We start from the raw sequence: 53469 nt of genomic DNA, 5'->3' as shown, positions 1-53469 counted from the left end.
TGTTGACTGGTAATCCTCCCCAGCTTTGCGCATCTGGCACGGCGATCAGCACCTTCACGCGCTTTCCGCTAGAGAGAGCTTCCGTGATCAGCGTTTTGACTCTGGCGTTCGTTCTCTGCCGTTCATGGCCCCGCCTGTAGGCGTCGAGCCGGGACCGGAGGCCTCGCTGGGTCAGACCCACATATTTCACGAAGTCATCCACGACAAAGGCATATACGCCTCCGTCAGTGGGCGCTCGAGCATCGAGGACGAAACCGTCGTCGCCAGGCTGCCACTCTCCCAAAAACAGAAATCCGCCGCGCAGGAGAACTTCCCACGATGTTGGTTCTACAGCAGGTTGGTTCTCTTCCTCCTCCAAGGAGACGGTTACCGGCTCACGCTCGAGTTGAACCTCGCGTGTCCTGCCGGCGGTGATTCCCGCCTTCGTTAGGACGCTGCGTACATGCTGGTATCTGATCTTGAGGAGGCCGCTGATTTCAGTCCGGAGATACCCAGCTTTGGCAAGCGCTCGAATCTTGTCGGATTTGGTCTCAAGTCCTGAGACAACTTCTTCGAAGGACGGTCTATCGGCCATCGTTGCGTGCCTATCGGTTATGGAGGTCCATTCGGGGTTTTTGACCAGTGTGCTTTGGTACATCGGGATGCCACTGCACCCCCGGTCGCGGATAAAGTCGAAGGAGATGCGGCTCGATAGGCGTACGGTGTACGTTTTCGAACGATTGGCGGCTACGTAATATGCAGGCCGCCCTCGATACCCTTTTTTGTATACGGGAGATTTTTCTTGAACACAGCACGATACAGGGTGTCGACTCCCTCCAAGATCGCTCGCATGGCCGCAGTGAGCTGCTCTTCTGAAAGCGAGTGAGCCTCTCGCGGATGCACGAGTGCGTTTCGGACTTTTAGGGCATCTTTCAGTTTGGAAAACCAAGTTCCTTTTGCTTGTGCAAGGTCTACCGAGCACTTGAACAACAGGAGCTCAATTCGATCTGTCAGTCGGCTAAATTTGGTTTTGGCCGTCATTGAGAATGCCCCATTCTCGAAAACGATCTCTCTTTCAAGCAGAATTCCGCGCTCATGTAGGGTGAACATTGGGCTGGTTTCAAAGTGCTCAGCCATATAGTTCAGGTGGGCCTCCAGAAAAGAAAAGGCATGTAGCAGTGCAGCGCGAAGATATGCTTGCTTGAGACCGTCATCGCTCGCCGCGGAGGCTTTTTCGCGGAAACCTTTAGCGGTCTCCATGAGGTCTTTGGAATAGTCGATGAAATCGCTCATCAGATTTTCGACTTGCTCTCTTCGTAGGCTAGGTTCGCGCGTTTCGCTTCATACCCTTTTATCGAAGAGTCGATCATCGCCGCTGTGAATCCCCCACCTTTCTCGGCCTGCAGCCAGAACAGCTGAGTGAATCGGCCACGTTCCTTGGCGTCAGATCGGAAGCCCAACCCGCGGTAGCTCTCGGAATCGGTATGGTGCTTTCCTTTGACCAGTAGTTCGGCCTTCAATGGGTCTTTGGATTTGGGAGTTCTCAGGCCGTAGTGACGCTCTAATCGGGTTGGATTCGCCTGGAGAGTACCTGCCACGAACGCCCAGGCCGCCAAAAGGGCGATATTTTTCGTCTTGTAAATCTGATCAGCTTTGCCCTTGAGCTTTTTCGATTTCGGGTCCCTGTGATATTCAACCTGAGCCTTAATAAGGGACGCAAACTCTTTGCCTGCCTTTAGCAGTCCAGCATCGTCCCAAAGCTCGGGGTGCTCCTCTTTCGCCTGAATCCAGAGCTTGGGATTTCGGGTGCCCGACTCAACTACTGCAGGCGTAGTTTCAACGGACTCGAACTTGTCCGGAGATATTGCTCGCCCGAGAAAGTAATTCACAATAAAGGTTCGAGCCTCCTTGACCGTGATAGGGTTACCTCTCTTATTCATATCAGCAAAGTCGCGTCCCTTTTCGAGTAGACCACACTTCTGGCACCACTCACGGAGGTCCGTCCCCTCAATCGTGGCAAACATGCGATCAAGGAGGTCGGTCGGAACAGAGATGTTGGTGTTTGAGATTACCTGAACATCCAGGCGTTGTTCTTTGTTCAGGTTGAAGTAAACCTTCAAGCCGTGAAAAACATTTACGCCAGCCGAAACACCGCCAACAATAGCTTCAAACCGGTGTTGGCCACCGATGACCTCTAAGCTCCGCGTTTTCCCGGGCGAATACTCGCAAACGATGTTGCTAAACTTGCGACCGAGAAGGGCATCCTGTTGCATCCGCTCAAAGGCGGCATGGCTATAAACAACGTCACGATTGGCACGATATTCGGGAGCCTCGTCTGGGTCCAACGGGACATCGGTCGTGCCCTTCGTAATTATCTGGTCCGCCTTCACGTGACATTCAGTGAAGGCCGCCCCTGTAAGGTCGTCTTTCAAAACGATCATGGCGGCGCGTTCGAGTGGATCGAATTCCGCGCAGAATGCTTTTGTAACTTCTTCGAGTTCAGTGGTATCCAGGTTCTCCTCGAAGCCGGAAAAAATAACGTTATCTATAGCGCTCATGAAGGCATCCAACCCAAGATAGAATTCCGTCCATGGTGGATAGCGCAAAAACAGGGAACCACAAAGCAGGTTTCGTGGAGATCATTGGTTGGGTGCACAAGTGAAACTCCTCTCTACTGAACGGCGTAGCCGGAACATGGCGCGCATCCGTTCCACGAACACCAAACCCGAAATGACCGTTCGAAGACTGGTGCATTCGCTGGGATATCGGTATCGGCTGCACCGAAAGGACCTGCCGGGAAAACCCGACCTGACCTTTGGACCTCGACGGAAGATTATCGAGATACGCGGGTGCTACTGGCACGCGCATGTTCGATATGATCCCACGTGCTGGGAAGCTCGATCAGAGGCCAAATCAAACCGGTCGTACTGGGGCCCAAAGATGGACCGCAACGTGGAGCGGGATCGAAAAAATCTCGCCTCGCTCGTGGCAGCCGGCTGGCAGGTCCTGGTCATCTGGGAGTGCCAGCTTCGGGATATGGATGAAGTCCGCGCGCGTATCGTCGACTTCCTCGAAGAAAGTCCTGTGGGTTCTGGCTCCGTTCCCCCGGTTAAGTTTGGGGAAACCTTGTAGAGATAGCTTGATGGATGAACCGTTGCGCCGAGTCGGTCGGCGTGGTATGGCGGCTATGTTCTCATTTTGTTCCTGTATGTTCATGTATGGAGGCCTCCAATGTCCCTTACCTCGCTCGAAATGTGCGCCGGGGCCGGCGGACAGGCGCGCGGTCTTGAGCTCGCGGGGTTCGACCATTCCGGCGTCGTAGAGATCGACCGCGACTGCTGTGAGACGCTGCGCCTCAATCGCAAGCAGTGGACGGTTCACGAAGAAGACCTGTCTCTATTTGACGGTACGGGATACAAGGGAATCGACCTTCTTGCAGGGGGCCTCCCATGCCCGCCGTTCTCGGTAGCCGGCAAGCAACTCGGCGACAAAGACGAACGCAACCTGTTCCCCGCCGCGATCCGTCTCGTTGACGAGACGCGCCCCAAGGCTGTGATGATCGAAAACGTTCGTGGGTTCCTCAGCGCCGTCTTCGAGGACTACCGTGGCTTCATCAAGGGCGAATTGAAGAAGCTCGGCTACGATGCCCACTGGCGTCTTTTCAATGCGTCCGACTACGGCGTGCCGCAACTTCGTCCGCGCGTTCTGATCGTGGCGCTGCGCGACGACATCAAGGACAACTTCGAATGGCCAGCCCCGTCGCCGATCGATGCACCCACGGTCGGTGAGACGCTCGTCGATCTCATGGCCGAAAACGGCTGGAGGGGCGCGAAGGCTTGGGCGAAACGCGCCAACGACGTCGCCCCGACGTTGGTCGGCGGCAGCAAGAAGCACGGCGGCCCAGACCTCGGCCCGACTCGCGCAAAGCGGGCGTGGGCAACGCTGGGTGTGGATGGCATGGGTGTCGCCGATGAGGCACCAGCTCGGGACTTTGTTGGCATGCCGCGGCTGACTGTTCGCATGACCGCGCGCATCCAGGGGTTCGATGATGCTTGGCAGTTCCACGGACGGAAAACAGCCGCCTACCGTCAGGTTGGTAATGCATTCCCTCCGCCAGTGGCCAAGGCCGTCGCCCTGAAGCTTCGCGAAGCTATCCAGACAAGGGCGAGCCGTCCCGTTTCGGCACTTGCAGGTTGATTTCTTAACCATCCGCTAACCATGTCCGGCGAACATCCGGCGCATGTCACATGCGCCTCTCGATTCGTCACATCAAGACTATTTGACCCTCTCTGTCATTGAGCAGGCAATCCTCTCCGCTGCGGGAGGATTGCCTGCGTTTACGGAAATGGTGACTGGTCTGTTCCGCCAAGCGTTCGACGAAGTCATCGATGCACCCCGAACAAACAGGTTTACCCTCGCGGAGATCGAGAAAACCGAAAAGACCTATATCGGGACCAAGGTCGAAATCCTGCTGCGGAATTTCCTCGATATGCCCAAGGGCGCGGTGCTGGACCTCTCTGTGAATGGCACAGAGGTTGACATCAAGATGACGACAAAGCGGGACTGGATGATCCCGCGGGAAAGCATCGGACGCCCTGCAATCCTCATGAAAGCGGACGAGCGGACCGCGCTGTGCGACGTCGGCCTCATCGTCTGCCGGCCGGAATATCTCCGTAACAGCAACAACCAGGACAGGAAGGGTCAGATCGCGGCGGCGCAGTACGTCCACATCTGGTGGATACTGAGGCGGCAGAAATATCCGAAGAACTTCTGGGAAGTGCTACCTCTTGCCGAACGGAAGGCGATTATGGACTCCGGCACGGGCAAGTGGAGACTCGCGGCACTATTCGAACGAATACAGGGGCAGCCGATTTCCCGAAGCCAGGTGAATGCTATCGCTCAGCAGCATGACTACATGAAGCGGCTCCGCAAGAACGGCGGTGCTCGCGATATCCTGGGTCCCAAGCAAATCGCGATCCTTTGGGGATCGAAGGATCGTGATTTGATTGAAAGGTTCGGACTTGGTCCTGTGACGTCGGAAGAGTTCGTCTCCTACCACGCTACCGACCCCGATGAGATTGCACTCCTCCGCGCCCGCGATCATGTCGACTGATCGCCAGAGGGGGTAGAAGCGCGCTAAGATGCGGCGTGCCAGATCGCCCCGCCGAGGAGTACGACGACAAGGGCCGCCATTCCTAACTCCATATGGGCCTGCCGATACGGTCTCCTCGACTCCCGGTACTCCCGTATGCGCCGTTCATTGGTCGCACCAACCAGTTCCTTGTCGCCGTCCTTCATAACCGGGGGCGGATGATGGAGATCAATCCACCACTCAACAATCCGGGGATGTCTAAATTTCACGATCTGCTTCCCACGCTTCGATTTCCCTGCCGTTAACGGATCGATCGCCAAAAGCAAACCGTCGACTTGAATCTACAACTTAGCCGCGTCATATGTGGTGAAGACAATTTGGTTGACGGAGGCATGATATGGCTAACTTTGGGTCGCCCGCACATACCGCTGCTATGGGCAATGCCAGCGGCATGATGCTTCTCGCCGCGGGTGGTGTCGGCCTCATCAACGCTCTGGGCGACGGGATCGCGGCTGCGCGCGAAGCACGTTATCAGGCTCGCTATGACGACGCGCTCGATACCGCGATCAACCACGCGAACGAAATGACCGCAATGGCACGCGCCGCAATGGAAATGCTGGCCGAGTTGGAAGCCGAAAACGCCCGTCTCCGCGCCGCATGCCAGCAGCGTCAGGCGTATATCGACCGTCTGAAAAAGGGCCGTGTGCAATGACTGACGAGCAGTGGCAACGTATTCGTCGGCATTTTGGGGACCTTGTTTATGAGCATCCCGAAATGGCCGAGATCATGCTCGAGATCGTCGAGCAGTTGGAAACACCAAAATGAAAAAAGCCCGCGATTTCGGCGGGCTTTTCGTTTGCGTCATCCAGGCATTTTGAACTGAGCGCCGGACTTCTCCGCTCTCGCTCTGACTCTCCAGAGCATTCGCTCCTGAGCGGTCATCGGCTCCTTGGGTTCGGGATCGGTCGCCTTGACAGGCTGCCCGGGTGTGAACGTTCTGACTCCAAAGACGCCGTGCTCCTTCCCGCCCACGAACTTGCGGATAGCGGAGAGACCTGCACGGCCGAGCGCGTCGAGTTCGAGGTCGCTCATGTCGAGTAACGTGGTCCTAAGGTCTTCCTTTACGGAACCGAGATCAAACGTCGTCCGTGCTGCCTTTGACGCCTTGGTGTAGCTGAGGACAGTGTCTACGCCGTCGCGATCGAGTGTGTGGATAGGGGCTTGGCGTGCCCGGGCCTCCTCGAATTCATTAAGGAGTTCATTCCCGGTTACATCCGGCTTGTATTCCGGGTTCGGCATCGCCCGGCCCGCGCCGTTGCCAAAGATGATCGAGAATGGCCACCTGACCAGTTGCTCGCACCAATTTATGACGCCAAGCGTATTCTTCCAAAGCCCTGACACGGCCGACATCAAAGCTCTACCAATTGCTCTCAGCACGGTGATTTCCCCTCGTTTGTGTTGCATGCCGATCTTTTGCGACCCGAACGCAAGGCGCAAAAAGGCCGAGGCGAACCTCGGCCCAAGCGATCGGCGCACTCTGAAGGGACAGGTGCCGCTCACCTATGATGATGTTGTTTCGGTCGGCGGCGAGGGGCAAGACAGCCGGCAGAAAATTATGGCTTCCAGCAGCCATTGTGTTCGCCCCAGAGATTGTGAGCGACGACATCGCGCTTCGTGTGGCGTCGGGGACGGTGGTGACCACGATACCGTCAATCAGGTCGAACAGCTCGTCAGTGTGAGGCCGACGACAAACTCCTCGATCTCGTCCTGAGCGCCGACAGTGCCGCCGAGCGACCTTACGGCAAGCCATCTCGCGAGAGACGGGACCTTCCGAAGGATCGTGGCGACATCGATCTGTCCTTCGGCGAAAGCTTTGATGTCTTCCTGGCCAACTTCGGCTTCGACGCGTTCGATGATCTCAATGAGACCCGGAGGCGAGATTTCCACCTTGGCATCGTCGACGGTGACCGTGTGGGTGCGCTTCATCGCCTTGAACGCGACGACGTTACGTTGTGCAAGTGTTGACATGTCTACTCCCTTGTCTGCGCGTGTCGGGCGCAGGTATCAGGAGAGCGTGAGCCGTGTGCGTGAGACCCGGCGGAAATTCAGGAGGGGCGCTTGGGCGAGTTCATCGACGCGTATTCGGACGACCAGATAATGGTCGAACTGCTGGAGAAGCTAATTGCCGCTGACCCAGTTGAATCATTGACGCCGGAGCGGATCATCGCATCGTCGTTGTCCAGGCTATGGGCGACAATCATGGTCGGCGCGATAGAGACCATGATCAAGTCCTGGCGGACCGATCACCCGGTGTGGCGGGAGATCGGTCGATATCTGGATTCGGGGAATAACCGGGATCGTGTTCGGCACCTGCATTCCGCGTTTACGAACTTCGGGATCGAAATCGACGAGAGTGTTTTTGAGGACTTTCTCGCGATCAAGTGCATCCGCAACACCTATATTCATGGGAAATGGAGCGAACCGCAGAGGGAATTCGTGGTGAGCCGTGGCTTTCCAGGAGACCTCATGCAGTTCACTTCCGAGCATCTCTCGAAGATCAAGGGCGTCTACATGCGGATTCTCAATGCCCTTGGCACAGTCAATGCCGTGTTAGCTCTCCACGCTTCCAAGAAAAGCTGAAAGCGTAGAGAGTGCTGAGGATCAGGCCGCCAGATCGAACATGTAGCCGAGGCCCTCAGACGTATCGAGGATCGAGCCGGAGAATTCGACGCTGGAGAAGTCATCTTCCCCGATGAGGTTGATTTCGCCGTTCGGGGCAACCTCGACCTCATAAAGGCCGTAGACCTTCGGATTTGATGTAGCGCCGACGTCCCGGACCAAGATTTCGAGTGTCGTCGATGCGCTCGCGCCGATCTTGGTTTTACTCCGGGCACCAGCGGCAATCGCGGCCGCGGTCCCCTTGATCTTGATATCCGTAGCTTCGGTCACGCCGCTCGGAAGCGACAGGATTTCAACGATGCCCAGTTCCGGGTCCCCGATCCTAAATTTCTCGGCGGGGAACGCCGTGGGCGTAGCGCCATGCTCGATCGTTACCGCGCTGATGTCCTGCTTGCCGACGAAATGGAGGCCTACGGCCGCTTACGTCTCGTAAGTGAACGAACCAGCCGTCTGAGAATACGCCACGTTCTCGCCGAGGAGCGCCATCAGGCGCACGAACGGCGTGAACTGGAAGCACGTGAACGAAACGGCGCTGTCGGTCTGTGTCACAACCTCGATCGCCTTAGTCCGAACCCGGGCGTTCTTTCTGAAGCGGGAGACCTTGGTCGGCGTGAACGACATGGCGAACTTGTCTACGTCACCAATCTGCTGCCATGCGGAGCTGACCAGCACGCCGTTGATCTTCTGGCGGACTAGGACTTCAGCACGCGGGATTTCGTAGTAGCCGGAGCTGAGAACGGAGTAAGAAGCGGCCATTGCGGTCTCCTGTTATGCGTGCAACGGCACGCTGGGATGGTTTTCTCTCGTCCGCCACGTGACGCTCCCCATGAGCTGCCTAACGGCGACGACTGTGCCACGATTGCTCACTGGGTCTGCGTGAGACCCGGCGATTCTTAGGTCTGAGGCGCGGTGCTTGCCGTCAGCGCCGGTGAGGTACGGGTCGCCCAGGAGAGCCGCTTCAATCCACTCCGTGATCTCGCGCTGGATGGTCTCGAAATTATCGGGCCGGCCGTCGTGTATGACGGAAATGACTACAATCCCAGACCTGGTCTGCGGACGTGTGCCGGGGCGGCCGCCATCAGGCGTTGATACGGAGATGTCGGGCATCCGGACACGGCAGCACGGCCACTCGGAGGGAACCATTGGGAAGTGCGCCGATTGGCCGACACGACCACCGAACTCAGGGATAGCGGCGATGACGCGCGCCTGGATAATGTCGAGAATGGCGGATTCCTCGATGGTCCATGGCTGTCCGAGATGAGATGTGGAGCGGGATAGTCTGAGGCGCATGCTGCTCTCCGTGTTTCCACGAAGAGAGCGCGATGGGCGTGCGTGAGACCCGGCTATTGTTGGGTGACAATCACAGTAATAAGTTGATGCGGTCACCGTATGATTGTGCCAAAAAGCTCATGGCGGCATTGATCTCGGAGACAACATGGCTTTTTGGAACAAGATCAGCGGGCTGAGCGGAGACAACGCAAAAGTCGCGACACAGGCAACACCCGATCAGCAAGTCGAAAAGGCATTAGACCGGGTTTGGGACGACGCATCTACAGCAATAAAGTTCTACGTTGATTTCCGGACGAAGTATAATCTTCCGCCTAGCCCAGAGATGTGGCGCGATGACTTCGCGCTTGGGTTCCTTGACGGCATCGGGTTTATCCATTTCTCTGCCTTAAACCCTGGAATCCCCGGTGCTTTAGAAGCGTTACACTCATGGAACCTTATGGTGATCCGAAATGACGTTGCTCTCCAGGACGCGTGGCTATCCATCGTGGGGGAAGCAAAGGGACATAATGGACGAGGAAAGGATGGCTTTCTGTCTGCGCTGATCCTCGAGTCATGGCGGTTGAAACGTGAGATTACGCCTGGAGCATTGGATTATCTTGCGCGTCACGAAGCGGAGTACAAAGAGCAGCATCCTGACGCTACCCAGTTCAATATGGACCACTGGTTGATCATGAGCCGCTTCGTCATGCCGTTGATCATGGCCGACAAGGAGGTCCATCCCTTATTGAAGGGATTATGATTGCTCCTCGTCGACTGGTAACTGCGGAGCAACCGACGCCGAAGTCTGGATCGTCGCCATATCAAGGCCGAGTGCACGCCTTCTGGCCTGTTCCGCCGCGCGCTGCTCGAGGACTTCTTCCCAGTCCTTGCCCTCCTCGGCGCACTCGTCCTGCAGCGTGCTGATGCTCGTCGTGATACGAAGCTGGGCGGCCTGGGCCTCGCGAACGGGGTCGAGCCAACCAGTGCCGTCGAAAATCCAGTGGCAGCGTGTCCATGCTCTCTTGAAGCGGTAGAAGTTCGGAGCCTCGGTGTACCCGCAGCCCACGGCTTCTTCGACGATCATCGGATAGATGATGTCGAGGAGATGAGACTTGAGCCATTGTTTAGCGGTCGCAACTGTGCGCCAAGCCGTATTGAAGGCCATCTTCAGGCTGACATACGATCCGCCGTCAAAGTCGCGCAGGACGAAATTCTTCGGCAGCTCCAGTCCACCGGCGGAAAGATGTCGGGTCCACGGGTCACGACGTCACCGATCTCGAAGGTCGTGCCAGTCATCCAGCACTTGGCCTGTTCATTCTTGTTGTCCGACATCAATCTCTCCCTGTTGTTGGTGTCCGACATCAATGGTGTGTCCACCGGCCGACCGGCACAAATCCGCCGACAGCGCTTTTTCTCAACAATGTTGACAGATGCCTATGTGTTGTGATTACTTTATTTTGCAAATCGTAAACATAGGGATATAGCGATGCAGTTCGACACCGTGAACGACTACCTCGAAGCCTACCGGGACAATCCGTATAATCACGGCGTCCTGCCGATCCCTTTGGTTGCCGAATATCTCGAGCGATCCGCACCGGCCATTACCGCCATGCTCAAGGCAGGAAGCCTGACCGAGATCAGCATCGGTAAGAACCGCTTCGTCCAGACGGCAAGCGTGCTGGAGAAGGATGACGCCGAGGCCAAGGATGTCGCCACCGTGCGCCAGTATCTTATGGACATGATCGACCGGGGTGAGACGGCGACGTTTTACGAACCTCTCATGACGGCGATCGGCCTGACCACGACGACCCCCGCGCATCGAACGAAGATCGGCGCGATCCTCGATCGGATTTCCAAGGACTCCCATGAAGAGAAAGGCGTCGTTCTGTCGGTTTTGGTTCACCGCAAAACGGCGGGGACGACACGGCCCGGACCGGGCTTTTGGGGGATGGTCGAGGGCGAAGGTCTTTTCAATCCAAAGGAGCAGGACAAGGACGATTTCGTCAAACAACACACGAAGCTTGTAATGAAGAAGTACGGAAAAAAGTGAGCGGAGATTCCCCGGGGAGACTGCTTGCTGTAGCTGACGGCCGTTCCTATGTGACGCCAGCAAGATAGAGGAGATTCCATGACGCAGACATTTGAATTCGACGTCGCCCAGAAACCCGTCGGCCCGCACGTCCATTCATGGGAAGCCATCGATCGGGCGAACGGCAAGAAGATCGATCTGCCCAAGGGTGGTAATGACGACGGCGTGAAGAACCTGGTCGGCCGCTATCCAGAGATCGAGGCATATCTCGACAGCGAATACGGCGTGAAGACCGACCTCACGAACGCTCGCCCCGACGACAAGATGGAATACATCGACGGCGGCACCAGGTGGACGCTGCCACGCCTTGGCGACGGTGTCACGGTTATCGTAGACGACATCAACCGCACGGTCCTTTCGGTCTCGGTTACAAGCTACCCGCCGACCGTTTGATCTCTCATGTCATGAGATCGAAAAACAAAGACCCCGTCGGTGAGGACGGGGTCTTTTTTTTGGTATCCGGAGGTGCGACGTCAGGTGATGGGGCCGAGTGCTAGGCGGATCGTGCGCTTCATCAATTCGCGGCGATCATGAAGGGTCTCGCATCGGTCTGCCGGCAGGACTTACACCGGCAGATAGAATGCAGCATCGGGTGTCAGGCAGCGGGTCGGACTTCGTATCCGGCCGCCGAGCAGATGTCCGAGAGGCGGTGGAAGACATGACGCTCGATCGGCGACAGGATCGTGTCCGGTACGTATCGGGCTGACGACGGCTTGCGGTAGGACTTGATGGTCAATGGGGCCACGCCTGCAATGATCGCGGCCGCCTTATAGTCGAGGCCGCCGATGTCGAGCAGGAATGCCAGACGTTCTTGCGACGTCATTTCCGAGCCGTCCGGGCGACGGTATAGTGTGTTGCGGTTCGGGGTCATGAAGAATGCTTCCTGATGAGTGCGAGCAAGCGATCCAGCTTCGCGTGTACGACCTTCTCCACGTCCGTTGCATAAGCGTCCAACGCCCTTGCCGTCTCAATGGTTGCCTCTGGATGCTTGTCCGAATAGCTGCCTTCGCCGACAAGATTTCCGTGATCGTCGATCCACTCGAGCGTTTCTATGCTAACCGACTGTGAAAAGTCCTCAAGGAGCGCGGCAATCGAGAACCGGATGCACGGGCGGCCTTGCTCCTGGCCGAGCCGGGGGGTGTCTAGCGAGATCAGCGCGTCCAGCCGATGAACGTTGCCTCTCCGATCGCGGTGGAAGCCAGTATTGAACAAAATATTGGCGATGCTCGAATTGAACTCATATTCATCGACAGGCATTCGGAACTTCCGGGCTTCGTCGACGAAGGCGGCTCTGGCTTCGTCGACGGCTGCCCGTACGTCATTGAAGGACTCCGTCATATGCGCGATGTCGCCGACGTCACGAAGGGCGCTAAGCCAGTTTTGACGGACGCGAGGTGAACGGATTTTGGTGGTTTCGGTATTGATCTGAAGCATTTTCATTCTCTCCTGGTGCGCCGGGTTCCAATCGGCGACGGGCGGGGGTTGTTTTCCGACCGTAGAGTAATGATTGCTCGTCTCCTTGAGGGACACTAGTATAAAATCATCAAAAAGCGAAAAAATTAACGTTGGTTAACCAATATATACTTAGAATGCGCTTGGGAAATATTTGAAATAGAAAAGGCGCGCGGTTATTTTTGGAACCCCCGCGCGCCTCCAGGAAAGATACATGCTCAACAAGCTGCATCCGTCCGACTTTTATCCGTCGACCGTGGCCGAGTGTCAAGAAAAAGCCCCGGCGTCGGGTGGACGCCGGGGGGCTGTGTTTTAGGCCGCTTCTGCTGCCGTCAGGCCCTTGCTCGCAAGGAAGTCTTCGAGCATGGGACCGAGACGTTCGGTTGCCCATTTCGCAAGGCGCAGCGGGTATGCTCCGAGCTTGCGAACCTCCAGCTCGCTTTCGACCGTAGTGAGCGGCAGGCGGAGCCAGAACAGCTCGACGGCGGGGTCCTGGATGCCGTCGAGCAGGCAATTACCGAACGGGACGATGGCTTCGATACGCCACATCTGATCGTTGTCCATGATCAGCGCGATCACAGACTCATTCGGCAGGTTCAGACGCGACGCGATGGGACCATCGCGCCAGTCGGCCTTTCCGAAGACCTCGTAGCAGCGGATGAACTGGACTTCATCGCCGTATTTCAGCTCGAACACCGGTTTGCGGTGAACGCGGAAACGGGGATCGAATGCCTTGCTCATTCCGTTCCAGTGATACAGGTCCTTGGGCATGCTTGCCTCCTTGGGCTTGGCCCCGGTCTTTCAGCCCCGGGAGCCTTGGAGAATGTTATGCTGAAAGTGGTTAGTGTTGAGGGAAGCCCCGCCGGGATCGACGGGGCCATTGGAGGCAAGAGGGTTAGACCGCCTGAGCGAACTCGGCGACGAAGTCTGCGATGAGGTCCTTCGCCTTGGCACGTGCCGCGTCGAGGTCCTCTTTGGCCTTGGCGACGAACGTCACCGCCTGTTCGAGGCCATCATGGCCAAACGGGAAGCCAAGGGTATCGAAGACGGCACCGACCTCGACGCCGTCCGGGAATTCGACCGATACGGCGAGCGGACCGGGTTCGCGGGCAGGATTGGGCGTCAGGAGATAGACGTCGTCATCGAGGGTGAGGGTGCGGCCGTCGAGAACGTCAGCGGTGGCGCGCTGGTGATGGAGCTGCATAGCAAGCTGCAGGAGCGCAGCGGCGGCCTTGAGATCAGTCGCTTGCGGCTGCGGTGCCAGTGCCGGCGAGCAAGGATGCATGCGGAAGTCCTTTCGACGGATTTTTCGACCGGCATCCGGAAGCCGAATAGCAAGATGGCTTGCTACGTATAAGCTCCTGAGTGCGGTGAATGATCGTCGACATGACTACTGCTCCTGCGAATTGAGCTCCGCTTGTAGATATGATTTCGAAATGAAACCTTGCACCGAAAAATAGACTTTTAGCTATCTCAAGGAATTTCAAATGAAAAAAACCCGCCAGTTGGCGAGGTTTCGTTTTAGAAGAGCGGTCTCAGCGGGGAAGGCACCTCGGCGTCGGCGTTGTCTAGCTCGCGCTGTTCGAGCGCCTCCGGCCACCACTCCCCCCACTCCGGGCAGTCGTCGTCCACTTCGTTTTCTGGGCGTTCAATCGTAGCAGTCATAAACGGCGTCTCCGAATTCATCCATTCCATGCTGAAGGTAGGTTGTCGCCGTGGCAAGTGACGACCGACGTGACTGACGGACAGCGCTCTGCACCCGCGTGGATATGTGGCGCTCATCGAGCGAAATGACGTCGGCGGTCTTCCGATGCGCCGGCCGTATCGCAAGGTACGCCTTACAGCCTCGAAGGAATTTCAGTGCTTTATGCCGCCTGTTCTCCTCGGTAATTGCCGACAGATACGTTTCGACGGCGTCGTGGAGGATGTCGATTATATCCAAGTCTTTCATGGCTCCCTCGTTTCTCCGGTTTCGCGCCGGCTAACCCGATGTTGTTTCCGCCGGCGGAGCGCCGCAAGCTCACGGCCGGCGGCGAGCTGGTGGCAGATCACGGAGGATGACGAGGGCTTCGGGGCCGTAGCTGCCGCCGCGGGCTGCTTCCTCGAGGCCGAGCCAACCCCACCTGAAAGCGACGTCGGCGACGAGATCGATGACGGCTGGTGACGGGTCCTCGTTCTTTGGTCCCCGGAATTGCCTGACTGCGGAGCCGTGGACTTCGAGGGTTGCCAGCGGTTCGCCGTTCTGGTTGCGAACGCCGTAAAGATGCCGAGCAGGATCGGCGAGCAGCCAGTCATATCCGCCGTGGCCGATGCAATGGCGCAGGATGCTGCCCTCTTTTCGGAGCGCCACGGGAGACAGCAATTCGACGAGGGTGTGGCCCGCGCCGAGATCGGCGGTGAAGGCCTCGTCTTCGGGCCCGAGTGTGACGTCGGCGACCTTGCGCGTCCGAAGACCTTTGTCGGCTTCATGGACGAGGCGCTCGATCGAGCCGCATTTCATCAGTTTCTTCGGGTATCCCGTGCCGTCGAGGCTGCCGAGCCAGGCATGCCCTTCGGACCGTGCAACGCTTAGCCAGTCTATGACGTGCGTGACGGATGCGCTGTGTCGCATCGTCCAGAATTGAGCCCTGTGCGCCCACTTCCGACGGACAATGTCGCCACCCAGGTCGGGCCAACCGTCGATGCGACGCCATTCTTCGCCACCGTGCTCGTCGATCGTCTGAAGCCATACCGGGTCGACAGCGTCTTGCCGAATGGCTTCGGCAAAGAAGATGCGGACCAAGCTGCATCCGATGAGGTCCTTTATCGTCCACAGGAGACGCTCCGGAACTCGAAGTTCGTGGAGCAGCTCCTGCCGTGCGACGGCGTATTCTGGATTGTCGTACTTGCTCATCACGCCGCTCCAGCAGGTTTCAGGCGGGGAGCATGCCCACGGCCGGCGAGAACGCGATCGAGGTGCATCGGCTCGTAGTCGGCGGAGCGATAATCGCGACCGACTTTAACGATGAGCTGCGAATACACATCGGCCCATTGCGCGTTGATGTCTACGAATGCCTGGAACATGGTGCGACCGTACCGACGTGCTTCGGGGAGCTTGTTCCACGACTGCTCGCGCAATCCCAGTGACGGCCACCTGAGGGCGTCCGGGGTCGGCGTGCAGCACGCGAGCGTCATTCCCCTGTGTCGGGCGACACGCTCCATTTCTCCGGCTACTTTAGCGAGATCGAGGTTGGTGACGTCGGCGAGCAGGAAGAGATCGGCCAAATGTTTGACCCGGTAATCCGTCGCCGGCTGATTGAGAACCGCCAGCCATTTCTCAGCCGCGACGGTCTCGAGTGGCACGGTCTTGATGCGGAGCGGATCGAGGCCTTTGACGAAGGAAGGCAGGTTGGAGTCGACAATGACCGGCGGCAGAGCATGGGGCTGCGGGCGAGCGACATGTCTATCTGGGAGTTCGCCCGGACGCCGCCGACCTTGCCGCGAAACTTGTATCGGCTGACAGGGTCACCGTAGCCGGTGTCGATCTCCTGGGCTTCTGGGGAGAGGAACTCGAGCGTTATGCCTCTCGCCTCAAGCAGGCGAGCTATGGTTTTGAACCCGTTCTGGATTTCCAGGTTGCTATGGCGGCGGATCGCGAGGATATCGACATCGTCGGTCTCACGGAGGGTCTGCGGAAACAGGCTGCCGCCTTTGAGGATGATCGGAGCCGGCCCCATGCCGTAGTGCCATGTGGCGCAAATGGCGTCGCCGAGAACCCGGGCGGCCGCCTTGTCGATGTTCAGGCCATGCGCCGTCACTGCCTGCTTGAGCTTGCGATCTATGCTCTCAAATATGCCGGACACTCGTGCCATGCTCGTCCCCTCAGATTTCGTTGGCTGAGGGGATCGTGTGTGCCGGCGACGCAAGTCACTACATCACTACGCGATTTTGCCGTCCTTCGATTCTAAAAAAGGAAGTAATGGGGAGAGGACACCCAAATCCAACAGGCTCAAGACGGCTTGCGCGAGGAGCTGGAGACGGCCGGCTGGGAAGTATCGGAAACCATGGGAACGAGGTCTTCGACATCCAGACGTCGAACACGTCTACGAACCTGGCGCTCGGCCATCCGTGGATCGTAGCCGCGGGAGACCAGATAATTGATCGCCATGAGCTCCAGGCCGTCCGAGCGGCGGACATCTTTCTCGGACCCGCGCTGTTCCGCCGTGTGACGGTACACGGCATGTGCCGCTGACAGTGCGGTGTCTACGGCATCCGCCTCAGGGCGCTGCTGGCGGCGAAGGCGCTCACGATACCGCTCCTGCGCTGACCGCTGCACCTCGCTCTCTGGATTTCTCGCTCTCGGCATAGCCCGATCCCTCATCACTACGACATCACTACGACATCACTACGCGATGATGATCGGCGTAGCCGACGCAAGAAACAAAGCCCCGCCGTGATCGACTAGGCTTTCAATTTTGAAATGGGACGCGCATGTCCCATTCTCGATTTTAGATGATCGACCGCAATTTGCGGACCGTTTCGGCGACGGTCAGCGGTGGATACGAGACGTACTTCGGTTTCAGCCGGCGGTCGCGGCACTGACCCCTGATAGTCATGGGAGCGCCAATCTGGACGTCAAATACTTCGCGCAGCACTTCCATGATCCGATCGGTCCCCGGGCCGTTCTCGTGCAGGATCATCATCGCGGCATCCGCCAGTGCTTGCCTGGTCGTGTCGGCAGTGCGTATCACGGTCTGACGGTCTTCCTCGGTCTTGGCAATTTTCGCCCGGCGCTCCCGAGCCTGTCGCGTCCGATGCGCCCGGAGTTCCTCGTCGGACATACCAGAAAGATCGGCCCTCGGAGGGCGGCCGCGCTTTGCCTTTACCGCTGCTGGTGGTGCCGGTTGGTCGATGAGTTCGCGCAGCAGCGCAATATCAAGTCTCTCCGCCATATTCGTCTCCCTCGTTTGCGGATTGAAGTATAGCGTGCGTGCCGGTAATGAATTCGTCAATCAAAACTACAAGTATTTTTCGGATTAAAATCTACATGTAGTTTAGAAATATAATGCCATATGATGTATATATTAAAAATTACATGTATTTTATGATATAAAAACGGCGTCGCGCACTAGGAGGCTCCGCCGCTTCGCCAATCGAGACACCTTGGCTCCCTGGTAATCCAGAAACCCATAGGCTTCGCCCACAGAACCCGAAGGGAACAGGACAGCTATCCCGTCGGCTGCAAGTGGCCGATTACCTCATCCACTCCACGGCACAACATTTTCCTCGGGGCAGGGAAGAACAAAAAACAAGCGAAGCGCCCCGTTTAAAAAATCGGGCGGAGTACAGGAAACCAGAGCAGACAATAAGAACCCTGAATCCGGAGGTCAGGCTATCTATATAGATGTCTTTCTATATCCCCATGCAATTCTGTTGATTTCTTCAGATGGCTCTAGGTCAAACTAAGGGTTTTATTGTGCACGCTTGTCCGAATTCGATGACTGCCACAATCAGGAGTCAGTAGGTCATATATGGCGATCATGGTATATATACAAGATATCTTTCTATATCACCATGCAATTCTGATGACGAGGTCATGTGGCTCTAAGGATAGGTGGAGGTTTTATTGTGAACGATTGTCAGAATGACGAGTGTATTCGTGAAGAAATTCCAAAAATATCACAAATATACTTGTGCCGGTCGTCGCCGACGGTCAGCATAGTGGTGAAGAGACGGGAACAAGAACGTGGCAATCTCAACATCGCATTTCAAATCCGACGGCACTGAAGTCATCCAGGCGTCACAGCTAACGGGAAAAGACATTCGTCGAGGCAAGGACCGCCGCGGCTTCCGGGCGGGGGACTTCGAAAAGGAAACTTCCTCAGAGCGTCACCTACTCGACAATCCGCAGGTCGAGCGCGTCCGAAACCTCGTCGAGACGCTAGGCGTCGTGGGCGCTGACCGGCTGACGGCACAAGACATCGCGGTCCACGAATATCTGATGGCGTGGGCTCGGCGCGCGGGTATCGACAAGCCGAAGCACAAGGTCGAGCTTGGGCGCTTGACCGACTATCTCGGCATCAACAAGCCGGAACGCGTATGGCAGAGCCTTGAGCGCCTCATGTCAACACTGGTCAAATATCGAATTGTCGATCCGAAGACGTCGAAACGGGCAATCAAGCCTCTGATCGAGCAGGTCGCGATGTCGACAAATCGCCTGACCTCCAAGACCGTAATCGACTATGCCATCCCCGGCGTCATCCGGGACACGATCCTGCAATCACGTTCGTGGGCGTGGCTCGACATCAACGCATTTCCAAGGTTCACGACGAAGTACACGGGGAGGCTGTACCCCAAGCTGGCCTTGATGGCAGGGTATGACTACCGAGCCCGAAAGCCATGGACGCCGACTATCGAGGAGCTGGCGCAGTTCATCGGGTATTCGGAAGCCGGTGAGGATATCCACGTCGGAAGCTTCCTCCGGGCCATCGACAAGGTCCTCATCGATCTGGAAGAACACGTGGATCGCTTCCAGGTTACATGCGTGAAGCCGAAACGAGGATCGGGCCGTGGCGGGCCGAGGGAAGGCACCTTCTTCTTTCAGACGACGACCGCCGCGAAAGGCCTGTACGAGCATCAGCCCGCCGTACTTGGTCCGACACAAGTCAATCGCATCGAGTTCCGAAAGCACTCTCCGCTGGCGTCTCGGGAGCACCCGGAGACGAGATGGTTCGCCCAGGCGCAAATGATGACCGGGATCGATGCCGACGAGCTTTCCGATCGCTGGAGAATGAATGTCGCCGACGCCCGTCTTCACCCGGAGAAACGCTTTGGGGCAATGACAGGCGCGCTCGTGACGTCCGTACTCGATGACGAAGGAGTGCGTCAGGCTTTTCGGATGTGGATCAACATGTGCGTAGTTGTCGGCGACGAAAGTCCCGAATTGCCTGTGGTTAGCGATGATACGCCGCGCGTGGCGCGGGGCAACATCGCCGGCACGTGGATCGAGGAAGAGGTCTGGTACTCCGAGGATTACGACGAGGAGGACGAACGCGAGGACCTGCGGACCGCAGGCGACTTTGCGGAGCTTGCATACGGCGAAATCGAATACTGAAAATTGGAGGGAACCAATGGAAACGATCAAACAGAAATTCATGCGCATCTACGCAAATCAGGTCCATATCCTGACGCAGGAACACATGCGCTCATTCCCGGTTACCGGCTATTGCCGGATCGACATGGTGGGCGATGACGCTCTAAAGGGCTGCATCGGTGATCAACTCTATTGTCTCCTCGGCAGCGCTCTTACGCGGCTTCGGGAAATGGACGCCGAGATCGTTCGGCGCAGGCTCTACCTGAGGCTCATCACTCTCCTCTCGAAAATGAACCTCGGAGAGCTTGAAGACGAATGTCTCGATATCCTCCGTATGCCGAGACCGGAGAAAACAAAGGTTCGAAAACCCGCTAGGCAGCACAACGCACTTCTGTTTGTCTGACGATCGCGTCTCATTAACCGTGCGATCGATCTGCCCACGAATGCCGCGTTGACAATCAAAGTCGCACGCGGCAAAGTTGCAAATACGTTGACCTCGAACTACGAGCCGAAAGCCATGAACTCACTGCGAATAGCGCCGATAGCCGCCTGATCCCCAACCCGGGGACGACCGCTGTCGTCTATTCGCAGGAGTACCAAAATGGCTGAAGACAAGCCTTCGGTCGAGCGTCGTATCGCCGACTTTCATATTTCCCGTCATCTTCGTTCTTTCCGCCGCGCGAACGCCTGTTTCCTCGTCGCCATCCTGCCGCAGGGCGTGTCTTCCCTGACTTGGAAAGATGCGACAATGGCTTGGACGAAGCATGGCGACGATGCCTCTTGGCGCTACAAAGAACCTGTCATCGTAGCCAGCGAGAGCATCCTTGACGATCTCAAGGTCTCTCGCGAGCGCGTCATCGTGCTGATCGAGCACGATGACCGCGAGAACTTGCTTAAACACGTCACTATTGCCGCCGCGGACGCAGTCATCGAAATCGACTGCCTCGATCCCAAGCTCATCCAGCTTGCCTTCCACGAAGTTGTCGGCGGCGCTCTCTCGTATTCTGAGGCCGCTGCTCTCGCCACGCTGCCTGCATCCCGTCGCCGCTTGATCTCGCTCAGCGGCCGGCCGATGTCGGCAACCATCGCACGCCTGTCGGCGGCACTGAAAAACGAAGAAGTCGCAAAAACCGAAACCGTAACTTCGCCGAAAAAAAAGACGCCAGTTCGCCCGCTGGACGAACTCCACGGTTACGGAGAAGCAAAGACCTGGGGTCTTGAGCTGGCGCGCGACCTCGCGGACTATCGCGCGGGCAACATCACCTGGGCGGACGTCGACTCTGGCCTGCTGCTTTCGGGTCTTCCGGGAACGGGCAAGACCACGTTTGCTAAGTCGCTCGCGGAAACCTGCGGCGTTGGCCTTGTCATCGGTTCCTACTCGACCTGGCTCGGCACGGGCGATGGACATCAGGGGGACTTGCTGAAGTCGATGCGCCAGGCATTTGACTTGGCGCGCAAGCTTGCGCCGTGCATCCTGTTGATCGATGAAGTCGACAACTTCGTCCAGCGCGGTAGCCTCGGAAGCAAGCGCTCAGACGAATGGATGCGTGGCGTGGTCAATTGCCTCCTCGAGTTGCTCGACGGTGCGACGTCGCGCGAGGGTGTCGTGGTAATCGGTGCTTGTAATGACGCCTCGGTAGTCGACGAGGCGCTGCGCCGTCCCGGACGTTTGGACCGTCACATCGAGCTTGGCCTTCCCGACGCCGGCGCGCGCATGCACATTCTTCGCGATTACCTCGGTGTCGACCTCGACTTGCGTCCGTATCTTCGCCGTTCCGAGGGCATGTCAGGTGCCGATTTGGAACGCGTAGCCCGCGACGCCCGTCGCTTGGCCCGCCGTGAACGCGCGGAGATTGAGCATCGCCACCTTGTCGCGGCGCTGCCGACGCGTATTCGCCGTACCCCAGACTGCATGCGCCACCTCGCACGCCATGAAATCGGACACGCCGTCGTCGGCCACGCCCTCGGCATCGGCAGCTTGCTCGTCGTGCATATCACGCAGGAGTACGATCCCAAGGCTGTTGGACCATCGGTCGCAGGAGCAGCTTCATTCCGTTCTCCCGACGGGGAACTTCGCAACGCGGCGGCTTTCGCTGATGCCATCTGCGCTAAACTGGGCGGTTTGGCTTCGGAAACGATGTTTTACGGCAGCCACGGCGAAGGTTGCATCTCTGACCTGGAAGACGCCACGTCTCTTGCTACATACATGCTGTCCTCGCTCGGCATGGGAGGCAACCTGTCGTCCGCCGGTCACCGCGATCAGAAGGCGCTTGAACAGGCTCGTTTGCTGGACCCGAAGCTCGCTCAGGCCGTCGAGGAAATGCTCCAGACGCAAGCCGTACGCGCCCGCGAAATCCTCGAGCAGCATCGCGACGCAATCGACGAACTCACCGAGTTGCTCATCCTTCGTGGCCGCATGATGGGTGCCGAGGTCGTGGAAACGATCCGCTCTTACGAAGTAGGCACAACCCTGCCGAAGGCGATGTGAAATGGCGTTCGTCAGAAAATTCTACATCGCGGACACTCACCTTATGCACGAACGCCTACTGTCGATGCAGCCGCGTAATTTCGCATCGATCGACGAGCATGACGAAGCGATCATCCGGCGCTGGAATGCGGTCGTTTCCGACGAGGATATCGTCTACCACCTCGGCGATGTTGCGTTTGGGCTCGCCAAGAACGCCGACCGTGTCCGGGAGATTTTCGCACGGCTGAAGGGCCGAAAGCACCTGGTAATCGGGAATCATGACATCACCAAGCGCGGGGACCTGCATCCCGTCTTGGCGGAGCTCGACTGGGCGGCTCGGCCGGAACACGGGCTGCGCACTCGCGACGACGGCCACGATCTCTGGCTGTCTCACTATGCCGCGCGGACGTGGCCATGTTCCGGATACGGAAGCTTCCACTTCTACGGACATAGCCATGGAAAGCTTCCCGGACAGGGCAGGTCTCGGGACGTCGGGGTAGACATGCCTGACGTCGATTTCAGCCCGCGCACGTTTGCGGAACTCACGAAAGGGATGATCGAATGATCGCAAATGGACTGAATGAGCTTTACGGTGCGGTCATCAGCCCAGCGGCGGCTGTCGAGATTCCGGAACACTGGCTGCCGGCAGTACACGAGGCGCTTGCCGCATTTCGCGATCTCCCTTCGCCGATCTGTTCATTTATGATCGTGCTCGGAATCCGCTCCGAAAACGGTATCGGCGCGACGCCCGATTTTATGCCGGCGGACGGCCTGACGCGTATTGGCGAAATCGTGGAAAAAGCGCAGGCAGCCGTGAAAGCGAGCATGCATTGATGCGCCTCGAAAATGATCTCGCGATCCGCCGTGAGGCCCGCGACATCCTGGCAGCCGACGTCGCGCTCGGCGTCGGCGATGGCTGGCACCGTCTGGTCGGCAAGGCGCTCGTGCAAATTCAAGACGCCACCGACGGCAAGGTCAATGTCCGGCAGGTCAAAGAACGGCAGGGACTGCTCTCGATCTTTACTGACGTCATGATCCGTGCTGTCGTTGAGAATGTCATGCAGCGCGTGGTCGACATCTGCAACGACGCCTCCGAGGCGTCGGCGTTGATCTGCGAAATGTGTGGATGTAGCGGTCGACTGATCTCGGCTGATCGTCTTCGTGTACGTTGCCACGCATGTGAAGCGGACGAGCCTGAACGCGAACGGGTCTGGCGAGAACACAAGAGCGACATCAGGGAGGCCGCCGCATATTACCTCCAGGTATGCCTGGAGCACGGCCGCCTGTTCCCGGTCAAAAACATCGTCATGCGCGTATGCACCGCGGACCGCGATAACCGGCTGTTTCTCGACGAAGTCCACGATCGGCTCGTCTGGTGGGGTGCAGGCTCGTGGATCGAAGGCGTTGACGAGGCGCTACGCGAGGACTTCCGGAGGCTCGATTTTGGCCAATGATGACAACGATGACCCCGACCTTGGCATCGTTCTCGACCAAAGGAGGCGGCGAGCCACGGAAATCCGGGCGGCCGCGCGTGCGTACGTGCGCGAATGCGGTCGAAGGCATGAGGTCGTCGACCGCGAATTATGGGGTCAGCATCGGTGGAGGCGCGATGGCGAGATCAAGCGCCGAATAATGTGCGACGCACTGCGCGACGAGATTGCCCAAGGCATCGCGGTGGTCGACGTGTGGCGGCGGTTCGAGGTCTCCGGGAGGATCGCGCTTCGGCATATTGGCGCGGCAAACTACACGGCGCTCTACGACATCCTTGATCGCAATGGCCTGGCCGCTGGCTTCAAACCGCGCGACATCGCGGCGTGGGTTTGGGAAGGGAAAATGTCAGTCGAGGACGGCATGGATATCCTCGGCATCGAAGACGCTGCCGAAATCGAAGACCTCGTCGCACGTTGGCTTGCCGGCGAGGGCTGATTGCCTTTGCAGGGTTGAAAATTCAAGACTTCGAAGTGAGCTCGTATAAGTTGAAGTCTTGAATTTTCATTCGGTTGGAACTGAGGTCCTTAAATTTTTACTCATTTTATTAAATAGACCTTAGAACGCACTGTTTTTCCGATGCTTTCAGAAATTAAAGAACTCGATTGCAACACTCCATCGTGTTTTTGGTGGCCCGCGTAAAGGTTGTATAATAGTTGTTGACAGGACCTGAGATGTTGAGGCTTTTACACCCAACGAAACGACGAGGTGACGATGAAAGAGGACGATCCCAGTCTCCTGGACGACACGAGGAAGCTCCTGGCCGATATCGACGAGGCGTATGTCGAATTCGAAATTGGGTCGGACCAGATTTCCAACTCGCTCAGGGTTGCCGTGGACTGCCTAACCAGGGAAACGTCAGGTTCTGCGCCGCGAGATATCCTGCCTAACACGCCGCTCTCGCTAGAGGAGGCGGCATGCCTGCCGATTTTTGGCGGCCGCCTGTGCGTAGACCCGACATTCAACCGACAGGGTAATGTCTCCGCGAAGGTGCTGCGCGACGCCATCAACAACGGTCAGCTTGGCCACGTCAGCCGGAACAGCAACCGACAGGTCACATTGAACAATATCGAGGAATGGATCGCCGCATGCCAAGAGCCGCCAAGCCCCCGCATCTCGTCTGGATCAAGCCAAAACACGACAAGGTCACGGGCAAGCTCGTCTCGAACGGCTACTGGGCAATCAAGCACCGAACAAAGCTCACTAGCACGAGCCTCGGCTATGAGCATCGTGATGAAGCTGAGAAAAAGCGGCTCGAATACGAAGTAGCGCTCTACGCCACGGAACGCCGGCCCACCGTCGGCGAACCCGGGACGTCGGTGCGCGAGGTGCAGATCACCGACCTGATCTCCTTCTATCTCGAACGCAACAAGGAGAAGATCGAGGCCAAGAGGCCCGATCGGCTGCGCGACTATCTAAACAGCGTCGAGCGGCTGATCAAGTTCTGGGGTGGTAAGGTCGTCTACGACATCACGGAGGAAAACTGCCAGGGATATCAGAAGACGGCCCGTCCTTCGAAGCCGCTGGCGAACGACACCGCCAAGCGGGAACTTGAGGACCTCAAGGCGATGGTGATGCTCGGCATCCGGAAGCGCCTAGTCGCTATGGACGGTCACATCATCGACTGGTGGTTCCCGTCGAAGTCTCGACCGCGATACACCCACTATTCCCGCGACGAAGTGGCGCATCTCGTCTGGACGACATATCGACGAAAGAACATGGCGATCGGCACGGAAGGGCACAAGACGTCCGTTCACCTCGCAAGGTTCATCCTCGTGGCGGCGCGCACCGGCACTCGTGCTGACAGGATCGAGCGTGCCTCCTTCGTCGACATTCCAGGTAGGCCGTGGCTCGACCTCCACGCGGGGATCGACGAGTATGGCGAACCGTACGGCATCTTTTACCGTGCCGGTGACGGAGAGCGCGTCCCCGACAACAAGCAGGCCGACGCCTGCCGTATCCCGAAAGGCCTGCGTGCTCACATGATCCGCTGGGCCAAGGAGGGCGACGATCTGATTGCGCACAACGGCAAGGTAGGATCGACAAAGAAGTCCTTCTACAACCTCAAGACCGAAATCTTCGACGAGAAGCGGGCGAAGAAGGTCAACAGGCATACCCTCAAGCATACGGCCGCCACATGGTACCTTCGTGACGGCGTATCGCTCCGCGTCGTGGCCAATTACCTATCGACGACGGAAGAAGTCATCGAACGGGTCTATGGAAAGCATCATCCCGGATGGCACGCCGAGATCGACGCCGCCATGAGCAGCGCCCGCGAAGAGCGCAAGAAGAGCCGCAAGGCGGCCCAGGCCAAGGCCGACAAAAAGGCGGCATGAGCCTCGATCCCCGCTTGACATGGAACGTCGAGCGGGGGGCATTCACGGGGAAATGCGCCTAACGATATCTAATGGAACAGCGGAAACTTACGGGAACGAACGGGCACCAAACCAGAATAGGAATCCTTAGTTTGCAGGGCTTCTAGCTAAATCCCCCGAAGTTCGGGACGTGGGGGTCGCAAGTTCGAATCTTGCCACTCCGACCAGCCGAAAGGCCCGGAAATCCGGGCTTTTTTCGTTTTTGGCGGTATGTTCCGTTTTCGCCGTGGCAACGACGGCGACGAAGATTTCCCACTGTTTTCGACCAGTTCGACATGCAACCTGCAAAATCAGGTGCCGTTGCGCTGCGATGAGCTTTCGATGCGTGAACGCTGACGGCAGGTGCTGGCAGCCACTTGCATTTTTCTATAGGGTCGCTGGGACAGCGCTTGGGGGCGTAATCCTTGCACTACAATCCAGCTCTTGATGGATTGCGGGCGGTGGCGGTTTTCACCGTCGTCGCGTTCCATTGCCGTTTTCCGTTTGCTCTGGGCGGGATGGTCGGGGTCGACGTCTTTTTCGTTCTTAGCGGTTATCTGATCACCACGATCCTCCGCAGCGGCATCGGGTTGCCGGAATTCTACTGGCGCCGGGCGACCCGCCTATACCCGCCGCTGTTGCTGATGCTGGCTGCCTATGCAGCTTCGGCGCCCTTGGTATTCCCGACGGCCAATCCAGCCTTCGACGTCCTGCTGGCAGGGCTTTACCTGTCCGATTCCACGATGGCCTTCTGGTATCAGCCATTGAGTATCGGCCACACCTGGTCGCTTGCCGTCGAAGAGCATTTCTATCTCGTTTGGCCTCTGATCATTCTGGCAACTCGACCGCTTCCTGTGCGGCCGTTGATGTGGTTGCTGGCGGTTGGATTTGTCGTCGCAACGACCTGGCGAATCGTGGATGCCCATGTGTGGCAAGATTGGCATCGCACTTATTTTCGGTTCGATACGCGCATGAGCGGCCTGATCCTCGGCGCGCTGATCGCCGTCATGCCATGGCGGCCGCGAGGGGAGCGCGTTCGGTTCATAGGACGGATATCGATTTACATGCTGCTTGTGGCGCTGTTGTTCTTCCGGTTCCGCAACATCTGGTTCATCGGCTGGGGCGGCATCGCCGTCGATTTGGCAGCCGCGGGCTTGGTCCTGTCGTTGGTCTCGGGTGAGACGGCGATCTCTCGATTCCTCGCGAGAGACGGGCTGCGCTATCTCGGCCTGCTTTCCTACTCGATATATCTCTGGCATTACCCCATTGCCCTGGCGCTCCGGGACCAATTGGATCCCTTCACCACATCAATCGTGGTGGGTGGGCTGGCGACACTCATCGCCGCGGTCTCGTACAGGTACATCGAGAAGCCGCTGAAGGACCTTAGAGACCGCAGGCGAGCCGCCTGATCCCCTCAAGAGGGGTCAATGGGGGCAGTGCTCTGTCATTCATCGCCTCCTATGAGCCGTTGGTCGAATAGCCGTGCATTCGCGCCCGGGTTGGCCTGTCTGCGTGCAGGCGAAGGCTCTAGGTTCCCGCCACAGTCCATCAACGATGAGGAACGGGAATGTCGATCAAGCACCTATCCATTGCCGCCGTTCTGCTAGTCGCCGGCCACACCATGGCGGCGGCGCAGAGCTGCGAGAAGAATTTCAAAGCGTCGGGCGTGCCGCTGGTGACACCGGTCTATTACAAGACCTGGCAGGAGTTTCCGAAGCTGAAGCCCGAGGCCGCCTTGCAGCGGATGGCGCGGGGTGTCGCCGCGGAAGGGTTTTCCGGAATCGAGATCAACAAGTCGCTCGGAACCATCGAGGCCTATCAGGATACCGCCGGTTCCGGACGGCTGCAGACGTTGCGCGTCGTTGCCCGCAAGCGTGGATCAGGCACGCGGGTTGATGCGATGTTCGATATTCAGGTGGGGCAGGTGGCCACCAAACAGGTGGTGCAGGAGGGGCTCTGCAACATCATCCGCTCCGCAGTCGAGTAGGGACCGGGCGGGCCCGGCGTCCAGGTAGAGGCAAGAGAGCGTTCCCATCATCGATGGCAACGCTCCATCCGCCTGTCAGCGCTGCCGCTCGAGCGTCGTTAGCACCGACTGGGCAGCGGCCTGCGCCTGCAGCATCGATGTAAAGTTGCCCTGGGCGGGATAGGTGACACCGCGAAACTTGATGACGAAGCACCATTTGCCATTGACGCGCTTCTCGACCTTCACGGTGGTTTCCGGTTGCTTATCCGTGCTCACCTTCTCGTCTCCCTGATTCGGCGCATCGTTGCGCGAAAGTCGTCCAGATACGCCGGAGTGGCCGCTTGTGTCCATCGGTACCGCTGATGCGGGATAGAAGGATCGCATTGGGAGAAGGGCGAGAGGATAGGCCTTGCCGGGTGATATCCTGCTGACGTTCACGGTCAGGCGGACTGTCCCACAACGTTCAGAAACGGTGAAACAGCCCTTTCGATCCTCATGATCGACGCGCCAACTTACGAATGCGAAGGCGGATGAAAAGGTGCGATCTGTGCGATTTCGGGTCAAGGTGAAGCGATTGCCAGCCCTGTCCTGTTTTGGGACGATCACGCCAGACGGCGAGACCTTTCCGAAGCAATGCGATTGGGCGCGGGTGCACGGCGGTCCTTTCAGCGCCGACGGCGCCGCAGCATCATCAGCGTGCCACGGCTTTATTGTTCACTTTGAAACGCCGTGTTCACCGAACGGCGCCTTATCAATGTGAACAATCGGGGCGATATTGCATTCAACACTTGTTTTTACCCGAGAGCCGAAGATGTTGAAGGAACCGATACTCACCTTTCGCGAGATCGCCATATGGACCGCCATACTCGGCAGCGTCGTCGGCTATCAGCTTTGGCAGCACGCCGAACCCGCTCCGCTGACGATGGTCCTTCCGGCAATCGAACAGCAGCTTTGACGATGGATGCCGGGAGGAGGTCACTCCTCCGGCATGCCGTTACGTCGCGCCGCCTGCAGCAATTCGATTTCGCCGGCAACCGGGCCGAACTGGTTCTCCAATCGCTCGGCTTCCTCCGCATCGAGGCGATACTTCCTGGCAAATGCCTCGATCGATACGCTGCGACCGCGAACGCCGTGCTGTCTCGCGCCTTCGTCCTGATGTTCCGTTTTCATGACGCTCCTCCCATGCGGCAGGGAGATAGGGCGACAGAATTCTTTGCAAAGGCCAAACTCGGCCGCGTCGTTTCAACAACGCAAAAGGGGCCCGTTCGGGCCCCTTCTTTTATCTGCGGCGACGATCGTTCAGCCGTCGATATCGTCGATGATCTCGATCGCCCTGCCGGCGCTCACGCGCCGGACCTCGGCTTCCTCGCGGCGGCCCGCAAAGAGTTCGGTCGCCATCAGCTGGTCGGCAAGGTCGGCCGGCAGCGAGAGGATGACGCGGGCGTCTTCCGTATGGATGCCGCCGAGTGTCGAACGCTTCGCCGTGATCATGCCGCCGGCCACCGTGTTGTTGGTGTCCGGATCGATCAGGATGAAAGCACCGGTGGTGCGGTTCTGCTCGTAGGTGTCGAAGATCGCCTGCTCGTCGAAGGCGAGATGCACCTTGCCGATCGCGTTCATCGGCAGCTGATCGGCGTGGTTCCACTTGCCGGTCTTGAGGTCCAGCTGGTTGGCCGGCTGCACCTGAACGCGCTGGCGGCGGCTGCCGCTCTTCAGCCAGTAGCGCTTGCCGGGCTGGATGCCTTCCGGCTGCAGTGCGACGAGTTGAGCGTCGAAGGCGAGGCCGGTCAACGGCTGGCTGTCAATCGCCACGATCATGTCGCCACGAGAGACGTCCACCTGGCGGTCGAGCACCAGCGTGATGGCGTCACCGGCCACGGCCGCATTGCGCACCAGATCGAAGGTGACGATCTTGGTGACGTTGGCGACCATGCCTGAGGGCAGGATGACGACGCTGTCGCCGGGCTTCACCGAGCCGCCGGCAACCGTGCCCTGATAGCCGCGGAAGCTTTCACCGGGGCGCGAGACGCGCTGTACCGGCAGGCGGAAGCCGACGGTCTGGGCTGAACGGATCTTTGCCAGTTCCAGCACCTCGATCAGCGTCGGGCCATCATACCAGGGCATCGAGGCGCGGCCGTCATAGACGACGTTCTCGCCCTTCAGCGCCGAGACCGGGATTGCCGTGACCTGGCGCACGCCGAGCGACAGCGCCAGTTCGCGGAATTCGTGGTTGATCTCTTCGAAGCGGTTAAGGTCGTAGCCGGTCAGGTCGATCTTGTTGACCGCCAGCACGAACTGCTTGATGCCCATCAGCGTTGCGATCGTCGCATGCCGGCGGGTCTGTTCCAGGAGACCGACGCGGGCGTCGACGAGCAGCACGGCGAGATCGGCGGTCGAAGCGCCGGTCGCCATGTTGCGGGTATATTGCTCATGGCCGGGCGTGTCGGCGACGATGAACGAGCGCTTGTCGGTCGAGAAATAGCGATAGGCGACGTCGATGGTGATGCCCTGTTCGCGCTCGGCCTGGAGGCCGTCGAGCAACAGCGCGAAATCGGGCAGGCCGAGATCGTTCTGCTTGCCGTTGGAATCGCGCTGCAGCGTCGCCGCCTGGTCTTCCTTGACCGCCTTGGTATCCCAGAGCAGGCGGCCGATCAGCGTCGACTTGCCGTCGTCGACCGAGCCGCAGGTGATCAGGCGAAGTGGGCGGCTGTCACGCGTGGCGCGCGCCGGCTCCTGTGCCGGGAAAGCGAGAACTTCGCCGGCTGCAACGTCCTGAACGGCATTCGCGGTTGCGGGAGCAGTCATCAGAAATATCCTTCGCGCTTCTTCTTTTCCATCGAGCCGGATTGGTCACGGTCGATGGCGCGGCCCTGGCGTTCGGAAACGGTCGCGGTTTCGAGTTCGGAGATGATGTCGTCGAGCGTCGTGGCGTTCGACCGGATGGCGCCCGTCAGCGGGAAGCAGCCGAGCGTGCGGAAGCGGATCACTTCCTCGCGCTTGGTCTCGCCCGGCAAGAGCTCGAGACGCGGATCTTCGGCGAGGATCATCATGCCGTCGCGTTCGACGATCGGGCGCTTCTCGGCGAAGTAGAGCGGCACGATCGGGATCTCTTCAGCCTGGATGTAGCGCCAGATGTCTACCTCGGTCCAGTTGGAGAGCGGGAAGGCGCGCACGCTCTCGCCCTTGCGGATCATGCCGTTGTAGACGTTCCAAAGTTCCGGACGCTGGTTGCGCGGGTCCCAGCGGTGGTCGGGCGTACGGAAGGAGTAGATGCGCTCCTTGGCGCGGCTTGCCTCTTCATCGCGGCGCGCGCCGCCGAAGGCAGCATCGAACTGGCCGGCGTCGAGCGCCTGGCGCAACGCCTCGGTCTTCATGATGTCCGTATAGAGCGCCGAACCGTGGGTGAACKGCGTGACGTTTTCGGCAGCCCCCCGCGGGTTGACGTGCTCGATCAGGTCGAGGTCGTAGCGCTCGACGATCTCGTTGCGGAACGCGATCATCTCGGCGAACTTCCAGCCGGTATTGACGTGCAGCAGCGGGAACGGGACGCGGCCGGGATAGAAGGCCTTGCGCGCGAGGTGCAGCAGAACGGAGGAATCCTTGCCGATCGAATAGAGCATGACCGGGCGCTCGAACTCGGCGGCCACTTCGCGGAAAATGTGGATCGCTTCGTTTTCCAGTGCCTTCAGATGCGGATCGAGCGGCGGTTTGGCGCTCTGCGGATTATGCAGTTCCGTTTCCGGATGGATATGGGGCATTTCAGTCTCCGGGAGGATTTGTCTTCAGAAGAGCGCGCCAGCCTCAGGCGGCGCTGCTCGCATTCGGGATGGTGGAACTGGCAGCAGTTTCCGGAACATGCAGGCCACATTCGCGCTTTTCGTCGTTTTCCCACCACCAGCGGCCGGCGCGCTCCGGCTCGCCGGGCTTGATGGCGCGGGTGCAGGGCTCGCAGCCGATCGACGGATAACCGCGGGCGTGCAGCGGGTTGACCGGTACGGCATTGGCCGCGACGTAAGCGCGGATGGTCTCGATGTCCCAGTCCGCCAACGGATTGATCTTGATGAGGCCGCGTTCGGCGTCCGCCTCGGCAAAGGGTGTGGAGGCGCGGTTACCCGACTGGCCGCGACGCAGGCCGGTGATCCAGAAGGTTGCCCCTTCGAGTGCGCGCGCAAGCGGCTTCAGCTTGCGCACGTCACAACAGGCATGCCGGGCTTCGGCGCTTTCATAGAAGCCGTTGAGGCCGTAACGCGCCGCATAGGCGTCGACGTCGGCCTGCTCCGGGTGATAGCGCTTGATCAGGATACCGTAGGTTTCTTCGGTCTTGTCGATGAGGGCGACCGTCTCATTGAACAAGCGCCCGGTTTCCAGTGTTGCGACATCAATGGACAGCTTGTTTCCGCCGATGGCAGCGGTGATCACCTGGTCCTCGATGCCAAGCGAGGTCGTGAAGACGGCACGTCCTTCAAGACTGGCGACAAGCGCCAGCCGCCCGGCGAGATCCAGGCTTTCGAGCGTCTTGTTCAGTGCCTTGGCAGTGGTTTCGAGGGATGACGTTGTCATGGCTGCGTCCTGTTCCAAGTTGGTTGGAATATCACAGCTCGACGCGACAATGGACAGAAATAGCGGTTTCTAATGCTCTTTGTTTGGAGCAAATCTGCCTCTCAGAATGAAAGGCAGCGAAAAACCGAATATAGACTAGTAAATTACTAGATTTTATACTTTAATTGCGGTCGGAGAACAGCGTTCAATAGGAAAAGGCGCGAACCAGGCGGTACGCGCCTTCGCTACGGATGGGCCAAGCCGGCCGTCAGAATTCAGCCCAGCCGTCCTCCTGTGGCTGCGCTGCGCCGCGATAGGCGCTGGCGAGCTTGCGGCTCAAGGCGCGGGCGCGGGCGGGCGCGGGCGCGGCAGTCTCTTTGCTCACCCTTGCCACGAGGTGGGGTGTGGCCGGGCGGCCGCCACCGGTCGTGAAGCGCATCAGCAGATCGTTGAGCGCGCCAGCCTCACGGGCGAGGCTATGGCTTGCTGCGGTCGATTGCTCCACCATTGCCGCGTTCTGCTGTGTTCCCTGGTCGATCGCGTTCACCGCGGTGTTGATCTGCTGGATGCCGGCAGCCTGTTCGCGTGCGCTTTCGACGATCGCGGTCACGTGGCTGCTGATCTCCTGGACCTCAGTGATGATGCTTTCGAGTGCCGTGCCGGTTTCGCGCACCAGCGTGACGCCGGACTTCACCTGCTGGCCGGATGTGGCGATCAGCACCTTGATCTCCTTGGCGGCCTGTGCGGAGCGCTGGGCAAGCTCCCGCACCTCCTGGGCGACGACGGCGAAGCCCTTGCCGGCTTCGCCGGCCCGTGCCGCCTCGACGCCGGCGTTCAGCGCCAGGAGGTTGGTCTGGAAGGCGATATCGTCGATGACACCAATGATACTGGAGATCTCCCGCGATGAGGCTTCGATGCCGCTCATGGCGGTGACTGCATTGCCGACGATCTCGCCGGACTTCTCCGCAGCACCGCGGGTGCGGGTCACGAGCATGCCAGCTTCCTCCGCACGCCGGCTGGCATCCGCAACGGTGGTCGCGATCTGGTCGAGCGCCGCCGCCGTTTCCTCGACCGATGCGGCCTGCTGCTCCGTGCGCTTGGAGAGGTCGCCGGCGGCCGCGCGGATTTCGCTGGCGCCGGCATTGATGCTGCGGGCGTTATCGCCGACCGAGCGTAGCGCATCTTCGAGATTGGCGACGGAGCTGTTGAAATTGGTGCGCAGCGCGTCGAGCCGTTCGGCAAGCGGCGTTTCGATCCGGAAGGTGAGGTCACCTTCGGCCAGCCGGTCGAGGCCGTGGCCGAGTGCATTGACCGCGGTCTGGATTTCGGCTGCTTCCTTGGCCTTCTGTGCCTCGCGTTGCTTCCGCTCGCGTTCTGAAAGTGTTCGGCCAGCCTCCGCCTCCTGCTCCAGCCGCTGGCGTTCCAGCCCATTGTCGCGGAAGACCGCGACGGCACCGGCCATCTGGCCGATCTCGTCGCGACGACCTTCGCCGAAGATCAGCGTCGCGAGATTGCCGGCTGCGAGTTGCCGCATGGCCTCGCGCAGCTTCGTCAGCGGCCGGAAGAGGCCGGCAACCACGAACCACACCGTTGCCCCGAGAAGCGCGATGGCAAAGGCGGCGATCGTGACCTGCCATCGTGTCAGGGTGTCCTTTTCCACCTTGGCTGCTTCCAGCTCCTGGTTGGCTTCTGCGAGCTGAAGCTTGACGAGAGCGCCGATCGGCTCTGCCAGCGGGTCGATGGCCGCATAGAGGCGGCCGTCGATAAACCGTCCGAACTCGGCCATGTCCTGTCGATCGATGATCTCGAGCATGTCCCTGACCGCCTGCTCGCTGTCGACGCGGGCTACGTCGAAGGTCTTCGCAAGCTTCTGTTCCTCAGGTGTCAGTCTCGTTGCTTCGTATGCCCGCCATTCCTCATCGATGGTGGCGAGCGCTGCGCTGATCTTGTCCTTGCCCTCCGTCCACCCGAGCGCGCCGCTTCGCATCTTGTGAGTCGTATCGACGATTTCGACGGCATACATGTCGGCGACGGTATCGAGTTGCGCCACAGGCAGCAGCCGGTCGGCGACGATCGATTCGGTTCGTTTGGAGATCGATGTCATCGCATTGAAGGCCATGACGATCATGACCAGCATGGCGACGGCGAGCAGGGATAAACACAAGAGCAGGCGTGCTTTGATTGTCATGAGTAACGCTCCGCGGTTACCCGCAAGGCAAATCATCCTCGGCCGGCGACCGCGGGCGCACCGCAAGGACGTCGGGAAGCGAGCTCGCCTTGGCAGGGGAGTGATGACGATGATGGGATGGAGCACGCGACATCTCGCGGCGAAACTGCCGTCATGGCGTTCGCCCAGCGTTCACTCCGTCTCATATAGACATAACAACCGGAGATTAAAAATGGCTAAATTTTAAGCTGTTTATTAATGTTCGCGCAACCCTCGGTCATCGCAACTTTAAGCGGCGGCTGGTTGCATGCTCAAGAAGTGTTGAAGATCTTGTGCTTTCGCAAACCGTCCTTCCGGTTCAAGCTGCCGCTTCTCCGAAACAGGCGAAGGAGCAGGCACATGTTGAAGGCCATTTCGCGCCATGGCATTGCAGCGGGTATCCTGACAGGACTTCTAGTCACCGGTGCCTATGCCCATCACGGCTGGTCCTGGGCCGAAGCCGGCCAGGTCGAGCTTGCGGGCACCATCCGCGAAATATCGATGGCACCACCGCACCCGACCTTGCAGGTGGAATCGGCTGCGGATGGCATGTGGCATGTCGAGCTCGGCAACCCCCGGCAGACGGAGCGTTCAGGCTTTGTCGATGGAACGGCCAAGGTCGGTGACGCCGTCGTCGTTCTCGGCAACCGCTCGCTCGACCCGAGCGAAAAGCGCATGAAGGCCGTGCGCATCACTGTCGCCGGTAAAACCTATGACATCTACCCGGAACGCATCCGGGCTGGCGGATGAGCGCAGCCGATCTTGTCGAATGGATTGCCGGCTGGCCGGTGGGAATGGCGCTCAGGCGCTCGGCGCTTCTCTATCTCGTCGTCAATGCAGCCCACATCCTGGCGATTGGCCTGCTGATCGGCGCCATCCTGCCGCTGGACCTCAGACTGCTCGGCCTCGTTGGTCAAACGCCCGTTGCGGTGCTCGGCCCGTTTCTCGCCCGCGCGGCGGTCATCGGTCTTGTGCTGGCTGTTCTGACCGGCATCTGCCTCTTCAGCGTCCGGCCGTCCGCCTATCTCGCCAATCCGGCGTTCCTGACCAAGCTCGCCTTGCTGGCGCTCGGCATTTTGAACGCACTTACTGTCCGCGTGAGCCCTGGCTGGTCAGCCGCTCTTGCCGGAGGCGCGATCGCCCCGCGCTTGCGCGTGCAGGCATTAAGCTCCCTGATCCTATGGCCAAGTGCGCTGCTCGCGGGTCGTTGGGTCGGTTTCGCCGGATAGTCGTGCTTACCGGTCGCTGACCTGCCAGCGCGGGTTGATCCACGGTTCCTGGTTGGAACGCGCCAGCGGCTGCTTGCCGAGAATATGATCGGCCGCCTTTTCGCCGGTCATGATCGAGGGGCTGTTCAGGTTGCCGTAGGTCACGTGCGGGAAGATCGAACTGTCGGCGACACGAAGCCCGTCGACGCCGATGACGCGGGTCTCCGGATCGACGACCGCCATCGGATCGTCCTTGGCGCCCATCCGGCAGGTGCCGCAGGGGTGGTAGGCGCTTTCCAGATGCTCGCGCAGGAAGGCGTCGATCTCGTCGTCCGACTGTACATTCTCGCCCGGCTGGATCTCCGGGCCGCGATAGTGGTCGAAGGCCTTCTGGCCGAAGATCTCGCGGGTGAGGCGCACGCAGTGGCGGAATTTCTCCCAGTCCTCCGGGTGGCTCATGTAATTGAAGCGAATGACCGGGTCGGCCATTGGGTCGGAGGAGCGCAGCGTGACGTTGCCCCGCGACTTCGAGAGATTGTAGCCGACATGCACCTGGAAGCCATGCGTATTGGCGGCAGCCTTGCCGTCATAGCTGATCGCCACCGGCAGGAAATGGTACTGGATATCAGGCTGCTTGACGCCAGGAGCCGAGCGCAGGAAGGCGCAGGCCTCGAACTGGTTGGAGATCCCGAGGCCCTTCTTGAAGAACAGCCACTGCGCGCCGGCAACGCCCTGCCAGAACCAGGGCAACCAAGAATAGAGCGACACGGGCTTCGTTGAAATCTGCTGGAAATAGAACTCCATATGGTCCTGCAGGTTCGCCCCGACGCCGGGTCGGTCGACCTTCACCTCGATGCCCATGTCCTTCAGGTGCTCGGCCGGACCGATGCCCGAGAGCATCAGCAGTTTCGGCGAATTGAACGACGACGCGGAGACGACCACCTCGCGGTTTGCCTTGACGATCTCGATCTTGCCGCCGCGCTCGATTTCGACACCGGTCGCCCGGCCGTTTTCGATGATGATCCGACGGGCGAAGCAGCGCACGAGCGACACGTTCTGCCGCTTCATCGCCGGCTTCAGATAGGCGTTCGCCGCCGACCAGCGCCGACCCTGCCAGACGGTCTGCTCCATCAGCCCGAAGCCTTCCTGCTTCGAGCCGTTATAGTCGTCGGTGAGTTCGAAACCGGCCTGCTGGCCGGCCTCGATGAAGGCATGGAACAACGGGTTGTGCACCGGGCCGCGCTTGACGTGCAGCGGCCCGTCGGTGCCGCGCCAGCCGGCTTCGCCGCCGTGCGAATGCTCCATGCGCTTGAAATAGGGTAGCACGTCCGCATAGGCCCAGCCGCGCGCACCGAGCTCTTCCCAGCGGTTGAAATCTTCCGCGTGGCCGCGCACATAGACGAGGCCGTTGATCGAGGAGGAGCCGCCGATCACCTTGCCGCGCGGCGCGGTGATGCGCCGGTTGTTGAGGTTCGGCTCGGGCTCGGAGAGATAGCCCCAGTTGTAGCGCTTCATGCTCATTGGCCAGGCAAGGGCCGCCGGCATCTGGATGAACGGCCCGGCATCCGTTCCGCCATATTCCAGCACCAGAACGGTGTTCTTGCCGTCCTCGGAGAGGCGATAGGCGAGCGCCGAGCCGGCGGAACCGGAGCCGATGATGATGTAATCTGCCTGCATAAGCGTCGTCTTTCTCTAGCGTCTCTAGAACCGGCTGGTCTTGCGCTGCTATCTCGGCCCCTCGTTCCTGTGCCTGTCACAGGAATCCAGCCAAGCGACGTCTGTCGCTTGAAGACTCTGGTGCGCCACCGACGTGGCGTTGCTGGATCCCCGGAACTCGCTACGCTCGCCCGAGGATGAGGGAGGTAAAACAGCCGCCTTTCAAGGGGGCGGCCGCAGCCCTCAATCTCAATAGGGCGCCTGCACCGGCCCCATGCCGACATAGACGGTCTTCAGCTCGCTGTAGTGGTTGAGCGCCGCCACCGAATTCTCGCGGCCGAAGCCTGACTGTTTCGAACCGCCGAAGGGGATTTCCACCGGGCAGAGATTGTAGGTGTTGATCCAGAGCGTGCCGGCTTCGAGCTGGTCGACCACGCGGTGCGCGCGGGTGATGTCGGCGGTGAAGACGCCGGCCGAAAGGCCGAATTCGGTGGCATTGGCGCGGGCGACCACCTCGGCCTCGTCGTCGAAGTCGAGCACGCACATCACGGGCCCGAAGATTTCCTCGCGCGCGATCGTCATGCCGTCAGTGACGTCGGCAAAGACCGTCGGCTGGATGTAGGTGCCTTCGCTGTTGACCGCATTCGGGATGCCGCCGCCGGTCACGAGCCGTGCGCCTTCGGCCTTGCCCTTCTCGATATAGGAGAAGACCTTGTCGCGCTGCGGCGCCGAGACCATCGGGCCGAGCTGCGTCGCCTCGTCCATGGGATCACCGATGACGATCGCTTCAGTGCGGGTTTTCAGCCGTGTGAGGAACTGTTCCTTGATGCCCTTCTGCACGAAGACGCGGGTGCCGTTCGAGCAGACCTGGCCGGTCGAGTAGAAATTGCCGAGCATGGCGCCGCCGATGGCGCTTTCAAGGTCGGCATCGTCAAAGACGATCAGCGGCGACTTGCCGCCGAGTTCCATGGTGATGTGCTTGAGTTCGGCGGCGGCCGCTCCCGCCACCTTCTTGCCGGTCGGCACCGAGCCGGTCAGCGACACCTTGGCGACGTCAGGATGGTTGACCAGCAGCGGGCCCGTCGACCGATCGCCCTGGATGACGTTGTAGAGGCCCTTCGGCAGGCCTGCCTCCACGAGGATCTCGGCGATCTTCAGGGCGCCGAGCGGCGTGTTTTCCGACGGCTTGAAAACCATGGCGTTGCCGGCGGCAAGCGCCGGTGCGCCTTTCCAGCAGGCGATCTGCTGCGGATAGTTCCAGGCGCCGATACCGACGCAGACGCCGAGCGGCACGCGCTTGGTATAGGCGAAATCGCCGCCGAGCGGGATGTAGTCGCCGTTGAGCGCCGTGGCGATCACGCCGCCGAAGAACTCGAAACTGTCGGCGCCCGAGGTCGGGTCGGCGACGATCGTCTCCTGGATCGGCTTGCCGGTGTCGAGCGTTTCGAGTTCGGAGAGCTCGCGGTTGCGCTCGCGCATGATCTCGGCGGCGCGCTTCAGGATTCGGCCGCGGGCCGTCGGGCTCATCGCCGCCCATTCCGGCTGGGCGCGCTTGGCCGCGGCGATCGCCCTTTCGACGATCGCAGGGGTTGCCGCATGCAGCCGCGCGATGACTTCGCCCGTTGCCGGGTAGATGCTCTCGATGACGGTGCCGCCGATGTCCTCGACATATTCGCCGTCGATGAAGTGCGAGGCTTGTGGTTGGGCTTTCATCTCATTCTCCTCGCGGATAGCGTTTGGATTCCTCGAGATTGTCGAGGTTCATATGGTTGCGCATGTAGCGCTCGGATGCCTTCTGCAGCGGCTGGTGATCCCAGGGGTAGTAGGCGCCGTTTCGCAGCGCCTCGTAGACCACCCAGCGCCGGGCCTGGCTTTCGCGCACCGCCGCATCGAAGGCGTCCATGTCCCAGTGGGCGGCGCACATGTCGCGAAACGCCTGCAAGGTTGCCGCCTGCACCGGCGTTTCCGGATTGGCCGCGAGGTTTTTCAGTTCCAGCGGGTCGGCTTCGAGATCGTAGAGCTGATCCGGGTCGAGCGCGCAGTGGATGTATTTCCACTTGCCTTCGCGAATGGCTACGAGCGGCGCGTAGGAGGCTTCCGCCGCATATTCCATCAGCACCGGCTCTGAGCGCTCCTCGCCGTTGATCATGGGCACGAGGCTGATGCCGTCGGTCCAGGGCTTGACCTCGTCCATGGAAATGCCGGCGAGGTCGGCAAGCGTCGGCGTCACGTCGAGGTTTGAGGTCGGCGCCAGGTGCAGGCCGGGCGCGACGCCGGGTCCGGCAACCATCAGTGGCACGCGAGCCGAACCCTCGAAGAAGTTCATCTTGAACCACAGGCCGCGCTCGCCGAGCATGTCGCCGTGATCCGAGCAGAAGAAGATCAATGTGTCGTCGAGCATGCGGCTGCGCGTCAGCGTGTCCACGAGTTCGCCGACTTTTTCGTCGAGGTAGGAGATGTTGGCGAAGTAGGCCCGGCGCGAGCGGCGGATATTGTCTTCCGTCAGGTCGAAATTGCCGTAATCGCAGGAATGCATGATGCGCTTGGAATGCGGATCCTGCTGATCTTCCGGCAGCATGCCCACTTCGGGCAGCAGATGCTCGCAATTCTCGTAGAGGTCCCAGAACTTCTTGCGCGCCACATAGGGGTCGTGCGGATGGGTAAACGAGACCGTCAGGCACCAGGGGCGGCGCTCTGCGTCATCGTTTTCACGCGACAGCTGGTAGAGCTTCTGGTTGGCGAGGAAGGCAACCTCGTCGTCATATTCCATCTGGTTGGTAATCTCGGCAACGCCGGCGCCGGTGACCGAACCGAGATTGTGATACCACCAGTCGATGCGCTCTCCGGGCTTGCGATAGTCCGGCGTCCAGCCGAAATCGGCCGGGTAGATATCGGTCGTCAGCCGCTCCTCGAAGCCGTGCAACTGGTCCGGCCCGACGAAATGCATCTTGCCCGACAGCGCCGTGTAGTACCCGGCGCGGCGCAGGTGATGCGCATAGGTCGGGATGGAGGACTGATACTCGGCGGCATTGTCGTAGACGCGGGTGCGGCTCGGCAATTGCCCGGCCATGAAGGAGGCGCGGGCAGGGGCGCAGAGCGGCGACGAGGTGTAATTGTTGCGAAACCGGGCCGAGCGGGCTGCCAGCGCCTTCAGGTTCGGTGCATGCAGGAACGCGGCCGGCCCGTCCGGAAAGAACTTTCCGTTCAACTGGTCGACCATGATGATCAGGATGTTCGGTCTTGCGGTCATGCGGCCGTTCCCCGGTATTTGAGCCGATCGATGTGCGAGGTGACGTAGTCTTCCGTGAGTGCGATCGAGGCTTCGATGCTGATCGGCGCGGAGCGCAGACTCTGGCGGATATAAAGCCCGTCAATCATCGCAGCAGCGCCTTCGGCAATGCGTTCCGCGTCATCGTCGGCACAAAGCGCCTTGAGGCTTGCCATGAGATTGGAGCGCAAGCGCCGGGCATAGACAACGAGCAGCCGCCGCACCTCTTCCGACCGCTGCGCCTCCGAATAGAAGGCGAGCCATGCGGCAATCGTATCGGGGGCAAACTGGCTTGCCTGGAAGGAGACGCGGATGAGTGCGCTCAGCCTTTCGCGCGGGCTCACGACTGCGCGAAGCGCCGTCACCGTGTCGTCGCGCAATTGCCTTAGAAGGCTGCGGATCGTCTCGATCAGCAATTGTTCCTTGCTGCCGAAATAGTGGTGGGCAAGGGCAGGGGAGACGCCGGCCTGACGGGCGATCTCGGACATGGTGACGGTCAGCGTGCCCTGGTCGCCGATCACGCGCAACGCTGCGTCCACCAGCGCCTTGCGGCGCACCGGCTCCATCCCGACCTTCGGCATTCGTCTCTCCCTTGACGGTGGTCAGTTTATTTTTGATTGACTCATCAATCAATAAAAATCTTCGGTGTTTTTGCTTTCCTTTTTCGTAGAAATCCGGCTCAATCCTCCGGTAGCGATCCTGAGTCTCGAAAGACTGGAGGTTGAAATGACCCATGCATTCGATCATGCCGACAAGACTGCTATTGCCGGGAAATGGGGATGGTTCGTCGCCCTCGGCGTGCTGTTGATCATGTGCGGCGGTCTTGCCTTCGGCAATCTGCTGATGGCGACAGTCGCATCGGTCTATTATGTCGGGATCATCATGCTGGTCGGCGGGCTCTTCAACCTCGCCCATGCCTTCCAGGTCAAGGGCTGGGACAGCGTGCTCTACTGGGGCTTGAGCGGCGCCTGCTATACGATCGCCGGTCTCTTTGCCTTCATCAATCCCGTGCTCGCCTCGTCCTTCCTCACCTTCGTGATGGCGATCGCGCTGATCGTCGCCGGCTGCTTTCGCATCTGGGTGGGGCTGAAGCTTCGGCCGGTGCAGGGTTGGGGATGGGTGGCCCTCGGCGGTCTGGTCACGCTTGTGGCCGGCCTCATCATCGCCGCCGGCTGGCCAGTCAACAGCCTCTGGATCCTCGGCCTGTTCCTCGCCGTCGATCTCGTGATGCAGGGCCTGTCGCTGATCGCTTTTGGCGTGTTGGCAAAGGGCTGATCTGCCCTCGATCCGTGGAGCTGCGAGCGCAGCGTTGGTCGGTGCGCAAGTGCCGGCCTCAGCGCTGGGGCTCGCCTCAGCAATTGCTCATGAAACCACTGATTTCATTAGAGTGTTTGCAGCTGATTGGCGCAGTTGCGGTTGTCACATAGCTTTCATCAAAGCTTCGTAATGGGGAAAGACTTCCTTGACGGTTGGCGGCCATGCTGTGGGCGTCTGATCGTCCGTTCCCACATTTCTGGAGCCCGGCATGTCCGCCGCCCCCGCCGATATTCTCTCGCTGCGCCGGTTCGGCGACGACCAGATCGTCACGCTTGCGAAGCTCGTGATCGAGAGCGCTTTCCAGCCAATCGCGGAAGCCGCGACCGGTACCGTCTTCGGTTACGAATCCTTGATGCGCGGCTTCCACAAGCTGGGTTTTGCCTCGCCGCTTGAATTGCTCGACAAGGCCGAAGAAGCCGGACAGCTGCTGGCACTGGAGCACATGATCAACAGCCGCGCCGTCGCCGGTTTCGCGACGCTGCCCGATCATTCCGCACGCACGCTGTTCCTCAATTTCGACTCGCGCCTCGTCGGTGGCGAGGGGGATATCGTCGAGCGCCTCGTCAACCACCTGAAGCGCGCCAACATCGCCCCGTCGTCGCTCTGCTTCGAGCTTTCCGAGCGCTTCGACGGCGGCAAGATGCCGGATTTCTCCGCGCTGGTGCGCGACCTCCGGCTCGCCGGCTTCAAGCTGGCAATCGATGATTTCGGCGCCGGTTTCAACGGGCTGAAGCTGCTTTGCGACCAACCGGTCGATTATGTGAAGATCGACAGGCACTTCATCTCGGGCATCGAGGCTGACGCCCGCAAGCGTCACCTCGTGCGCCACACGGTCAATACCGCCCATGTGCTTGGCACGCGTGTCATTGCCGAAGGCGTCGAGACGGAAGCGGAGTTTCTCACCTGCCGTGACCTCGGCTGTGATCTCGTGCAGGGATACTACGTCGCCCGGCCGACGACCCATCTCAGCGAGCTTCTTCCCGCCTATCCGCATCTCGACCAGAGTGTCAGCGGCAGACGCACCTCCTCTTCGCTTGACGGCATCCTGATCCGCAAGCAGATCGAGCAGCTGCCGACGGTGCGTGAGAGTGACGAGCTCGATTCCGTCTTCGATCTCTTCCGGCGAAATCCGCGCCAGGGCTTCTTTCCCGTCTTGAACGCCAATGGCGAACCGCGCGGCATCCTGCATGAGTATCACGTCAAGGAACTGATCTATCACCCCTTCGGCCGCGATCTCCTGAAGAACAGGATCTACCAGCGGCGGATCTCGCATTTTGCCAGCCCGGCACCGATCGCCGACCTCGACACGCCGGCGGACGAGATGCTGAAGATTTTCGCCGGCATGGACGGAAGCGATTGCCTGATCCTGACGGAGAACATGCGTTACGCCGGCACGCTTTCGGCTTCGTCGCTCCTCAAGATCATTAACGAAAAACAGTTGAAGATGGCACAGGAGCAGAACCCGCTGACGGGTCTGCCCGGCAACCGCGCCATCCGCGACTATGTCCAGGACGCGATCCTCGATGGTGACCAAGCGCGCTACTTCTGCTATTGCGACTTCGACGATTTCAAACCCTTCAACGACACCTACGGCTTCCAGAAGGGCGATCTTGCGATCACGCTCTTTGCAGCACTCCTGCGCCGCCATTTCATCGGCGAGGAGAAGTTCCTCGGCCATGTTGGCGGCGACGACTTCTTCGTCGGCGTCAGCGGCTGTTCGGTGGAGGAGCTCGAGGCGGTTCTGAACCGCCTGCTCGACGATTTCCGCTCCGATGTCTGCCAGCTCTATTCGCCGGAACACCAGGCGGACGGCCGCATCAGCGGACATGGCCGCGACGGCGCGCCGAAGGAATTCCCGTTGATGCGCTGCTCGATCGCCGTCCTCGGGCTGCCGGAAGGCTTCGTTTTTTCGGACGCCCAGGCCGTCAGCGCCCGCATCGCCGAAATCAAATCCCGGGCCAAGGCGAGCGATACCGGGCTTGTGATGGATGCACTCGGCGGCTGAGCTACAGCGAATGTAGTTCAGGCAGGCGGTGAGCCAGATAGTCGCGCATCTGCGCGAGCGCCATGTCGCGCGTCAACCCGCCCGACTGCAATCCGAGCCGCAACCATAGCCCATCGATCAGCGACGTAATGCCCAGTGCCGCGGCCTCGCATTCGCCGGCCGGTAGAAGGTGCGACAGAGCGGAGAGTAGGTTCGACCGCATCCGGGCGTGGATGACCTTCTGGATTCGGGCAAGCTGGGGTTCGCGCGGCACTTCGGCGCAAAGCGAAAGCCATGCGTGGCAGACCGAGGGCTGGAAGAAGCGTTCTTCGAAATTCGCCTCGATGATGGCATCCAGGCGCTCGCGCGGCGTGCGCGCCCGATTGAGCCGCTCGACCACGGCCTCCTTTAGAGCTGCGTTCGCCTCGCGCATCGCATGCTCGAAAAGCTCCTGCTTGTTGGCGAAATAGTGCAGCACGATGCCTTTGGATGCACCGGCATGGGTCGCCACCTTCTCGAGCGTCGCGCCCGCCATGCCCTCCCTTTGCAACACTTCGAAAGCTGCCCGGCGCAGCTCGCGCCGTCTGATTTCACTTATTCTGGTCAGTCGCATGGCCGCCTCCAAACGATTCCCACATTGACAATCTTTCCGGAAAGATCAAATGTTGACCCATGGGACAATAATTAGTCCAATTGGGCAAGTTTGGAGAGAGCGATGCTGAATATGAGACTGCTGATGTCCACCTTCGCGCTTGTCGCCGCCGCGAGCCCAGCCCTTGCTGGCGACACGGACTCCTGTCGGCAGGTAAGGCTGGCCGAGCCCGGATGGAACGACCTGGCGTTCACCACGGGCGTGGGACTGACGGTGTTGAAGGCGCTCGGCTACGAGCCGGAAAGCAAGCTGCTCGGTATAGACGTGATCTATACCAGCCTTCGAAGCCGGGACCTCGACGTCTTCCTCGGCTATTGGGACCCGGCGATGGTCTCCTACTATAAGCCGTACAAGGACGATGGGTCGGTCGAAACGGTGCGAACCAACCTGACTGGAGCAAAGTATACATTCGCGGTACCCGACTATGTCTGGGATGCCGGCGTGAAGGACTTCTCCGATCTCAAGACCTTTGCCGACAGGTTCGAAAAAAAGATGTATGGCATCGAGCCCGGTTCCAACCAGTTGATGCTCGATGCGGTCAAGGACCCGAGCCTCGGTCTCGATGGCTGGGAGGTGGTCGAATCGAGCGAGCAGGGGATGTTGGCGGAAGTGACTCGCCGGGCGCGGGACAAGTCCTTCATCGTGTTTCAGGGCTGGGCACCGCATCCGATGAACACGGCGCTCGCGATCAGGTATCTGACCGGCGGCGACAAATTTTACGGGCCGGATTTCGGCGCGGCGACCGTCTCGACGCAGGTGCGCAAAGGCTACCTGCAGGAATGCCCGAACGTCGCCAAGCTTCTCAACAATCTGACGTTCGATGTCGACTTCGAGAACCGCGGCATGGGTTACTTGATGAATGATGGGCTGGCACCGGAGGAAGCCGGAGCGAAGGCGATCAAGGAAGAGCCGCAGCGTCTGCACGCCTGGCTCGCTGGTGTCACGACGTTCGATGGACAGCCGGGGTTGGCCGCGGTCAAGGCCGCGCTTGGGCTGTGACCGCCAGCGGCGAACAGCAATGGACGACGTTGAAGCGGCGGATCGAGCTGCCCGGCGGACGCCAATTCGCCTATGTCGATCGCGGCGAGGGCCCGGTGCTGCTGCTCCTGCATGGATATTCCGATAGCAGTCGCAGCTTCTCGCTGATCGCTCCATTCCTTGCCGGTTACCGTCTGATCATTCCGGATCTTGCCGGGCACGGCGGCTCGAGAGCCGGCCCGGGATTGACGGTTGCTGATCTTGCCGGGGATATCGATTGTCTGGCCGCCAGACTCGGCCTGCGTGACATTGCGGTCGTCGGCCACTCCATGGGAGCGATGATCGCCATAGCGCTCGCCGCCCGGCGCCCGGATCTGATCGGGGCGCTGGGTTTGCTATCCGGCAGCCTGCAGCCCGGTCTCGGGGAGGGTAACCCGACTGCGCGGGCGATCCGCGCGCTCAAGGACCCGCTACGTCCGGACCATCCGTTCTTCGATACCTGGCACGCCTGCAGCCGGCCGGTCGACGCCGCATTTCTCGCCCAGCTGCGCCGGGAGGCTGCGGAAATCCCAATCCGGGTCTGGCGCGCCATCCTCGACGACCTTGCCGTCATCGACCTTAAATCCGACGCGCGACAACTGCGGGTGCCGGTGCTGGCCATTTCAGGCAGTGAGGATCCGCTTTTCGATGCCGGACACCGCCAGCAGCTTGCCGCAATGTTGGCTTCCATCCGTTCGATCACGCTGGAAGGGCATGGCCACAATCCGCACTGGGAGAGCCCCGGGCTCGTGGCCGAACATGTTCTCTCCTTCCTGTCGGCCGCGTTCGGTCCTCCCGGTTCGACAGAAACCCTTTCCGCGGCGCATCACCAGCGCTAGATGTGGCGCATCAGCCAGCGCGAGGTAATGCCATGTCCCTTCCATCGGAAATGAATTTCGTCGACCTTCCGACCCCGGGCGGGCCGGAAAACATGATCCTGAAGAAAGGACCGTTGCCGGAGGTGAAGCCAGGCGACATCCTCGTTCGGGTAGAGGCGGCCGGTATCAATCGCCCTGACGTCCTGCAGCGCAAGGGCGATTATCCGCCGCCGCCGGGCGCAAGTCCGATCCTCGGCCTCGAAGTCGCGGGCGAGGTCGTGGCGCTGGGCGCGGGTGCCAAGGGCTTTCAGGTCGGCGACAAGGTCTGTGCGCTCGCCAATGGCGGCGGTTATGCGGAATATGCGGCAGTCCCCGCCACCCAGGCGCTCGCCTGGCCGAAGGGCTACGACGCGGTGAAGGCGGCGGCCTTGCCCGAAACCTTCTTCACCGTCTGGGCCAATGTCTTCGACATGGCGGGCCTCAAGGCGGGTGAGACAATCCTCATCCATGGCGGCTCGAGCGGTATCGGCACGACGGCGATCCAGCTTGCCAAGGCCTTGGGCGCCGAGGTCCTCGTCACGGCCGGCAGTGCCGAGAAATGTCGGGCTTGCGAGGCGCTCGGTGCAAGGCGCGCGATCAACTATCGCGACGAGGACTTCAAGACGGTCGTTCTCGAAGAGACCGGCGGGCGCGGCGTCGACGTCATTCTCGACATGGTCGGCGGGCGTTACTTCGATCGCAACATCGCATCGCTTGCCAAGGACGGCCGCTTGTCGATCATCGCCTTCCTCGGCGGCGCCAAGGTCGAGGCGGCGAACATCGCGCCGATCCTGACGAAACGGCTGCATGTCATGGGCTCGGCCCTTCGTCCGCGCACGGCGGCGGAAAAGCAGGCGATCCGTGATGGCCTTGTCGAAAAGGTCTGGCCGTTGCTGGAAACAGGCAAGGTCGCGCCGGTCATTCATTCCGTCCTTCCCTTCAGCGCAGTGGCCGACGGTCACCGGCTGATGGAAGAGGGCGACCATATCGGCAAGATCATCATGTCCATGTGATCGGCACGATCATCATGTCCATGTGATCGGCAAGATCATCATGCCTATGTGAACTGCGGCACGACGAAGGAATGCGATCTTCGACCATCGTCGGTCTTGTAATCGGTGACGGATCGCTTACCTTCACCTCATCAGCAACGAACAGAAAGGAAGGTGGTCCAATGTCTAATGAGATTTCGGTCTTGGTGAAGGGCATGGAAGAGGTGAACGTGTCGAGGCAGCCCTCGGCGTGATTCCCGCCTTCCTTCGGGTCTGAAAGCCCGGGCCATTTACACGGCCAGAACTCATGGAAGGGTCGCCTCGGGCGGCCCTTTTCCATTTTCGGTGTTCCACGCCAGAGCCTTCATCCTCAAATGTTGGAACTGTGCAGATCATACCCAGAAGCGCCCGAGTGCCGGGACCTTGATCCCGGGCCTGGCAAAATCGAAACCGGCGACGAGTCCGAAGAAATGCAGTTCGAGGCCGCTGCGCACGCCAGCCGAGATGCCGGCCAGGCCATAAAGCGTCGCGTGCATGTCGCGGCCGTCGGCGTCGATCTGGAACAGCCTGCCCTCCGGCAGATAGTCGCGGCCGACGGCGTCTGGCGGTAGCACTGCGCCGAGTTCCGGCACGGAGCGCAGAACATGGGCGACGAAGGTGTTGGAGTTCGGGCCCGGCCAGATCCGATAGCCGCCGGGCGACGCATAGGGATAGCTGGCGATCGCGGCCTCGATCCTCGGGATCAGCCGGTCGGCTTCGGCGCCCTTGACTGAGACGACCAGCCTCGGTTCGTTGGAGTACCAGCGGGCGTCGGCGGGATAGCCGTTCCGGCGGATCGGCTTGCCCCATCCAACCTTGTCGTAGCGATCGTAGGAGGGAGCGCCCTGTCCTTTGGTTACGATCCAGGCGTGGCTGGCGACTGCGCCTTTCATGCCGCCGGTTGTCGCGGAGAACACGTAAATCGCTGCTTCCGCGCTTTCGCTCGCCTTTGGCAGAAGACCGGCCGAGGACCAGTCCGCATCGCGCCAGCTCTGGGGCCGGTCCTGCATATACCACCAACCAGCCGAGGCCAGCGCCGGCAACAGGTAGATGACAAGAAAGGCGGCGGCGAGCCTGCGGACGAATTTCATGAAAACTCCGTTTCCTGTTGCTGGAATCCTGCTAAATGCACGGATCAATTTCGGAAATTTGAGGGCAAGACATGTCGAATCCCGTTCTCGTCGAAGTCACCCGTGGAAACCTGGTCGAAAGCCGCCATCGCGGCTTCGTGATCGCCGTCGACGGCGACGGCAAAACCGTCTTCTCGCTGGGCGATACGGACAGCGCCGTCTTCCCGCGCTCGGCCTGCAAGGCGATGCAGGCGCTGCCGCTGATGGAAAGCGGTGCGGCGGATGCCTACGGCTTCGGCAACAGGGAACTGGCGCTTGCCTGTTCGTCCCATTCCGGCGAGCCGGAGCATGTGGAGCTTGCCGCCAAGATGCTTGCCGCCGCCGGCCGCGATGTTTCGGCGCTGGAATGCGGCGCCCATTGGTCGTCCGACCAGAAGACGCTGATCGCCCAGGCTCGCAGCCTCGACGCGCCGACAGCGCTTCATAACAATTGCTCCGGCAAGCATTCCGGCTTCATCTGTGCCTGCTGCCACTCCGGCACCGACGTGAAGGGCTATGTCGGCTACGATCATCCGCTGCAGCGGGAGATCCGCGGCACGATGGAAAGCCTGACGGGTGCGATCCTCGCCAAGGACAATTGCGGCGTCGACGGTTGCTCGATCCCGACCTATGCCGTGCCGCTGAAGGGCCTCGCACACGGTTTTGCGAAGATGGCGACCGGCGCTGGTCTTGAGCCCGAGCGCGCCCGTGCATCGAAGCGGCTGATCGAAGCCTGCATGGCCGAACCCTTCTTCGTCGCCGGCACCAAGCGCGCCTGCACACGGCTGATGAAGACGGCGCCCGGCCGCATCTTCGCCAAGACCGGTGCCGAGGGCGTCTTCTGCGCCGCCATTCCGGAAAAGGGCATCGCAATCGCGCTGAAATGCGAGGACGGCACGACGCGCGCCGCCGAAGCCATGGTCATCGCAACGCTTGCCCGCTTCTTCCGTGACGAGCCGGATCTGCACGCCGCCCTGATGGCGCAGGCAAGCCACTCCATGCATAATTGGAATGGCATCCACGTCGGCGACGTCAGGGTGACTGAAGCTTTCGCCGCCTGAGGTCTGACGGGCCGAAGGTCCTGCGGCCGTATGCGATTGAAGCGGGCGAAGGCGCCCGCACAGGCATCAGGCGGTGATGATTGTGATCTTTGTGTTTTGATACGGCGCGAGCATCTCGTCGCCGATCTCCTCCGGTACGATGAAGCCGCTGAGGTCAGAGATATCGGCCACGCGGTGCGGCGAGACCGCACCGAATTTCTCAGGCGTGGCAAGCACATAGGTGTCGGCCGCCTGTTTCAGGATCGCGCGCTTGATCGCCGCCTCCTCATAGTCTCCGGTCGATACGCCGTGCGCCGGGTGAATGGCGGTGACGCCAAGGAAGAACAGGTCGACGCGGATGCCGGCGATTGCGGCCAGGGCAGCAGCCCCCGTCGCAACCATCGAATGCTTGTAGATACGGCCACCGATCAGGATCACCTCGGCCTCGTGCCGCTCGAGTTCGGCGGCAATCGTCGGGCTGTGGGTGACGACCGTCAGCCGCTTCTCGCGTGGCAGCGCCCGCGCGATTTCCGCGTTGCTCGTGCCCCCGTCGAGAAAGATCGTCTGGCCCGCCTCGATCATTGATGCGGCCTTTCGCCCAAGCCGGCGTTTGACATCGCCGGCGATCGCCTGCCGCGCGGCAAAGTCCGGTAGTGGCGGCATCAGTGGCAGCGCGCCGCCATGCACGCGCTTCAGCAAACCTTCCGCCGCCATCTCGCGCAGATCGCGCCGAATCGTGTCTTCGGACAGGCCCAGTTCGTCCGCCAGGCGCTTGGCGACGATCTCGCCGTCGCGCGACAGCCGTGCCGAAATCAATGCCCGTCTCTGTGTTGTCAGCATCAATGCCTCCTTGACTCTTCACGATATTGCACGAATTATCATGAATATTCCAGAATGATCTGGATATTTCGTGTAAAAATGTGGAGAAAAACATGCTGATTTTGATCGCAGGACCCTATCGCTCGGGAACCGGAGACGATCCGGCCAAGATGGCTGCCAACCTCAAGCGACTGGAGGCACCGTCTCATGCGCTGTTTCGGGCGGGCCATGTACCGATGATCGGCGAATGGGTGGCGCTGCCGGTCTGGAATGCGGCGGGTGGCGAGCGGGTCGGCGACGACCTCTATGAGGAAATCTTCCACCCGGTGGCCGGACGACTGCTGGCGCTCTGCGACGCGGTGCTGCGCCTGCCGGGCGACAGCAAGGGCGCCGACAACGACGTGCGCATCGCCCGCGAGCGTGGCATTCCCGTCTACTACCGTCTGGAAGACGTGCCCGGTTGCGGTGAGGCGCTCGTTGCCTGATCGCGAACGGCCCGGCAGGGATGCCTGCCGGGCCTCATCGATAGGTCGGGCGACGCGTTCGTGCCCAACGGCCGTCATCCCGGGATCTCGAGGATCGCCACGCGATGACGAGGTGGGCTATTCGTGCACGTGCGGTTCGGCGACGAAGGTCAACGTCGCCGTCAACCCCTTCTTGTCGGCGGCGACATTGCCTTCGAGGGGGATCGCGTGGCTCACGGCGAGAATATTGACGCCGGCATTGCGCAGCATCACCTCGGCCTCGCCATTCGCGTTCGTCTTTTCGGAGACGAGTTCAGGCAATCCGGCATAGTCGAGGGTGATTTCCTTACCTTCGAGCGGTTTGCCTTCAAGCAGGAGGCGGACGCGAAATTTTTCGCCCGGTTTCAGGCCGACAGGGTTGTCGAGCGGAATGATCTGCAATGGCTGAGCCGGGAAGGCTGGTAGGTCGCCAGGCGCGTGCACCAGCGCGATGCTGTATTTCACCGAGTGGCTCGCCTGCTTGGCGCCAGGCACTTCATTCTTCGGCTTGTTTACCCATTTGCCGTCAGCACCTTCGCTCCAGTAGCCGTTGTCGAACTCGAGCGCGACGAGGGCCGGTTCGCCGTCGAGTTTCAGCGAGGCGTGGTTGTCCGCTGGCACGATCGTCACTGGCAGCGCCTTGCCATTCTCGCCAATCGCCGAGACGGATTTTACCTTGGCCGGGTCGTAGGCTTCGTCCGCCGGGCCATGGCCGTAGATCACCGCGAGCGTTCCCCAGCGTTCGCCGATCCATGCGCCGTGGGAAAAGGCGGGTGTGGCGACGGCAGTAAACAGGCCGGCGGCGATGAGGGTTGAAAAGAGCGTCTTCATAAGTAACTCCGAATAATGTTATAACGTAACAATGGCGTTGTATTGAAATCCGTTCGGGCTTGTCAATCGGGATGACATCCTTTCTTCTGCGGCCGATCATCGTTAGTCACTAAAGGGCAGGACGTCCGCGGTTCACCTGACGCAGTCCGCTTCAGTGCATCAGAATTGAAAGGGTAGGATCGGGTCTGCCGGCATCACGTCATCCGATCCCCATGATCGCAGAGGAGAGTTCAAGTGTTGAAATTGTTCTATGCACCGGGCACCTGCTCATTGGCCTCGCATATTGCGCTGGAGGAGGCGGGCGCGGACTACGAGGCGCGCCGCATCGATTTCTCGACTGCCGAACAGACCAAACCGGACTATCTCGCGGTCAACCCGAAGGGCCGTGTCCCGGCACTCCTGACCGATCGGGGCGTCATCACCGAAACGCCGGCGATCCTCACCTATATCGCTGAGACGCATCCGGCGGCGAACCTGGCGCCGAGGGGCGATGCCTTTGCTTTCGCGCAGTTGCAGTCGTTCATGAGCTATCTCTGCTCGACGGTTCATGTCGCCCATGCCCATGCGCGTCGCGGTGCTCGCTGGGCCGACGATCCGGCAACGCACGAGGCCATGAAGGCCAAGGTCGCCTTCAACATGGCGGCCTGCTTCGAGCTGATTGAAGCGAAGATGTTCGAAGGGCCGTTCGTGCTGGGCGAGACCTATTCGGTTGCCGATCCCTATCTCTTCACCATCGCCGGCTGGCTCGAATCGGACGGGGTTGATCCGGCTCGTTTCCCGAAGATCCTGGATCACCGCAACCGCATGACTGCGCGTCCGGCCGTCGCCCGGGTATTGGCGGTGCTCAAGGCCTGAGCCTCGCCCCTCCGGCTACATCAGGATGTAGTCCCTCGGCTGCGGCAGCGGCGGAAGGTCCGTTTCGCCGAGCGCTTCACGCAGGTTGATCTCGATCGTTTCGGCAAGCGCCATGATTGGCAGGTCGTTCGGCAATACACCGAACGGCTCCTCCAGCTCGTCCCCGAGAGCATCGAGGCCGAAGAAGGTGTAGGCGACCAGCGCGGTAACGAAGGGCGTCGCCCACCCGAGCGCATCGGCAAATCCGAAGGGCAGCAGGAAGCAAAAGAGATAGGCGGTGCGGTGCAGCAGCAGCGTGTAGCCGAAGGGTACCGGCGTGTTGCGGATGCGCTCGCAGGCCGCAAGCATCGCCGACATCCTGCCGACCGTGCCGTCCAGTTGTGCCCACTGAAAGTCACTGATCGTGCCGGCGACACGCAAGCCCGCGAGGTCACGGCCCATCTCACGCAAAAGATAGTCCGGCGCGTTGCGGCTCGCCTTGTAGCCCGAAACGAGATCTTCTGGCAGTCTGGCGAGCGCTTTGGTGGCGTGATTGCCCGGCCGCAGGTGACCAACCAGAGTGTGGGCGAAGCCGATCGCGATGTTGAGGAGCCGGTGTCGCGCCGCGCCCCCCGATGCTGTCGCGTCGACCAGGACCAATGTCTGGCGTGCGAGGTCGCGCGAGGTGAAG

62 protein-coding genes (2 of these 62 only partly in view) are annotated in these 53469 nt (G+C 60.2%); 29 read left to right on the top strand and 33 right to left on the bottom strand.

All coding sequences use genetic code 11. The features are described 5' to 3' along the window. The 3 genes from AB4Z53_RS00875 to AB4Z53_RS00865 all read right to left on the bottom strand — a co-directional run. Positions 1-574, bottom strand: the 5' portion of a protein-coding gene (locus AB4Z53_RS00875) for a GIY-YIG nuclease family protein (RefSeq protein ID WP_441594242.1). It extends 71 nt beyond the left edge of the window; only the first 574 of its 645 coding nucleotides appear in the window; it begins with the start codon at positions 572-574; its stop codon lies off the left edge, out of view. Positions 575-726: 152 nt separating this feature from the next. After that, entirely contained in the window at positions 727-1272 is a 546-nt protein-coding gene (locus AB4Z53_RS00870) for a hypothetical protein (protein WP_441594241.1), read from the bottom strand. Further along, positions 1272-2537, bottom strand: a complete 1266-nt coding sequence (locus tag AB4Z53_RS00865; RefSeq protein ID WP_441594240.1) for a hypothetical protein — start codon at positions 2535-2537, stop codon at positions 1272-1274. Before AB4Z53_RS00865 ends, AB4Z53_RS00870 begins: the two co-directional genes overlap by 1 nt. A 100-nt stretch (positions 2538-2637) precedes the next feature. On the opposite strand from AB4Z53_RS00865, the gene AB4Z53_RS00860 reads away from it, so the two are divergent. The 4 genes from AB4Z53_RS00860 to AB4Z53_RS00845 all read left to right on the top strand — a co-directional run bounded on the left by AB4Z53_RS00860 (position 2638) and on the right by AB4Z53_RS00845 (position 5783). Continuing rightward, complete coding sequence (locus tag AB4Z53_RS00860; protein WP_441595203.1) at positions 2638-3111, top strand: very short patch repair endonuclease; 474 nt, start codon at positions 2638-2640, stop codon at positions 3109-3111. A gap of 99 nt (positions 3112-3210) precedes the next feature. Further along, a complete protein-coding gene (locus AB4Z53_RS00855; RefSeq protein ID WP_441594239.1) occupies positions 3211-4176 on the top strand; it encodes a DNA cytosine methyltransferase in 966 nt (321 codons plus the stop codon). Between the two features lie 82 nt (positions 4177-4258). Further along, on the top strand, positions 4259-5092 hold the full coding sequence (locus AB4Z53_RS00850) for a NaeI family type II restriction endonuclease (RefSeq protein WP_441594238.1): 834 nt from the start codon (positions 4259-4261) through the stop codon (positions 5090-5092). A gap of 430 nt (positions 5093-5522) precedes the next feature. Beyond that, a complete protein-coding gene (locus AB4Z53_RS00845; protein ID WP_441594237.1) occupies positions 5523-5783 on the top strand; it encodes a hypothetical protein in 261 nt (86 codons plus the stop codon). 149 nt (positions 5784-5932) lie between these two features. Here AB4Z53_RS00845 and AB4Z53_RS00840 read toward each other — a convergent pair whose 3' ends face one another. Together AB4Z53_RS00840 and AB4Z53_RS00835 are read right to left on the bottom strand one after the other, a co-directional pair. Next, the gene (locus tag AB4Z53_RS00840; RefSeq protein ID WP_441594236.1) at positions 5933-6508 is read right to left on the bottom strand and encodes a hypothetical protein; all 576 of its coding nucleotides are present in this window, start codon (positions 6506-6508) and stop codon (positions 5933-5935) included. 276 nt (positions 6509-6784) lie between these two features. After that, the gene (locus tag AB4Z53_RS00835; protein WP_441594235.1) at positions 6785-7099 is read right to left on the bottom strand and encodes a hypothetical protein; all 315 of its coding nucleotides are present in this window, start codon (positions 7097-7099) and stop codon (positions 6785-6787) included. Between the two features lie 90 nt (positions 7100-7189). Here AB4Z53_RS00835 and AB4Z53_RS00830 point away from each other — a divergent pair, with 90 nt between their 5' ends. Next, complete coding sequence (locus AB4Z53_RS00830; RefSeq protein WP_441594234.1) at positions 7190-7711, top strand: hypothetical protein; 522 nt, start codon at positions 7190-7192, stop codon at positions 7709-7711. Between the two features lie 21 nt (positions 7712-7732). Here the strand turns inward: AB4Z53_RS00830 and AB4Z53_RS00825 are convergent, their stop codons facing one another. Next, entirely contained in the window at positions 7733-8020 is a 288-nt protein-coding gene (locus AB4Z53_RS00825; protein ID WP_441594233.1) for a hypothetical protein, read from the bottom strand. A gap of 150 nt (positions 8021-8170) precedes the next feature. After that, positions 8171-8506: a hypothetical protein gene (locus tag AB4Z53_RS00820; protein WP_441594232.1), complete on the bottom strand. Its 336-nt coding sequence runs from the start codon at positions 8504-8506 to the stop codon at positions 8171-8173. Positions 8507-9185: 679 nt separating this feature from the next. Between AB4Z53_RS00820 and AB4Z53_RS00815 the strand changes: the two genes are divergently transcribed. Further along, positions 9186-9779, top strand: coding sequence for a hypothetical protein (locus AB4Z53_RS00815; protein WP_441594231.1), 594 nt, complete (start codon positions 9186-9188; stop codon positions 9777-9779). Here AB4Z53_RS00815 and AB4Z53_RS00810 read toward each other — a convergent pair. Both AB4Z53_RS00810 and AB4Z53_RS00805 read right to left on the bottom strand, forming a co-directional pair. Then, positions 9774-10184, bottom strand: a complete 411-nt coding sequence (locus AB4Z53_RS00810) for a hypothetical protein (protein WP_441594230.1) — start codon at positions 10182-10184, stop codon at positions 9774-9776. The two genes, AB4Z53_RS00815 and AB4Z53_RS00810, sit on opposite strands and share 6 nt — an antisense overlap. A 2-nt stretch (positions 10185-10186) precedes the next feature. After that, on the bottom strand, positions 10187-10351 hold the full coding sequence (locus tag AB4Z53_RS00805) for a hypothetical protein (RefSeq protein WP_441594229.1): 165 nt from the start codon (positions 10349-10351) through the stop codon (positions 10187-10189). A gap of 154 nt (positions 10352-10505) precedes the next feature. Here AB4Z53_RS00805 and AB4Z53_RS00800 point away from each other — a divergent pair, with 154 nt between their 5' ends. Continuing rightward, a complete protein-coding gene (locus AB4Z53_RS00800) occupies positions 10506-11069 on the top strand; it encodes a hypothetical protein (protein WP_441594228.1) in 564 nt (187 codons plus the stop codon). Positions 11070-11147: 78 nt separating this feature from the next. Further along, entirely contained in the window at positions 11148-11501 is a 354-nt protein-coding gene (locus AB4Z53_RS00795; protein WP_441594227.1) for a hypothetical protein, read from the top strand. Between the two features lie 202 nt (positions 11502-11703). On the opposite strand, the gene AB4Z53_RS00790 is transcribed toward AB4Z53_RS00795, so the two are convergent. The 8 genes from AB4Z53_RS00790 to AB4Z53_RS00755 all read right to left on the bottom strand — a co-directional run bounded on the left by AB4Z53_RS00790 (position 11704) and on the right by AB4Z53_RS00755 (position 17491). Continuing rightward, entirely contained in the window at positions 11704-11979 is a 276-nt protein-coding gene (locus AB4Z53_RS00790) for a hypothetical protein (protein WP_441594226.1), read from the bottom strand. Next, the gene (locus tag AB4Z53_RS00785; RefSeq protein ID WP_441594225.1) at positions 11976-12542 is read right to left on the bottom strand and encodes a hypothetical protein; all 567 of its coding nucleotides are present in this window, start codon (positions 12540-12542) and stop codon (positions 11976-11978) included. The genes AB4Z53_RS00790 and AB4Z53_RS00785 overlap by 4 nt, the downstream gene beginning before the upstream one ends. A gap of 330 nt (positions 12543-12872) precedes the next feature. Beyond that, positions 12873-13331: a hypothetical protein gene (locus AB4Z53_RS00780; protein WP_441594224.1), complete on the bottom strand. Its 459-nt coding sequence runs from the start codon at positions 13329-13331 to the stop codon at positions 12873-12875. Positions 13332-13455: 124 nt separating this feature from the next. Next, on the bottom strand, positions 13456-13845 hold the full coding sequence (locus AB4Z53_RS00775) for a hypothetical protein (protein ID WP_441594223.1): 390 nt from the start codon (positions 13843-13845) through the stop codon (positions 13456-13458). A gap of 363 nt (positions 13846-14208) precedes the next feature. Then, positions 14209-14511, bottom strand: a complete 303-nt coding sequence (locus AB4Z53_RS00770) for a hypothetical protein (RefSeq protein WP_441594222.1) — start codon at positions 14509-14511, stop codon at positions 14209-14211. 69 nt (positions 14512-14580) lie between these two features. Then, entirely contained in the window at positions 14581-15453 is an 873-nt protein-coding gene (locus AB4Z53_RS00765) for a PcfJ domain-containing protein (protein ID WP_441594221.1), read from the bottom strand. Then, complete coding sequence (locus AB4Z53_RS00760) at positions 15453-15962, bottom strand: nucleotidyl transferase AbiEii/AbiGii toxin family protein (RefSeq protein ID WP_441595201.1); 510 nt, start codon at positions 15960-15962, stop codon at positions 15453-15455. Before AB4Z53_RS00760 ends, AB4Z53_RS00765 begins: the two co-directional genes overlap by 1 nt. Positions 15963-17047: 1085 nt before the next feature. Then, positions 17048-17491: a hypothetical protein gene (locus AB4Z53_RS00755; protein WP_441594220.1), complete on the bottom strand. Its 444-nt coding sequence runs from the start codon at positions 17489-17491 to the stop codon at positions 17048-17050. 794 nt (positions 17492-18285) lie between these two features. Here AB4Z53_RS00755 and AB4Z53_RS00750 point away from each other — a divergent pair. From AB4Z53_RS00750 to AB4Z53_RS00705, 10 genes are all read left to right on the top strand, one after another. Further along, positions 18286-19653, top strand: coding sequence for a hypothetical protein (locus AB4Z53_RS00750; protein WP_441594219.1), 1368 nt, complete (start codon positions 18286-18288; stop codon positions 19651-19653). 16 nt (positions 19654-19669) lie between these two features. Beyond that, entirely contained in the window at positions 19670-20035 is a 366-nt protein-coding gene (locus tag AB4Z53_RS00745) for a hypothetical protein (protein WP_441594218.1), read from the top strand. A gap of 198 nt (positions 20036-20233) precedes the next feature. Beyond that, positions 20234-22120 (top strand): AAA family ATPase, encoded by a 1887-nt coding sequence (locus AB4Z53_RS00740; protein WP_441594217.1) that lies wholly within the window; start codon positions 20234-20236, stop codon positions 22118-22120. Between the two features lie 43 nt (positions 22121-22163). Then, a complete protein-coding gene (locus tag AB4Z53_RS00735; RefSeq protein WP_441594216.1) occupies positions 22164-22664 on the top strand; it encodes a hypothetical protein in 501 nt (166 codons plus the stop codon). Then, positions 22661-22933, top strand: a complete 273-nt coding sequence (locus AB4Z53_RS00730; protein ID WP_441594215.1) for a hypothetical protein — start codon at positions 22661-22663, stop codon at positions 22931-22933. The genes AB4Z53_RS00735 and AB4Z53_RS00730 overlap by 4 nt, the downstream gene beginning before the upstream one ends. After that, positions 22933-23553, top strand: a complete 621-nt coding sequence (locus AB4Z53_RS00725; RefSeq protein ID WP_441594214.1) for a hypothetical protein — start codon at positions 22933-22935, stop codon at positions 23551-23553. The genes AB4Z53_RS00730 and AB4Z53_RS00725 overlap by 1 nt, the downstream gene beginning before the upstream one ends. Next, a complete protein-coding gene (locus AB4Z53_RS00720; protein WP_441594213.1) occupies positions 23543-24025 on the top strand; it encodes a hypothetical protein in 483 nt (160 codons plus the stop codon). The genes AB4Z53_RS00725 and AB4Z53_RS00720 overlap by 11 nt, the downstream gene beginning before the upstream one ends. Before the next feature lie 650 nt (positions 24026-24675). Further along, positions 24676-25923 carry a hypothetical protein gene (locus tag AB4Z53_RS00715; protein WP_441594212.1) on the top strand — a complete coding sequence of 416 codons (1248 nt, stop codon included), beginning with the start codon at positions 24676-24678 and terminating at the stop codon, positions 25921-25923. Positions 25924-26366: 443 nt separating this feature from the next. Then, complete coding sequence (locus tag AB4Z53_RS00710; protein ID WP_441594211.1) at positions 26367-27350, top strand: acyltransferase family protein; 984 nt, start codon at positions 26367-26369, stop codon at positions 27348-27350. 164 nt (positions 27351-27514) lie between these two features. Continuing rightward, the gene (locus AB4Z53_RS00705) at positions 27515-27928 is read left to right on the top strand and encodes a hypothetical protein (protein WP_441595199.1); all 414 of its coding nucleotides are present in this window, start codon (positions 27515-27517) and stop codon (positions 27926-27928) included. 75 nt (positions 27929-28003) lie between these two features. Here AB4Z53_RS00705 and AB4Z53_RS00700 read toward each other — a convergent pair whose 3' ends face one another. Next, positions 28004-28183 carry a hypothetical protein gene (locus tag AB4Z53_RS00700; protein ID WP_441594210.1) on the bottom strand — a complete coding sequence of 60 codons (180 nt, stop codon included), beginning with the start codon at positions 28181-28183 and terminating at the stop codon, positions 28004-28006. A gap of 535 nt (positions 28184-28718) precedes the next feature. Between AB4Z53_RS00700 and AB4Z53_RS00695 the strand changes: the two genes are divergently transcribed. After that, complete coding sequence (locus AB4Z53_RS00695; RefSeq protein WP_176707513.1) at positions 28719-28862, top strand: hypothetical protein; 144 nt, start codon at positions 28719-28721, stop codon at positions 28860-28862. 20 nt (positions 28863-28882) lie between these two features. Here AB4Z53_RS00695 and AB4Z53_RS00690 read toward each other — a convergent pair whose 3' ends face one another. The 5 genes from AB4Z53_RS00690 to AB4Z53_RS00670 form a co-directional block, all read right to left on the bottom strand. Then, positions 28883-29077 carry a hypothetical protein gene (locus AB4Z53_RS00690; protein WP_441594209.1) on the bottom strand — a complete coding sequence of 65 codons (195 nt, stop codon included), beginning with the start codon at positions 29075-29077 and terminating at the stop codon, positions 28883-28885. A gap of 129 nt (positions 29078-29206) precedes the next feature. Beyond that, positions 29207-30712, bottom strand: a complete 1506-nt coding sequence (gene cysN / locus AB4Z53_RS00685) for a sulfate adenylyltransferase subunit CysN (protein ID WP_441594208.1) — start codon at positions 30710-30712, stop codon at positions 29207-29209. Next, on the bottom strand, positions 30712-31665 hold the full coding sequence (cysD, locus tag AB4Z53_RS00680) for a sulfate adenylyltransferase subunit CysD (protein WP_441594207.1): 954 nt from the start codon (positions 31663-31665) through the stop codon (positions 30712-30714). Before cysD ends, cysN begins: the two co-directional genes overlap by 1 nt. A gap of 43 nt (positions 31666-31708) precedes the next feature. Beyond that, positions 31709-32467, bottom strand: a complete 759-nt coding sequence (locus AB4Z53_RS00675) for a phosphoadenylyl-sulfate reductase (RefSeq protein ID WP_441594206.1) — start codon at positions 32465-32467, stop codon at positions 31709-31711. Between the two features lie 247 nt (positions 32468-32714). Further along, positions 32715-34634, bottom strand: coding sequence for a HAMP domain-containing methyl-accepting chemotaxis protein (locus AB4Z53_RS00670; RefSeq protein WP_441594205.1), 1920 nt, complete (start codon positions 34632-34634; stop codon positions 32715-32717). A 378-nt stretch (positions 34635-35012) separates the two neighbouring features. Here AB4Z53_RS00670 and AB4Z53_RS00665 point away from each other — a divergent pair, with 378 nt between their 5' ends. Beyond that, on the top strand, positions 35013-35402 hold the full coding sequence (locus tag AB4Z53_RS00665; protein WP_113537936.1) for a DUF6152 family protein: 390 nt from the start codon (positions 35013-35015) through the stop codon (positions 35400-35402). Next, a complete protein-coding gene (locus AB4Z53_RS00660) occupies positions 35399-35881 on the top strand; it encodes a DUF6644 family protein (RefSeq protein WP_113537935.1) in 483 nt (160 codons plus the stop codon). Before AB4Z53_RS00665 ends, AB4Z53_RS00660 begins: the two co-directional genes overlap by 4 nt. 6 nt (positions 35882-35887) lie before the next feature. Here the strand turns inward: AB4Z53_RS00660 and betA are convergent, their stop codons facing one another. From betA to betI (AB4Z53_RS00640), 4 genes are all read right to left on the bottom strand, one after another. Continuing rightward, positions 35888-37537, bottom strand: coding sequence for a choline dehydrogenase (betA, locus tag AB4Z53_RS00655; RefSeq protein ID WP_441594204.1), 1650 nt, complete (start codon positions 37535-37537; stop codon positions 35888-35890). 228 nt (positions 37538-37765) lie between these two features. After that, positions 37766-39229: a betaine-aldehyde dehydrogenase gene (betB, locus tag AB4Z53_RS00650; protein WP_441594203.1), complete on the bottom strand. Its 1464-nt coding sequence runs from the start codon at positions 39227-39229 to the stop codon at positions 37766-37768. A gap of 1 nt (position 39230) precedes the next feature. Continuing rightward, positions 39231-40766 carry a choline-sulfatase gene (betC, locus tag AB4Z53_RS00645; RefSeq protein ID WP_441594202.1) on the bottom strand — a complete coding sequence of 512 codons (1536 nt, stop codon included), beginning with the start codon at positions 40764-40766 and terminating at the stop codon, positions 39231-39233. Beyond that, positions 40763-41365, bottom strand: a complete 603-nt coding sequence (gene betI / locus AB4Z53_RS00640) for a transcriptional regulator BetI (RefSeq protein WP_113537931.1) — start codon at positions 41363-41365, stop codon at positions 40763-40765. The genes betC and betI (AB4Z53_RS00640) overlap by 4 nt, the downstream gene beginning before the upstream one ends. Before the next feature lie 145 nt (positions 41366-41510). Here betI (AB4Z53_RS00640) and AB4Z53_RS00635 point away from each other — a divergent pair, with 145 nt between their 5' ends. After that, a complete protein-coding gene (locus AB4Z53_RS00635; protein WP_441594201.1) occupies positions 41511-42059 on the top strand; it encodes an HdeD family acid-resistance protein in 549 nt (182 codons plus the stop codon). 250 nt (positions 42060-42309) lie between these two features. Continuing rightward, on the top strand, positions 42310-44106 hold the full coding sequence (locus tag AB4Z53_RS00630; protein WP_441594200.1) for an EAL domain-containing protein: 1797 nt from the start codon (positions 42310-42312) through the stop codon (positions 44104-44106). 1 nt (position 44107) lies between these two features. Here AB4Z53_RS00630 and betI (AB4Z53_RS00625) read toward each other — a convergent pair whose 3' ends face one another. Next, entirely contained in the window at positions 44108-44698 is a 591-nt protein-coding gene (gene betI / locus AB4Z53_RS00625; protein WP_113537928.1) for a choline-binding transcriptional repressor BetI, read from the bottom strand. A gap of 102 nt (positions 44699-44800) precedes the next feature. Here betI (AB4Z53_RS00625) and choX point away from each other — a divergent pair, with 102 nt between their 5' ends. From choX to AB4Z53_RS00610, 3 genes are read left to right on the top strand one after another with little or no spacing between them, the layout of a single operon-like run. Further along, positions 44801-45736: a choline ABC transporter substrate-binding protein gene (gene choX / locus AB4Z53_RS00620; protein WP_441594199.1), complete on the top strand. Its 936-nt coding sequence runs from the start codon at positions 44801-44803 to the stop codon at positions 45734-45736. After that, positions 45733-46593 carry an alpha/beta fold hydrolase gene (locus AB4Z53_RS00615; RefSeq protein WP_441594198.1) on the top strand — a complete coding sequence of 287 codons (861 nt, stop codon included), beginning with the start codon at positions 45733-45735 and terminating at the stop codon, positions 46591-46593. Before choX ends, AB4Z53_RS00615 begins: the two co-directional genes overlap by 4 nt. Before the next feature lie 32 nt (positions 46594-46625). Further along, positions 46626-47624 carry an NAD(P)H-quinone oxidoreductase gene (locus AB4Z53_RS00610; RefSeq protein ID WP_223726696.1) on the top strand — a complete coding sequence of 333 codons (999 nt, stop codon included), beginning with the start codon at positions 46626-46628 and terminating at the stop codon, positions 47622-47624. On the opposite strand, the gene AB4Z53_RS00605 is transcribed toward AB4Z53_RS00610, so the two are convergent. Continuing rightward, positions 47611-47943 (bottom strand): hypothetical protein, encoded by a 333-nt coding sequence (locus tag AB4Z53_RS00605; protein ID WP_441594197.1) that lies wholly within the window; start codon positions 47941-47943, stop codon positions 47611-47613. The two genes, AB4Z53_RS00610 and AB4Z53_RS00605, sit on opposite strands and share 14 nt — an antisense overlap. A 52-nt stretch (positions 47944-47995) precedes the next feature. Next, positions 47996-48733 carry a DUF3750 domain-containing protein gene (locus AB4Z53_RS00600; protein ID WP_441594196.1) on the bottom strand — a complete coding sequence of 246 codons (738 nt, stop codon included), beginning with the start codon at positions 48731-48733 and terminating at the stop codon, positions 47996-47998. Between the two features lie 71 nt (positions 48734-48804). Here AB4Z53_RS00600 and AB4Z53_RS00595 point away from each other — a divergent pair, with 71 nt between their 5' ends. Then, positions 48805-49812 (top strand): asparaginase, encoded by a 1008-nt coding sequence (locus AB4Z53_RS00595; RefSeq protein ID WP_441594195.1) that lies wholly within the window; start codon positions 48805-48807, stop codon positions 49810-49812. A gap of 66 nt (positions 49813-49878) precedes the next feature. On the opposite strand, the gene AB4Z53_RS00590 is transcribed toward AB4Z53_RS00595, so the two are convergent. Then, a complete protein-coding gene (locus tag AB4Z53_RS00590) occupies positions 49879-50631 on the bottom strand; it encodes a DeoR/GlpR family DNA-binding transcription regulator (protein ID WP_441594194.1) in 753 nt (250 codons plus the stop codon). Positions 50632-50723: 92 nt separating this feature from the next. Here AB4Z53_RS00590 and AB4Z53_RS00585 point away from each other — a divergent pair, with 92 nt between their 5' ends. Then, entirely contained in the window at positions 50724-51095 is a 372-nt protein-coding gene (locus AB4Z53_RS00585; protein WP_441594193.1) for a DUF4406 domain-containing protein, read from the top strand. Positions 51096-51212: 117 nt separating this feature from the next. Here the strand turns inward: AB4Z53_RS00585 and AB4Z53_RS00580 are convergent, their stop codons facing one another. Beyond that, positions 51213-51944, bottom strand: coding sequence for a DUF4198 domain-containing protein (locus AB4Z53_RS00580; protein ID WP_441594192.1), 732 nt, complete (start codon positions 51942-51944; stop codon positions 51213-51215). Between the two features lie 234 nt (positions 51945-52178). Here AB4Z53_RS00580 and AB4Z53_RS00575 point away from each other — a divergent pair, with 234 nt between their 5' ends. After that, positions 52179-52799 (top strand): glutathione S-transferase family protein, encoded by a 621-nt coding sequence (locus tag AB4Z53_RS00575; protein WP_441594191.1) that lies wholly within the window; start codon positions 52179-52181, stop codon positions 52797-52799. Between the two features lie 15 nt (positions 52800-52814). Here AB4Z53_RS00575 and AB4Z53_RS00570 read toward each other — a convergent pair whose 3' ends face one another. After that, a protein-coding gene (locus AB4Z53_RS00570; RefSeq protein WP_441594190.1) for a bestrophin family protein crosses the window boundary here: on the bottom strand, positions 52815-53469 show its 3' portion. It continues 269 nt past the right edge of the window; 655 of the gene's 924 nt are visible here — the last part of the coding sequence; the start codon falls outside the window, past its right edge; its stop codon occupies positions 52815-52817.

This window comes from Ensifer sp. 2TAB8 (assembly GCF_052115125.1).
Taxonomy (GTDB): Bacteria; Pseudomonadota; Alphaproteobacteria; order Rhizobiales; family Rhizobiaceae; genus Ensifer.
The sequence above is the reverse complement of the archived record's forward strand: the minus strand, read 5'-3'. Positions and strand labels throughout refer to the sequence as shown.

What these genes read in the sequence shown, in the direction of transcription:
- AB4Z53_RS00660 (WP_113537935.1), top strand. Translation starts at nt 35,399, where the DNA reads ATGAGCGCAGCCGATCTTGTCGAATGGATTGCCGGCTGGCCGGTGGGA.
- cysN (WP_441594208.1), bottom strand. Translation starts at nt 30,712, where the DNA reads ATGACTGCTCCCGCAACCGCGAATGCCGTTCAGGACGTTGCAGCCGGC.
- betI (WP_113537928.1), bottom strand. Translation starts at nt 44,698, where the DNA reads ATGCGACTGACCAGAATAAGTGAAATCAGACGGCGCGAGCTGCGCCGG.
- AB4Z53_RS00745 (WP_441594218.1), top strand. Translation starts at nt 19,670, where the DNA reads ATGGAAACGATCAAACAGAAATTCATGCGCATCTACGCAAATCAGGTC.
- AB4Z53_RS00855 (WP_441594239.1), top strand. Translation starts at nt 3,211, where the DNA reads ATGTCCCTTACCTCGCTCGAAATGTGCGCCGGGGCCGGCGGACAGGCG.
- betC (WP_441594202.1), bottom strand. Translation starts at nt 40,766, where the DNA reads ATGACCGCAAGACCGAACATCCTGATCATCATGGTCGACCAGTTGAAC.
- AB4Z53_RS00595 (WP_441594195.1), top strand. Translation starts at nt 48,805, where the DNA reads ATGTCGAATCCCGTTCTCGTCGAAGTCACCCGTGGAAACCTGGTCGAA.
- AB4Z53_RS00635 (WP_441594201.1), top strand. Translation starts at nt 41,511, where the DNA reads ATGACCCATGCATTCGATCATGCCGACAAGACTGCTATTGCCGGGAAA.
- AB4Z53_RS00805 (WP_441594229.1), bottom strand. Translation starts at nt 10,351, where the DNA reads ATGTCGGACAACAAGAATGAACAGGCCAAGTGCTGGATGACTGGCACG.
- AB4Z53_RS00755 (WP_441594220.1), bottom strand. Translation starts at nt 17,491, where the DNA reads ATGGCGGAGAGACTTGATATTGCGCTGCTGCGCGAACTCATCGACCAA.
- choX (WP_441594199.1), top strand. Translation starts at nt 44,801, where the DNA reads ATGCTGAATATGAGACTGCTGATGTCCACCTTCGCGCTTGTCGCCGCC.
- AB4Z53_RS00730 (WP_441594215.1), top strand. Translation starts at nt 22,661, where the DNA reads ATGATCGCAAATGGACTGAATGAGCTTTACGGTGCGGTCATCAGCCCA.
- AB4Z53_RS00670 (WP_441594205.1), bottom strand. Translation starts at nt 34,634, where the DNA reads ATGACAATCAAAGCACGCCTGCTCTTGTGTTTATCCCTGCTCGCCGTC.
- AB4Z53_RS00790 (WP_441594226.1), bottom strand. Translation starts at nt 11,979, where the DNA reads ATGACCCCGAACCGCAACACACTATACCGTCGCCCGGACGGCTCGGAA.
- AB4Z53_RS00820 (WP_441594232.1), bottom strand. Translation starts at nt 8,506, where the DNA reads ATGGCCGCTTCTTACTCCGTTCTCAGCTCCGGCTACTACGAAATCCCG.
- AB4Z53_RS00770 (WP_441594222.1), bottom strand. Translation starts at nt 14,511, where the DNA reads ATGAAAGACTTGGATATAATCGACATCCTCCACGACGCCGTCGAAACG.
- AB4Z53_RS00815 (WP_441594231.1), top strand. Translation starts at nt 9,186, where the DNA reads ATGGCTTTTTGGAACAAGATCAGCGGGCTGAGCGGAGACAACGCAAAA.
- AB4Z53_RS00870 (WP_441594241.1), bottom strand. Translation starts at nt 1,272, where the DNA reads ATGAGCGATTTCATCGACTATTCCAAAGACCTCATGGAGACCGCTAAA.
- AB4Z53_RS00665 (WP_113537936.1), top strand. Translation starts at nt 35,013, where the DNA reads ATGTTGAAGGCCATTTCGCGCCATGGCATTGCAGCGGGTATCCTGACA.
- AB4Z53_RS00580 (WP_441594192.1), bottom strand. Translation starts at nt 51,944, where the DNA reads ATGAAGACGCTCTTTTCAACCCTCATCGCCGCCGGCCTGTTTACTGCC.
- AB4Z53_RS00795 (WP_441594227.1), top strand. Translation starts at nt 11,148, where the DNA reads ATGACGCAGACATTTGAATTCGACGTCGCCCAGAAACCCGTCGGCCCG.
- AB4Z53_RS00675 (WP_441594206.1), bottom strand. Translation starts at nt 32,467, where the DNA reads ATGACAACGTCATCCCTCGAAACCACTGCCAAGGCACTGAACAAGACG.
- AB4Z53_RS00600 (WP_441594196.1), bottom strand. Translation starts at nt 48,733, where the DNA reads ATGAAATTCGTCCGCAGGCTCGCCGCCGCCTTTCTTGTCATCTACCTG.
- AB4Z53_RS00765 (WP_441594221.1), bottom strand. Translation starts at nt 15,453, where the DNA reads ATGAGCAAGTACGACAATCCAGAATACGCCGTCGCACGGCAGGAGCTG.
- AB4Z53_RS00695 (WP_176707513.1), top strand. Translation starts at nt 28,719, where the DNA reads ATGTTGAAGGAACCGATACTCACCTTTCGCGAGATCGCCATATGGACC.
- AB4Z53_RS00610 (WP_223726696.1), top strand. Translation starts at nt 46,626, where the DNA reads ATGTCCCTTCCATCGGAAATGAATTTCGTCGACCTTCCGACCCCGGGC.
- AB4Z53_RS00630 (WP_441594200.1), top strand. Translation starts at nt 42,310, where the DNA reads ATGTCCGCCGCCCCCGCCGATATTCTCTCGCTGCGCCGGTTCGGCGAC.
- AB4Z53_RS00735 (WP_441594216.1), top strand. Translation starts at nt 22,164, where the DNA reads ATGCACGAACGCCTACTGTCGATGCAGCCGCGTAATTTCGCATCGATC.
- AB4Z53_RS00715 (WP_441594212.1), top strand. Translation starts at nt 24,676, where the DNA reads ATGCCAAGAGCCGCCAAGCCCCCGCATCTCGTCTGGATCAAGCCAAAA.
- AB4Z53_RS00835 (WP_441594235.1), bottom strand. Translation starts at nt 7,099, where the DNA reads ATGTCAACACTTGCACAACGTAACGTCGTCGCGTTCAAGGCGATGAAG.
- AB4Z53_RS00865 (WP_441594240.1), bottom strand. Translation starts at nt 2,537, where the DNA reads ATGAGCGCTATAGATAACGTTATTTTTTCCGGCTTCGAGGAGAACCTG.
- AB4Z53_RS00590 (WP_441594194.1), bottom strand. Translation starts at nt 50,631, where the DNA reads ATGCTGACAACACAGAGACGGGCATTGATTTCGGCACGGCTGTCGCGC.
- AB4Z53_RS00605 (WP_441594197.1), bottom strand. Translation starts at nt 47,943, where the DNA reads ATGGAAAAGGGCCGCCCGAGGCGACCCTTCCATGAGTTCTGGCCGTGT.
- AB4Z53_RS00775 (WP_441594223.1), bottom strand. Translation starts at nt 13,845, where the DNA reads ATGCATCCTTGCTCGCCGGCACTGGCACCGCAGCCGCAAGCGACTGAT.
- AB4Z53_RS00800 (WP_441594228.1), top strand. Translation starts at nt 10,506, where the DNA reads ATGCAGTTCGACACCGTGAACGACTACCTCGAAGCCTACCGGGACAAT.
- AB4Z53_RS00740 (WP_441594217.1), top strand. Translation starts at nt 20,234, where the DNA reads ATGGCTGAAGACAAGCCTTCGGTCGAGCGTCGTATCGCCGACTTTCAT.
- AB4Z53_RS00690 (WP_441594209.1), bottom strand. Translation starts at nt 29,077, where the DNA reads ATGAAAACGGAACATCAGGACGAAGGCGCGAGACAGCACGGCGTTCGC.
- AB4Z53_RS00845 (WP_441594237.1), top strand. Translation starts at nt 5,523, where the DNA reads ATGATGCTTCTCGCCGCGGGTGGTGTCGGCCTCATCAACGCTCTGGGC.
- AB4Z53_RS00780 (WP_441594224.1), bottom strand. Translation starts at nt 13,331, where the DNA reads ATGCCCAAGGACCTGTATCACTGGAACGGAATGAGCAAGGCATTCGAT.
- AB4Z53_RS00585 (WP_441594193.1), top strand. Translation starts at nt 50,724, where the DNA reads ATGCTGATTTTGATCGCAGGACCCTATCGCTCGGGAACCGGAGACGAT.
- AB4Z53_RS00725 (WP_441594214.1), top strand. Translation starts at nt 22,933, where the DNA reads ATGCGCCTCGAAAATGATCTCGCGATCCGCCGTGAGGCCCGCGACATC.
- betI (WP_113537931.1), bottom strand. Translation starts at nt 41,365, where the DNA reads ATGCCGAAGGTCGGGATGGAGCCGGTGCGCCGCAAGGCGCTGGTGGAC.
- betA (WP_441594204.1), bottom strand. Translation starts at nt 37,537, where the DNA reads ATGCAGGCAGATTACATCATCATCGGCTCCGGTTCCGCCGGCTCGGCG.
- betB (WP_441594203.1), bottom strand. Translation starts at nt 39,229, where the DNA reads ATGAAAGCCCAACCACAAGCCTCGCACTTCATCGACGGCGAATATGTC.
- AB4Z53_RS00785 (WP_441594225.1), bottom strand. Translation starts at nt 12,542, where the DNA reads ATGCTTCAGATCAATACCGAAACCACCAAAATCCGTTCACCTCGCGTC.
- AB4Z53_RS00810 (WP_441594230.1), bottom strand. Translation starts at nt 10,184, where the DNA reads ATGGCCTTCAATACGGCTTGGCGCACAGTTGCGACCGCTAAACAATGG.